This is a genomic window from Bacillus tequilensis KCTC 13622 (assembly GCF_000507145.1).
GTDB lineage: Bacteria > Bacillota > Bacilli > Bacillales > Bacillaceae > Bacillus > Bacillus tequilensis.
The window spans coordinates 1-56,130 of record NZ_AYTO01000017.1; the positions used below are offsets into that span (position 1 = coordinate 1).

At 42.7% G+C, this 56,130-nt stretch carries 71 protein-coding genes and 2 other annotated features (1 of these 73 only partly in view); all 71 genes read left to right on the forward strand.

The window, feature by feature from the left end:
- Window positions 1-293: 293 nt before the first annotated feature.
- Window positions 294-758, forward strand: a complete 465-nt coding sequence (gene ctsR / locus V756_RS0106810; RefSeq protein ID WP_024714024.1) for a transcriptional regulator CtsR — start codon at window positions 294-296, stop codon at window positions 756-758.
- A 13-nt stretch (window positions 759-771) separates the two neighbouring features.
- Window positions 772-1,332 carry a protein-arginine kinase activator protein McsA gene (mcsA, locus tag V756_RS0106815; RefSeq protein ID WP_024714025.1) on the forward strand — a complete coding sequence of 187 codons (561 nt, stop codon included), beginning with the start codon at window positions 772-774 and terminating at the stop codon, window positions 1,330-1,332.
- The gene (mcsB, locus tag V756_RS0106820; protein ID WP_024714026.1) at window positions 1,332-2,423 is read left to right on the forward strand and encodes a protein-arginine kinase McsB; all 1,092 of its coding nucleotides are present in this window, start codon (window positions 1,332-1,334) and stop codon (window positions 2,421-2,423) included. The genes mcsA and mcsB overlap by 1 nt, the downstream gene beginning before the upstream one ends.
- Window positions 2,420-4,852 carry an ATP-dependent protease ATP-binding subunit ClpC gene (gene clpC / locus V756_RS0106825; RefSeq protein WP_024714027.1) on the forward strand — a complete coding sequence of 811 codons (2,433 nt, stop codon included), beginning with the start codon at window positions 2,420-2,422 and terminating at the stop codon, window positions 4,850-4,852. The genes mcsB and clpC overlap by 4 nt, the downstream gene beginning before the upstream one ends.
- Window positions 4,853-4,943: 91 nt before the next feature.
- Window positions 4,944-6,320, forward strand: coding sequence for a DNA repair protein RadA (gene radA / locus V756_RS0106830; protein WP_024714028.1), 1,377 nt, complete (start codon window positions 4,944-4,946; stop codon window positions 6,318-6,320).
- 3 nt (window positions 6,321-6,323) lie between these two features.
- Complete coding sequence (gene disA / locus V756_RS0106835; protein WP_024714029.1) at window positions 6,324-7,406, forward strand: DNA integrity scanning diadenylate cyclase DisA; 1,083 nt, start codon at window positions 6,324-6,326, stop codon at window positions 7,404-7,406.
- A gap of 117 nt (window positions 7,407-7,523) precedes the next feature.
- The gene (locus tag V756_RS0106840) at window positions 7,524-8,624 is read left to right on the forward strand and encodes a PIN/TRAM domain-containing protein (RefSeq protein ID WP_024714030.1); all 1,101 of its coding nucleotides are present in this window, start codon (window positions 7,524-7,526) and stop codon (window positions 8,622-8,624) included.
- Between the two features lie 14 nt (window positions 8,625-8,638).
- The gene (gene ispD, locus V756_RS0106845) at window positions 8,639-9,337 is read left to right on the forward strand and encodes a 2-C-methyl-D-erythritol 4-phosphate cytidylyltransferase (RefSeq protein WP_024714031.1); all 699 of its coding nucleotides are present in this window, start codon (window positions 8,639-8,641) and stop codon (window positions 9,335-9,337) included.
- Window positions 9,330-9,806, forward strand: coding sequence for a 2-C-methyl-D-erythritol 2,4-cyclodiphosphate synthase (gene ispF / locus V756_RS0106850; protein ID WP_024714032.1), 477 nt, complete (start codon window positions 9,330-9,332; stop codon window positions 9,804-9,806). The genes ispD and ispF overlap by 8 nt, the downstream gene beginning before the upstream one ends.
- A gap of 89 nt (window positions 9,807-9,895) precedes the next feature.
- Window positions 9,896-11,347: a glutamate--tRNA ligase gene (gene gltX, locus V756_RS0106855; RefSeq protein ID WP_024714033.1), complete on the forward strand. Its 1,452-nt coding sequence runs from the start codon at window positions 9,896-9,898 to the stop codon at window positions 11,345-11,347.
- Window positions 11,348-11,349: 2 nt separating this feature from the next.
- Window positions 11,350-11,580, forward strand: a binding site (T-box leader).
- A 70-nt stretch (window positions 11,581-11,650) separates the two neighbouring features.
- Window positions 11,651-12,304 (forward strand): serine O-acetyltransferase, encoded by a 654-nt coding sequence (gene cysE / locus V756_RS0106870; RefSeq protein ID WP_024714034.1) that lies wholly within the window; start codon window positions 11,651-11,653, stop codon window positions 12,302-12,304.
- A complete protein-coding gene (gene cysS / locus V756_RS0106875; RefSeq protein ID WP_024714035.1) occupies window positions 12,301-13,701 on the forward strand; it encodes a cysteine--tRNA ligase in 1,401 nt (466 codons plus the stop codon). Before cysE ends, cysS begins: the two co-directional genes overlap by 4 nt.
- A gap of 3 nt (window positions 13,702-13,704) precedes the next feature.
- On the forward strand, window positions 13,705-14,136 hold the full coding sequence (locus V756_RS0106880; RefSeq protein ID WP_024714036.1) for a mini-ribonuclease 3: 432 nt from the start codon (window positions 13,705-13,707) through the stop codon (window positions 14,134-14,136).
- On the forward strand, window positions 14,120-14,869 hold the full coding sequence (gene rlmB, locus V756_RS0106885) for a 23S rRNA (guanosine(2251)-2'-O)-methyltransferase RlmB (RefSeq protein WP_024714037.1): 750 nt from the start codon (window positions 14,120-14,122) through the stop codon (window positions 14,867-14,869). Before V756_RS0106880 ends, rlmB begins: the two co-directional genes overlap by 17 nt.
- Before the next feature lie 6 nt (window positions 14,870-14,875).
- The gene (rae1, locus tag V756_RS0106890; protein ID WP_024714038.1) at window positions 14,876-15,388 is read left to right on the forward strand and encodes a ribosome-dependent mRNA decay endonuclease Rae1/YacP; all 513 of its coding nucleotides are present in this window, start codon (window positions 14,876-14,878) and stop codon (window positions 15,386-15,388) included.
- A 62-nt stretch (window positions 15,389-15,450) separates the two neighbouring features.
- Window positions 15,451-16,107, forward strand: coding sequence for an RNA polymerase sporulation sigma factor SigH (gene sigH / locus V756_RS0106895; RefSeq protein ID WP_024714039.1), 657 nt, complete (start codon window positions 15,451-15,453; stop codon window positions 16,105-16,107).
- A gap of 92 nt (window positions 16,108-16,199) precedes the next feature.
- The gene (rpmG, locus tag V756_RS01000000122005; RefSeq protein ID WP_032681880.1) at window positions 16,200-16,349 is read left to right on the forward strand and encodes a 50S ribosomal protein L33; all 150 of its coding nucleotides are present in this window, start codon (window positions 16,200-16,202) and stop codon (window positions 16,347-16,349) included.
- Between the two features lie 33 nt (window positions 16,350-16,382).
- The gene (gene secE, locus V756_RS0106900) at window positions 16,383-16,562 is read left to right on the forward strand and encodes a preprotein translocase subunit SecE (protein ID WP_010327716.1); all 180 of its coding nucleotides are present in this window, start codon (window positions 16,383-16,385) and stop codon (window positions 16,560-16,562) included.
- 178 nt (window positions 16,563-16,740) lie between these two features.
- Window positions 16,741-17,274 carry a transcription termination/antitermination protein NusG gene (gene nusG, locus V756_RS0106905; protein ID WP_010332761.1) on the forward strand — a complete coding sequence of 178 codons (534 nt, stop codon included), beginning with the start codon at window positions 16,741-16,743 and terminating at the stop codon, window positions 17,272-17,274.
- A 167-nt stretch (window positions 17,275-17,441) separates the two neighbouring features.
- The gene (gene rplK, locus V756_RS0106910; protein ID WP_003156430.1) at window positions 17,442-17,867 is read left to right on the forward strand and encodes a 50S ribosomal protein L11; all 426 of its coding nucleotides are present in this window, start codon (window positions 17,442-17,444) and stop codon (window positions 17,865-17,867) included.
- A gap of 94 nt (window positions 17,868-17,961) precedes the next feature.
- Window positions 17,962-18,660, forward strand: a complete 699-nt coding sequence (gene rplA / locus V756_RS0106915; RefSeq protein ID WP_024714040.1) for a 50S ribosomal protein L1 — start codon at window positions 17,962-17,964, stop codon at window positions 18,658-18,660.
- A 45-nt stretch (window positions 18,661-18,705) separates the two neighbouring features.
- Window positions 18,706-18,846 (forward strand) — a sequence feature (ribosomal protein L10 leader region).
- A gap of 65 nt (window positions 18,847-18,911) precedes the next feature.
- Window positions 18,912-19,412: a 50S ribosomal protein L10 gene (rplJ, locus tag V756_RS0106920; protein WP_024714041.1), complete on the forward strand. Its 501-nt coding sequence runs from the start codon at window positions 18,912-18,914 to the stop codon at window positions 19,410-19,412.
- 46 nt (window positions 19,413-19,458) lie between these two features.
- Complete coding sequence (gene rplL, locus V756_RS0106925; protein ID WP_003156436.1) at window positions 19,459-19,830, forward strand: 50S ribosomal protein L7/L12; 372 nt, start codon at window positions 19,459-19,461, stop codon at window positions 19,828-19,830.
- Window positions 19,831-19,919: 89 nt separating this feature from the next.
- A complete protein-coding gene (locus V756_RS0106930; protein ID WP_024714042.1) occupies window positions 19,920-20,525 on the forward strand; it encodes a class I SAM-dependent methyltransferase in 606 nt (201 codons plus the stop codon).
- A 244-nt stretch (window positions 20,526-20,769) separates the two neighbouring features.
- Window positions 20,770-24,351 carry a DNA-directed RNA polymerase subunit beta gene (gene rpoB / locus V756_RS0106935; RefSeq protein WP_024714043.1) on the forward strand — a complete coding sequence of 1,194 codons (3,582 nt, stop codon included), beginning with the start codon at window positions 20,770-20,772 and terminating at the stop codon, window positions 24,349-24,351.
- A 61-nt stretch (window positions 24,352-24,412) separates the two neighbouring features.
- Entirely contained in the window at window positions 24,413-28,012 is a 3,600-nt protein-coding gene (gene rpoC, locus V756_RS0106940; protein WP_024714044.1) for a DNA-directed RNA polymerase subunit beta', read from the forward strand.
- A gap of 178 nt (window positions 28,013-28,190) precedes the next feature.
- A complete protein-coding gene (locus tag V756_RS0106945; protein WP_024714045.1) occupies window positions 28,191-28,439 on the forward strand; it encodes a 50S ribosomal protein L7ae-like protein in 249 nt (82 codons plus the stop codon).
- 113 nt (window positions 28,440-28,552) lie between these two features.
- The gene (gene rpsL, locus V756_RS0106950) at window positions 28,553-28,969 is read left to right on the forward strand and encodes a 30S ribosomal protein S12 (protein ID WP_003225781.1); all 417 of its coding nucleotides are present in this window, start codon (window positions 28,553-28,555) and stop codon (window positions 28,967-28,969) included.
- A gap of 41 nt (window positions 28,970-29,010) precedes the next feature.
- A complete protein-coding gene (gene rpsG / locus V756_RS0106955) occupies window positions 29,011-29,481 on the forward strand; it encodes a 30S ribosomal protein S7 (protein WP_003225784.1) in 471 nt (156 codons plus the stop codon).
- 51 nt (window positions 29,482-29,532) lie between these two features.
- Window positions 29,533-31,611 carry an elongation factor G gene (gene fusA, locus V756_RS0106960; RefSeq protein ID WP_024714046.1) on the forward strand — a complete coding sequence of 693 codons (2,079 nt, stop codon included), beginning with the start codon at window positions 29,533-29,535 and terminating at the stop codon, window positions 31,609-31,611.
- 119 nt (window positions 31,612-31,730) lie between these two features.
- Window positions 31,731-32,921 carry an elongation factor Tu gene (tuf, locus tag V756_RS0106965; RefSeq protein WP_024714047.1) on the forward strand — a complete coding sequence of 397 codons (1,191 nt, stop codon included), beginning with the start codon at window positions 31,731-31,733 and terminating at the stop codon, window positions 32,919-32,921.
- A 101-nt stretch (window positions 32,922-33,022) separates the two neighbouring features.
- Entirely contained in the window at window positions 33,023-33,979 is a 957-nt protein-coding gene (locus tag V756_RS0106970; protein ID WP_024714048.1) for an alpha/beta fold hydrolase, read from the forward strand.
- Between the two features lie 236 nt (window positions 33,980-34,215).
- Window positions 34,216-34,524 carry a 30S ribosomal protein S10 gene (gene rpsJ, locus V756_RS0106975; RefSeq protein ID WP_003156464.1) on the forward strand — a complete coding sequence of 103 codons (309 nt, stop codon included), beginning with the start codon at window positions 34,216-34,218 and terminating at the stop codon, window positions 34,522-34,524.
- Window positions 34,525-34,563: 39 nt separating this feature from the next.
- Window positions 34,564-35,193 (forward strand): 50S ribosomal protein L3, encoded by a 630-nt coding sequence (gene rplC, locus V756_RS0106980; RefSeq protein ID WP_024714049.1) that lies wholly within the window; start codon window positions 34,564-34,566, stop codon window positions 35,191-35,193.
- 27 nt (window positions 35,194-35,220) lie between these two features.
- Entirely contained in the window at window positions 35,221-35,844 is a 624-nt protein-coding gene (gene rplD, locus V756_RS0106985) for a 50S ribosomal protein L4 (RefSeq protein WP_024714050.1), read from the forward strand.
- On the forward strand, window positions 35,844-36,131 hold the full coding sequence (gene rplW / locus V756_RS0106990) for a 50S ribosomal protein L23 (RefSeq protein ID WP_003225793.1): 288 nt from the start codon (window positions 35,844-35,846) through the stop codon (window positions 36,129-36,131). Before rplD ends, rplW begins: the two co-directional genes overlap by 1 nt.
- Window positions 36,132-36,162: 31 nt before the next feature.
- Window positions 36,163-36,996 carry a 50S ribosomal protein L2 gene (rplB, locus tag V756_RS0106995; RefSeq protein WP_024714051.1) on the forward strand — a complete coding sequence of 278 codons (834 nt, stop codon included), beginning with the start codon at window positions 36,163-36,165 and terminating at the stop codon, window positions 36,994-36,996.
- A 57-nt stretch (window positions 36,997-37,053) separates the two neighbouring features.
- The gene (gene rpsS / locus V756_RS0107000; protein WP_003156472.1) at window positions 37,054-37,332 is read left to right on the forward strand and encodes a 30S ribosomal protein S19; all 279 of its coding nucleotides are present in this window, start codon (window positions 37,054-37,056) and stop codon (window positions 37,330-37,332) included.
- Between the two features lie 16 nt (window positions 37,333-37,348).
- A complete protein-coding gene (gene rplV, locus V756_RS0107005; RefSeq protein WP_003156475.1) occupies window positions 37,349-37,690 on the forward strand; it encodes a 50S ribosomal protein L22 in 342 nt (113 codons plus the stop codon).
- Between the two features lie 3 nt (window positions 37,691-37,693).
- Window positions 37,694-38,350: a 30S ribosomal protein S3 gene (gene rpsC / locus V756_RS0107010; protein WP_014478628.1), complete on the forward strand. Its 657-nt coding sequence runs from the start codon at window positions 37,694-37,696 to the stop codon at window positions 38,348-38,350.
- 1 nt (window position 38,351) lies between these two features.
- The gene (gene rplP, locus V756_RS0107015; protein WP_003225801.1) at window positions 38,352-38,786 is read left to right on the forward strand and encodes a 50S ribosomal protein L16; all 435 of its coding nucleotides are present in this window, start codon (window positions 38,352-38,354) and stop codon (window positions 38,784-38,786) included.
- A complete protein-coding gene (gene rpmC / locus V756_RS0107020) occupies window positions 38,776-38,976 on the forward strand; it encodes a 50S ribosomal protein L29 (RefSeq protein ID WP_003225802.1) in 201 nt (66 codons plus the stop codon). Before rplP ends, rpmC begins: the two co-directional genes overlap by 11 nt.
- 22 nt (window positions 38,977-38,998) lie before the next feature.
- Window positions 38,999-39,262 (forward strand): 30S ribosomal protein S17, encoded by a 264-nt coding sequence (gene rpsQ / locus V756_RS0107025; RefSeq protein WP_024714052.1) that lies wholly within the window; start codon window positions 38,999-39,001, stop codon window positions 39,260-39,262.
- A gap of 40 nt (window positions 39,263-39,302) precedes the next feature.
- Window positions 39,303-39,671 carry a 50S ribosomal protein L14 gene (gene rplN / locus V756_RS0107030; protein WP_003225805.1) on the forward strand — a complete coding sequence of 123 codons (369 nt, stop codon included), beginning with the start codon at window positions 39,303-39,305 and terminating at the stop codon, window positions 39,669-39,671.
- 36 nt (window positions 39,672-39,707) lie between these two features.
- On the forward strand, window positions 39,708-40,019 hold the full coding sequence (gene rplX, locus V756_RS0107035) for a 50S ribosomal protein L24 (protein WP_003156486.1): 312 nt from the start codon (window positions 39,708-39,710) through the stop codon (window positions 40,017-40,019).
- 26 nt (window positions 40,020-40,045) lie between these two features.
- Entirely contained in the window at window positions 40,046-40,585 is a 540-nt protein-coding gene (gene rplE / locus V756_RS0107040; protein ID WP_003225809.1) for a 50S ribosomal protein L5, read from the forward strand.
- A gap of 22 nt (window positions 40,586-40,607) precedes the next feature.
- Window positions 40,608-40,793, forward strand: a complete 186-nt coding sequence (rpsN, locus tag V756_RS0107045; RefSeq protein ID WP_003156488.1) for a 30S ribosomal protein S14 — start codon at window positions 40,608-40,610, stop codon at window positions 40,791-40,793.
- A 31-nt stretch (window positions 40,794-40,824) separates the two neighbouring features.
- Window positions 40,825-41,223, forward strand: a complete 399-nt coding sequence (gene rpsH, locus V756_RS0107050; RefSeq protein WP_003241998.1) for a 30S ribosomal protein S8 — start codon at window positions 40,825-40,827, stop codon at window positions 41,221-41,223.
- Between the two features lie 29 nt (window positions 41,224-41,252).
- Window positions 41,253-41,792 carry a 50S ribosomal protein L6 gene (gene rplF / locus V756_RS0107055; protein ID WP_024714053.1) on the forward strand — a complete coding sequence of 180 codons (540 nt, stop codon included), beginning with the start codon at window positions 41,253-41,255 and terminating at the stop codon, window positions 41,790-41,792.
- A 32-nt stretch (window positions 41,793-41,824) separates the two neighbouring features.
- Entirely contained in the window at window positions 41,825-42,187 is a 363-nt protein-coding gene (rplR, locus tag V756_RS0107060; RefSeq protein WP_003241994.1) for a 50S ribosomal protein L18, read from the forward strand.
- A 24-nt stretch (window positions 42,188-42,211) separates the two neighbouring features.
- Window positions 42,212-42,712: a 30S ribosomal protein S5 gene (gene rpsE / locus V756_RS0107065; protein ID WP_003328273.1), complete on the forward strand. Its 501-nt coding sequence runs from the start codon at window positions 42,212-42,214 to the stop codon at window positions 42,710-42,712.
- A gap of 13 nt (window positions 42,713-42,725) precedes the next feature.
- Window positions 42,726-42,905, forward strand: coding sequence for a 50S ribosomal protein L30 (gene rpmD, locus V756_RS0107070; RefSeq protein WP_003156497.1), 180 nt, complete (start codon window positions 42,726-42,728; stop codon window positions 42,903-42,905).
- A gap of 30 nt (window positions 42,906-42,935) precedes the next feature.
- Entirely contained in the window at window positions 42,936-43,376 is a 441-nt protein-coding gene (gene rplO, locus V756_RS0107075; protein WP_003225819.1) for a 50S ribosomal protein L15, read from the forward strand.
- A 1-nt stretch (window position 43,377) separates the two neighbouring features.
- A complete protein-coding gene (gene secY / locus V756_RS0107080) occupies window positions 43,378-44,673 on the forward strand; it encodes a preprotein translocase subunit SecY (RefSeq protein ID WP_024714054.1) in 1,296 nt (431 codons plus the stop codon).
- 54 nt (window positions 44,674-44,727) lie between these two features.
- Complete coding sequence (locus tag V756_RS0107085) at window positions 44,728-45,378, forward strand: adenylate kinase (protein WP_024714055.1); 651 nt, start codon at window positions 44,728-44,730, stop codon at window positions 45,376-45,378.
- The gene (gene map / locus V756_RS0107090) at window positions 45,378-46,124 is read left to right on the forward strand and encodes a type I methionyl aminopeptidase (protein ID WP_003225828.1); all 747 of its coding nucleotides are present in this window, start codon (window positions 45,378-45,380) and stop codon (window positions 46,122-46,124) included. The genes V756_RS0107085 and map overlap by 1 nt, the downstream gene beginning before the upstream one ends.
- Before the next feature lie 310 nt (window positions 46,125-46,434).
- Window positions 46,435-46,653, forward strand: coding sequence for a translation initiation factor IF-1 (gene infA / locus V756_RS0107095; protein WP_003156508.1), 219 nt, complete (start codon window positions 46,435-46,437; stop codon window positions 46,651-46,653).
- Window positions 46,654-46,686: 33 nt separating this feature from the next.
- A complete protein-coding gene (gene rpmJ / locus V756_RS0107100) occupies window positions 46,687-46,800 on the forward strand; it encodes a 50S ribosomal protein L36 (protein WP_003156543.1) in 114 nt (37 codons plus the stop codon).
- A gap of 22 nt (window positions 46,801-46,822) precedes the next feature.
- The gene (gene rpsM, locus V756_RS0107105) at window positions 46,823-47,188 is read left to right on the forward strand and encodes a 30S ribosomal protein S13 (protein WP_003235095.1); all 366 of its coding nucleotides are present in this window, start codon (window positions 46,823-46,825) and stop codon (window positions 47,186-47,188) included.
- A gap of 19 nt (window positions 47,189-47,207) precedes the next feature.
- Window positions 47,208-47,603, forward strand: a complete 396-nt coding sequence (gene rpsK / locus V756_RS0107110) for a 30S ribosomal protein S11 (protein ID WP_009966385.1) — start codon at window positions 47,208-47,210, stop codon at window positions 47,601-47,603.
- Between the two features lie 176 nt (window positions 47,604-47,779).
- On the forward strand, window positions 47,780-48,724 hold the full coding sequence (locus tag V756_RS0107115; protein ID WP_024714056.1) for a DNA-directed RNA polymerase subunit alpha: 945 nt from the start codon (window positions 47,780-47,782) through the stop codon (window positions 48,722-48,724).
- 83 nt (window positions 48,725-48,807) lie between these two features.
- On the forward strand, window positions 48,808-49,170 hold the full coding sequence (rplQ, locus tag V756_RS0107120) for a 50S ribosomal protein L17 (protein ID WP_003225836.1): 363 nt from the start codon (window positions 48,808-48,810) through the stop codon (window positions 49,168-49,170).
- Between the two features lie 130 nt (window positions 49,171-49,300).
- Complete coding sequence (locus V756_RS0107125) at window positions 49,301-50,146, forward strand: energy-coupling factor ABC transporter ATP-binding protein (RefSeq protein ID WP_024714057.1); 846 nt, start codon at window positions 49,301-49,303, stop codon at window positions 50,144-50,146.
- Entirely contained in the window at window positions 50,122-50,991 is an 870-nt protein-coding gene (locus V756_RS0107130; protein WP_024714058.1) for an energy-coupling factor ABC transporter ATP-binding protein, read from the forward strand. Before V756_RS0107125 ends, V756_RS0107130 begins: the two co-directional genes overlap by 25 nt.
- Window positions 50,988-51,785, forward strand: a complete 798-nt coding sequence (locus V756_RS0107135) for an energy-coupling factor transporter transmembrane component T family protein (protein ID WP_024714059.1) — start codon at window positions 50,988-50,990, stop codon at window positions 51,783-51,785. Before V756_RS0107130 ends, V756_RS0107135 begins: the two co-directional genes overlap by 4 nt.
- A 9-nt stretch (window positions 51,786-51,794) precedes the next feature.
- Window positions 51,795-52,538 carry a tRNA pseudouridine(38-40) synthase TruA gene (gene truA / locus V756_RS0107140; protein ID WP_024714060.1) on the forward strand — a complete coding sequence of 248 codons (744 nt, stop codon included), beginning with the start codon at window positions 51,795-51,797 and terminating at the stop codon, window positions 52,536-52,538.
- A gap of 161 nt (window positions 52,539-52,699) precedes the next feature.
- Window positions 52,700-53,137: a 50S ribosomal protein L13 gene (rplM, locus tag V756_RS0107145; protein ID WP_003225844.1), complete on the forward strand. Its 438-nt coding sequence runs from the start codon at window positions 52,700-52,702 to the stop codon at window positions 53,135-53,137.
- A gap of 20 nt (window positions 53,138-53,157) precedes the next feature.
- Entirely contained in the window at window positions 53,158-53,550 is a 393-nt protein-coding gene (gene rpsI / locus V756_RS0107150) for a 30S ribosomal protein S9 (protein ID WP_003225846.1), read from the forward strand.
- A 456-nt stretch (window positions 53,551-54,006) separates the two neighbouring features.
- The gene (locus V756_RS0107155) at window positions 54,007-54,774 is read left to right on the forward strand and encodes a class I SAM-dependent methyltransferase (RefSeq protein WP_024714061.1); all 768 of its coding nucleotides are present in this window, start codon (window positions 54,007-54,009) and stop codon (window positions 54,772-54,774) included.
- Between the two features lie 194 nt (window positions 54,775-54,968).
- Entirely contained in the window at window positions 54,969-55,412 is a 444-nt protein-coding gene (locus tag V756_RS0107160; RefSeq protein ID WP_024714062.1) for a DUF2521 family protein, read from the forward strand.
- 59 nt (window positions 55,413-55,471) lie between these two features.
- Window positions 55,472-56,130, forward strand: the 5' portion of a protein-coding gene (gene cwlD, locus V756_RS0107165; RefSeq protein WP_024714063.1) for an N-acetylmuramoyl-L-alanine amidase CwlD. It continues 55 nt past the right edge of the window; only the first 659 of its 714 coding nucleotides appear in the window; it begins with the start codon at window positions 55,472-55,474; its stop codon lies beyond the right edge, outside the window.

The following is a 56,130-nucleotide window of genomic DNA, read 5'->3' on the forward strand; positions in this document are numbered from 1 at the left end:
TCTTCAGCGCCGATGGTAGTCGGGGGTTTCCCCCTGTGAGAGTAGGACGCCGCCAAGCAATTGAAAAAGGGCAGCTCATGTGAGCTGCCCTTTTTTGTATTTAGTATCATAAAATTTCATTCAGCTGTATAATATAATAACTTTACACAGAATTTTCAATCGGAAATCACGTTTTATGGACTGGAAAAATGGAAATAATAAAGGATAGAGCGAGAAAGTTGAAAATTTTTCGGAAACGTCTTATAGTAAGATTAAAGTCAAATATAGTCAAAGTCAGTAAAGGAGGGGGTTGAGTGGGACATAATATTTCTGACATCATTGAACAATATTTAAAACGAGTGTTAGATCAAAATGGCAAGGAAATTTTAGAGATTAAACGAAGTGAGATTGCTGATAAATTTCAATGCGTTCCTTCCCAAATAAATTATGTCATCAACACCAGATTTACAAGCGAAAGAGGATATATTGTTGAGAGCAAACGCGGGGGCGGCGGTTACATTCGAATCATTAAAATTAGAATGAACAATGAAGTTGTCCTGATCAATAATATAATTTCTCGAATTAATACTCATTTGTCTCAAGCAGCCTCTGACGACATTATTTTAAGGCTATTAGAAGACAAAGTGATATCAGAAAGAGAAGCAAAAATGATGGTCAGCGTGATGGACCGCTCAGTTTTACACATTGACTTGCCTGAACGTGATGAATTAAGAGCGAGAATGATGAAGGCTATGCTGACTTCTTTAAAATTAAAATAAGCGGGTGAAAAGATTGATTTGTCAAGAGTGCCACGAGAGACCAGCCACTTTTCACTTTACAAAGGTTGTTAATGGAGAAAAAATAGAAGTTCATATTTGTGAACAATGTGCCAAAGAAAATAGTGATTCATATGGTATAAGTGCAAATCAAGGTTTCTCTATTCATAATTTACTTTCGGGTCTGCTGAACATGGATTCTTCATTCCAAAAAAATGCAGGATCTCAAATGTTCAGTCACTCGGAGCAAATATCAGCATGTCCGAAATGCGGAATGACTTTTCAGCAATTTAGAAAAATCGGCCGTTTTGGATGTTCTGAATGTTATAAAACATTTCATAACAACATTACACCTATCTTACGTAAAGTGCACAGCGGAAACACTGTGCATGCCGGGAAAATACCGAAACGAATAGGCGGCAACCTTCATGTCAGACGGCAGATTGATATGCTGAAAAAAGAATTAGAATCCTTAATCCATCAAGAAGAATTTGAAAACGCAGCTCATGTGAGAGATCAAATTCGATCATTAGAACAATCACTCAAAAGTACAGACAGTGAGGAGGAACAGGGGTAATGTCGCTAAAGCATTTTATTCAGGACGCACTAAGCAGTTGGATGAAGCGGAAAGGACCTGAAAGTGACATTGTACTCAGCAGCCGCATACGTTTAGCCAGGAACTTTGAACATATACGATTCCCTACGCGGTTTTCCAATGAAGAAGCCTCATCCATCATTCAGCAATTTGAAGATCAGTTTTCAGACCAAGAAATTCCCGGAATCGGCAAATTCGTTTTGATCAGAATGAATGATGTACAGCCCTTAGAAAAGCGTGTCCTTGTTGAAAAGCATCTAATCAGCCCAAATCTGACGGAATCTCCTTTTGGCGGCTGTTTGCTTTCTGAAAACGAGGAAGTAAGCATTATGCTAAATGAAGAGGATCATATTAGAATTCAATGTCTTTTTCCTGGATTTCAGCTTTTAGAGGCAATGAAAGCTGCAAACCAGGTCGACGACTGGATTGAAGAAAAGGTTGATTATGCATTCAATGAGCAAAGAGGATATTTAACCAGCTGTCCTACAAATATAGGTACGGGATTAAGGGCTTCAGTCATGATGCATTTGCCGGCACTGGTTTTAACTAGGCAAATAAATCGAATTATACCAGCAATTAATCAATTAGGCTTAGTTGTTAGAGGAATTTATGGGGAAGGCAGCGAAGCAGTAGGGAATATCTTTCAAATTTCAAATCAGATCACGCTTGGTAAGTCAGAGCAGGATATTGTGGATGACCTTAACAGTGTGGCTGCCCAACTGATTGAACAAGAACGCTCTGCCCGAGAAGCGCTTTATCAAACTTCTAAAATTGAACTTGAGGATAAGGTGTATCGGTCTTATGGGGTCTTGTCCAATTGCCGGATGATAGAATCAAAGGAAACTGCAAAGTGCCTTTCAGATGTCCGGTTAGGCATAGACCTAGGCATTATTAAAGGACTTTCAAGCAACATACTTAACGAATTAATGATTTTGACACAGCCAGGATTTTTACAGCAGTACTCGGGAGGCGCTTTGCGTCCGAACGAAAGGGACATTCGAAGAGCGGCTCTCATCAGAGAACGGCTTCACTTAGAAATGAATGGGAAAAGACAGGAGGATGAATCGATATGATGTTTGGAAGATTTACAGAACGAGCTCAGAAAGTACTGGCGCTTGCACAGGAAGAAGCACTCCGTTTAGGCCATAATAATATTGGCACTGAGCATATTTTATTAGGTCTGGTACGAGAAGGAGAAGGAATTGCTGCTAAAGCTCTTCAAGCGCTTGGTCTTGGTTCAGATAAAATTCAAAAAGAAGTTGAAAGTTTAATCGGGCGCGGGCAGGAAATGTCTCAAACGATTCATTATACTCCAAGAGCCAAAAAAGTCATTGAGCTTTCAATGGATGAAGCAAGAAAACTCGGTCATTCTTATGTTGGTACGGAACATATTCTTCTTGGTCTGATTCGTGAAGGAGAAGGTGTTGCTGCAAGAGTTCTGAATAATCTCGGTGTCAGCTTAAATAAAGCAAGACAGCAAGTGCTTCAGCTTCTTGGAAGCAATGAAACAGGTTCATCAGCTGCAGGAACAAACAGCAATGCGAATACGCCTACGCTTGATAGCTTGGCAAGAGATTTAACTGCTATTGCGAAGGAAGACAGTCTTGATCCTGTTATCGGCAGAAGCAAGGAAATCCAGCGTGTCATTGAAGTGTTAAGCCGCAGAACGAAAAACAACCCTGTTCTTATTGGAGAACCAGGTGTAGGTAAAACGGCAATTGCTGAAGGGTTAGCACAGCAGATTATCAATAACGAAGTTCCCGAAATTTTGCGTGATAAACGCGTGATGACATTAGATATGGGAACAGTTGTTGCCGGCACAAAATACCGCGGAGAATTTGAGGATCGCCTAAAGAAGGTCATGGACGAAATTCGTCAGGCAGGAAACATCATTCTATTCATCGATGAGCTCCACACATTAATCGGAGCGGGCGGAGCAGAAGGTGCCATTGATGCATCTAACATTTTAAAACCTTCACTTGCTCGCGGTGAACTTCAGTGTATTGGAGCGACAACTCTTGATGAGTACCGTAAATATATTGAAAAAGATGCAGCGTTGGAACGCCGTTTTCAGCCAATTCAGGTTGATCAGCCATCTGCAGATGAAAGTATTCAAATTTTAAAAGGCTTGCGTGACCGATACGAGGCTCACCACCGCGTCTCCATTACGGATGATGCGATTGAAGCTGCGGTTAAGCTTTCTGACAGATATATTTCTGACCGCTTCCTTCCGGACAAAGCCATTGACTTGATTGATGAAGCGGGTTCAAAGGTGAGACTGCGCTCCTTTACAACGCCTCCTAACTTAAAAGAGCTTGAACAGAAGCTTGATGAGGTTCGTAAAGAGAAGGATGCAGCCGTACAAAGCCAAGAGTTTGAAAAAGCGGCTTCCTTGCGTGATACTGAGCAGCGCCTGCGCGAACAAGTAGAGGATACGAAGAAATCATGGAAAGAGAAGCAAGGGCAGGAGAACTCTGAGGTTACTGTTGACGATATTGCGATGGTTGTATCCAGCTGGACTGGGGTGCCTGTATCTAAAATCGCCCAAACTGAAACCGATAAGCTTCTCAATATGGAGAGCATTCTTCACTCCCGTGTCATCGGCCAGGATGAAGCAGTTGTAGCTGTTGCAAAAGCAGTCAGACGTGCAAGAGCAGGATTAAAGGACCCGAAACGTCCAATCGGCTCATTCATTTTCTTAGGCCCTACAGGTGTAGGTAAAACAGAGCTTGCGCGGGCACTTGCTGAATCCATTTTCGGCGATGAAGAATCGATGATCAGAATCGATATGTCTGAATACATGGAAAAACACTCAACTTCAAGGCTTGTCGGTTCACCTCCGGGATATGTGGGATACGATGAAGGCGGCCAGTTAACAGAGAAAGTCAGAAGAAAACCTTACTCTGTCGTGCTTCTTGATGAGATTGAGAAAGCGCACCCTGATGTCTTCAATATCCTCCTGCAAGTTCTTGAAGACGGGCGATTGACTGATTCTAAAGGACGTACAGTCGATTTTCGCAATACCATTCTGATTATGACGTCAAACGTCGGGGCAAGTGAGCTGAAACGCAATAAGTATGTCGGCTTTAATGTTCAGGATGAGACGCAGAATCATAAAGACATGAAAGATAAAGTGATGGGTGAATTGAAACGCGCGTTCAGACCGGAGTTTATCAACCGGATTGATGAAATTATTGTCTTCCATTCACTTGAGAAGAAACACCTTACTGAAATCGTGTCATTGATGTCTGACCAATTAACGAAACGCCTGAAAGAACAGGATCTTTCTATCGAGTTGACAGATGCCGCAAAAGCGAAAGTCGCGGAAGAGGGTGTTGACTTGGAATACGGTGCCCGTCCGTTAAGAAGAGCGATTCAAAAGCATGTTGAGGACCGTTTATCCGAAGAACTTCTCAGAGGAAATATTCATAAAGGACAGCATATTGTTCTTGACGTAGAAGATGGCGAATTTGTCGTAAAAACGACTGCTAAAACGAATTAATATAGAAGACGGAAATGAGGCATACAGCATGTAAGTGTATGCCTCACTTTCATATCAAGAAATAGAACAAGGGAGAGGTCTTACACAATATATGGCTAAAACAAAATCGAAATTCATCTGCCAATCCTGCGGTTACGAGTCTCCAAAATGGATGGGGAAATGTCCGGGCTGCGGTGCTTGGAATACAATGGTGGAAGAAATGATTAAAAAAGCGCCGGCTAATCGGAGAGCGGCTTTTTCTCATTCTGTTCAAACTGTACAGAAACCTTCACCTATTACATCAATTGAAACATCAGAAGAACCCCGGGTGAAAACCCAGCTTGGCGAGTTTAACAGAGTGCTTGGCGGAGGCGTCGTGAAAGGCTCACTCGTTTTAATCGGCGGCGATCCTGGTATCGGAAAGTCAACATTATTACTGCAGGTTTCCGCTCAATTATCAGATTCCTCAAACAGTGTCCTGTATATTTCAGGGGAAGAATCAGTGAAACAAACAAAACTGAGAGCAGACCGCCTCGGCATTAATAATCCATCACTGCATGTTTTATCTGAAACCGATATGGAGTATATTTCGTCTGCTATAGAAGAGATGAATCCAGCGTTTGTCGTTGTAGACTCTATTCAAACGGTTTACCAAAGCGATATCACATCAGCTCCGGGCAGTGTATCACAAGTCAGAGAATGTACGGCTGAACTGATGAAGATTGCAAAAACAAAAGGCGTCCCGATTTTTATCGTAGGGCATGTGACGAAAGAAGGGTCTATTGCAGGGCCGAGACTGTTGGAGCATATGGTTGACACAGTTTTATATTTTGAAGGGGAACGTCACCATACTTTCCGTATTTTACGGGCTGTGAAAAACCGTTTTGGTTCTACTAATGAAATGGGCATTTTTGAAATGCGTGAAGAGGGGCTCACAGAGGTTTTGAATCCTTCAGAGATTTTCTTAGAAGAACGCTCAGCGGGATCTGCAGGCTCAAGCATAACCGCTTCTATGGAAGGTACAAGACCGATTCTCGTAGAAATCCAGGCGCTCATCTCGCCAACAAGCTTCGGCAATCCGCGGCGCATGGCAACGGGAATAGACCATAACAGAGTGTCACTGTTAATGGCTGTGTTAGAAAAAAGAGTGGGGCTGCTGCTGCAAAACCAGGATGCTTATTTAAAAGTGGCTGGCGGCGTTAAGCTTGATGAACCGGCAATTGATCTTGCCATTGCGATCAGCATCGCATCAAGCTTTAGAGATACACCTCCAAATCCTGCAGATTGTTTTATAGGAGAAGTGGGATTAACCGGAGAAGTCCGGCGGGTTTCAAGAATTGAACAGCGTGTGAAAGAAGCGGCTAAGCTTGGTTTTAAGCGCATGATCATACCCGGGGCAAATCTGGATGGATGGACAAAACCAAAAGGGATTGAGGTTATCGGAGTAGCAAATGTTGCAGAGGCGCTTCGTACTTCATTAGGAGGATAATAGATGGAAAAAGAGAAAAAAGGGGCGAAACACGAGTTAGACCTGTCATCTATATTGCAGTTTGTTGCTCCGGGTACTCCGCTCAGAGCCGGAATTGAAAATGTACTGAGAGCAAATACAGGCGGTCTGATTGTGCTTGGATATAATGATAAAGTGAAAGAAGTCGTGGATGGCGGTTTCCACATTAACACTGCTTTTTCTCCGGCGCATTTATATGAGCTGGCTAAAATGGATGGGGCGATTATTTTAAGTGATTCTGGTCAAAAGATCCTATACGCCAATACACAGCTGATGCCTGAAGCCACAATTTCTTCGTCGGAAACAGGAATGAGGCACCGCACTGCCGAAAGAGTAGCTAAGCAGACGGGCTGCCTCGTGATCGCAATTTCTGAAAGAAGAAATGTTATAACGTTATATCAGGAAAGCATGAAGTATACACTAAAAGACATAGGGTTTATCTTAACAAAAGCGAACCAAGCCATTCAAACTCTTGAAAAATATAAAACGATTCTGGACAAAACCATTAATGCACTGAATGCATTAGAGTTTGAGGAACTCGTTACATTCAGCGACGTTCTGTCAGTGATGCACCGTTACGAAATGGTATTGAGAATCAAAAATGAAATTAACATGTATATTAGGGAATTGGGGACAGAAGGTCATTTGATTAAGCTGCAGGTCATCGAACTGATTACAGATATGGAAGAAGAGGCCGCTTTATTTATTAAGGATTATGTGAAAGAAAAGATTAAAGATCCGTTTGTTCTCTTGAAAGAGCTTCAGGATATGTCCAGTTATGATCTGCTGGATGATTCCATTGTTTATAAGCTGCTCGGTTATCCGGCTTCTACAAATCTTGATGATTATGTCTTGCCTAGAGGATACAGGCTGTTAAATAAGATACCGCGTCTCCCGATGCCGATTGTTGAAAATGTGGTAGAAGCATTTGGAGTCCTTCCAAGGATTATTGAGGCGAGTGCAGAAGAATTAGATGAAGTAGAGGGAATCGGTGAAGTACGAGCCCAAAAAATCAAAAAAGGATTAAAACGACTGCAAGAAAAGCATTATTTAGACCGACAGCTGTGATTTCGGTTAAAACCTTATGAAATACGGGTATATTAATGTTGGTTTTTGTTTATTCTGATATTCGTAGGATGCATAAAACTTTATGAAATAAAAATGTTTAAAAAGGAGGTGGGGGGTATGTTAAAACGAATAGTTCAGGCGTTCTTCATTATCTTTGGCGGCGTTGTTGGTATATTTTTAATACCTGAATTGTTTGTACTGTTAAGTATACAGGACATACCTTTATTAACAAACGCATATACGTCTGCTGCAATAGGGGCAATTATCTTTTTTCTCATCAGTATATGGGGTACAGAATACGTTGTGAACTGGGTGAAGTGGATAGAGGATTCATTGTTAAAAGCGCCGGTTCCAGATTTGTTATTTGGAAGTCTTGGCTTGGTTTTTGGACTTATAATTGCTTATCTTATCGTAAATGTTATTCCTTTAGACAATATACCTTATCGTATATTCAGCACAATTATCCCTGTATTTTTGGCTTTCTTCCTCGGTTATCTCGGCTTCCAAGTGGGCTTTAAGAAAAAGGATGAATTGATCAGCCTGTTTTCTATTTCCGGCAGGATGCAAAAGAAAAAAGGAACAGGCGATGAAGAACATGAGGTTCAGGACAAGAAGCTGAAAATTTTGGACACTAGTGTTATTATTGATGGGAGAATAGCAGATATTTGCCAGACAGGTTTTTTAGAAGGAGTTATCGTCATTCCGCAGTTTGTCCTTGAGGAATTGCAGCATATTGCTGATTCTTCAGATGTTTTGAAACGGAACAGAGGACGACGCGGTCTTGATATCCTGAACCGTATTCAGAAAGAATTAGATATTGAAGTTGAGATTTATGAAGGCGACTTTGAAGATATTCAGGAGGTGGACAGCAAGCTTGTCAAACTTGCTAAGCTGACATCCGGGGTCGTCGTAACGAATGATTTTAATTTAAATAAAGTATGCGAGCTTCAGAAGGTAGCAGTATTAAACATTAATGACCTTGCCAATGCGGTCAAGCCTGTTGTGCTTCCTGGCGAGGAAATGAATGTTCAGGTCATTAAGGATGGGAAAGAGCATAATCAGGGAGTTGCCTACTTGGATGACGGTACGATGATTGTCGTTGAAGAAGGACGCAATTATATCGGCAAGCATATTGATGTGCTCGTTACAAGTGTGCTGCAGACAGCAGCGGGACGAATGATTTTTGCTAAGCCCAAGCTGTTGGAGAAGGCGCTGTAAAGGGAGAAAAAACAATGCATTATGATGTGGTCATTCCTGCAGCCGGACAGGGGAAACGGATGAAGGCAGGGAGAAATAAACTGTTCATTGAGCTAAAAGGAGACCCGGTGATCATTCACACGTTGAGAGTGTTTGACAATCACGGGCCGTGCGAAAAAATCATTTTGGTGATTAACGAGCAGGAGCGGGAGCAATTTCAGCAACTGCTGTCCGATTATCCGTTTCAAACCGCTATTGAGCTTGTGGCAGGCGGAGATGAACGCCAGCACAGTGTTTATAAAGGGCTGAAAGCCGTAAAACAAGAAAAGATTGTCCTTGTTCACGACGGGGCACGCCCTTTTATAAAGCATGCACAAATTGACGAACTGATCGCTGAAGCGGAGCAGACAGGAGCGGCCATCCTCGCTGTCCCGGTAAAAGATACGATTAAACGTGTTCAAGCTTTAAAAGTCAGTGAGACGATTGAACGTTCAAGCTTGTGGGCTGTCCAAACGCCACAAGCTTTTCGTCTTTCTTTATTGATGCAGGCTCATGCTGAGGCGGAGCATAAAGGATTTTTAGGGACGGATGACGCCAGCCTCGTGGAACAGATGGAAGGCGGTTCGGTCCGTGTTGTAGAAGGCAGCTATACGAATATTAAGCTGACAACGCCAGACGATTTGATGTCAGCTGAAGCTATCATGGAATCAGAAAGTGGGAATAAACATGTTTAGAATTGGACAAGGATTTGATGTGCATCAATTAGCGGAGGGCCGCCCTCTGATTATTGGCGGAATTGAAATCCCTTATGAAAAAGGGCTGCTCGGCCATTCTGATGCAGACGTATTGCTGCATACGGTCGCTGACGCCTGTCTTGGAGCTGTGGGAGAAGGCGACATCGGCAAGCATTTTCCTGATACTGATCCTGAGTTCAAGGACGCAGATTCTTTCAAATTACTTCAGCACGTCTGGGGGATTGTGAAACAGAAGGGTTATGTCCTTGGAAACATTGACTGCACCATCATTGCACAAAAGCCGAAGATGCTGCCGTACATAGAAGATATGAGAAAAAGAATCGCTGATGGTCTTGAGGCGGATGTTTCTCAAGTGAATGTAAAAGCAACAACGACAGAAAAGCTAGGCTTTACAGGCCGGGCGGAAGGAATAGCGGCTCAGGCGACAGTACTGATACAAAAAAGCTAACTTGTTTTGATGCGGGGTCTATTTGGTGGTAGAATAGATTCATACATTTAGCCAGAGGCCATAGATGACATGAAAGGAAGTATTTGAAAATGGGAAACGAAGTACGCGTCCGTTATGCACCGAGTCCAACCGGACATTTGCATATTGGAAATGCCAGAACGGCGCTTTTTAACTATTTATTTGCCCGCAATCAAGGCGGTAAGTTTATTATTCGTGTTGAGGACACTGATAAAAAGCGCAACATTGAGGGCGGAGAACAAAGCCAGCTGAATTATCTGAAATGGCTTGGTATTGACTGGGATGAGAGTGTGGATGTCGGCGGTGAGTACGGCCCATACCGTCAGTCAGAGCGTAACGATATCTATAAAGTATACTATGAAGAGCTTCTTGAAAAAGGGCTTGCTTATAAATGTTATTGTACGGAAGAAGAACTGGAAAAAGAGCGTGAAGAGCAAATTGCCCGCGGAGAAATGCCGCGTTATTCCGGAAAACATAGAGACCTGACTCCGGAAGAACAGGAGAAATTTATCGCTGAAGGCAGAAAGCCGAGTATTCGGTTCCGCGTGCCGGAAGGAAAAGTCATTGCCTTCAACGATATCGTAAAAGGTGAAATTTCTTTCGAATCAGATGGCATTGGCGACTTTGTTATTGTGAAAAAGGATGGAACGCCGACTTACAACTTCGCAGTAGCGATTGATGACTACTTAATGAAAATGACACACGTGCTGCGCGGTGAGGATCATATTTCTAACACACCGAAACAAATTATGATTTATCAAGCATTCGGATGGGATGTTCCTCAGTTCGGACACATGACGCTGATTGTAAATGAAAGCCGCAAAAAGCTCAGCAAACGTGATGAATCCATTATTCAATTCATCGAGCAATACGAAGAGCTTGGCTACCTGCCAGAAGCGCTGTTCAACTTTATCGGCCTGCTGGGCTGGTCACCGGTTGGAGAAGAAGAGCTTTTCACAAAAGAGCAGTTTATTGAAATTTTTGATGTAAACCGTTTATCTAAATCACCAGCTTTGTTTGATATGCATAAGCTAAAATGGGTTAACAACCAATATGTGAAGAAGCTGGATCTTGATCAGGTTGTTGAACTGACGCTTCCGCATTTGCAAAAAGCCGGCAAAGTTGGCACTGAGCTTTCTGCTGAGAAACAAGAATGGGTTCGCAAACTGATTTCCCTGTATCATGAGCAGCTAAGCTACGGTGCGGAAATTGTTGAGCTGACTGATTTGTTCTTTACGGATGAGATCGAGTATAATCAAGAAGCAAAAGCTGTTCTGGAAGAGGAACAGGTTCCTGAAGTGCTCAGCACATTCGCTGCGAAGCTTGAAGAGCTTGAGGAGTTTACTCCGGATAACATCAAAGCATCGATCAAAGCAGTGCAGAAAGAAACTGGCCATAAAGGGAAAAAACTGTTTATGCCGATCCGTGTTGCTGTAACAGGGCAAACTCACGGTCCGGAACTGCCGCAATCAATTGAATTGATCGGTAAAGAGACTGCGATTCAGCGTTTAAAAAACATCTAAATAGATGATTGTTGACAGGGAAGAGTATAAAGCTTCAGGCCTTTACAGAAAGGATCTTCGTTGGCTGAGAGAGATCCATGAGCCGGGTTTTAGAAGTGCGCCCTTAAGACCTTTGAAGAACATTTTTCGGAATCAGTATTCAAAGGCGGCTGCCGTCGTTACAGGCTGAAGTTGGAAAAGCAGAAATCTGCTTTTCAAACAGAGTGGAACCGCGCGGTTAAAGCGTCTCTGTCATGTTTACATGCAGAGGCGCTTTTTTTATTGGGCAAAGAGGAAATCAGATAGAGAAATGGGGGGAAGCATGTGTTTTTTAGAATGCTCAAAGAAGACATTGATACTGTGTTCGATCAAGATCCTGCAGCAAGAAGCTATTTTGAAGTGATTTTAACTTATTCCGGTTTACATGCTATATGGTCGCATCGGATTGCACATGCTTTATATAAACGAAAATTTTATTTCCTTGCACGCCTTATATCTCAGGTAAGCCGATTTTTTACCGGGATCGAAATCCACCCTGGTGCTACAATCGGGAGCAGATTTTTTATAGACCACGGCATGGGGGTTGTCATTGGGGAGACATGCGAAATCGGCAATAACGTAACCGTTTTTCAGGGGGTTACCCTCGGGGGAACGGGGAAAGAAAAGGGAAAAAGGCATCCAACGATTAAAGATGACGCATTGATAGCCACAGGTGCTAAAGTGCTCGGTTCTATTACGGTCGGTGAAGGCTCAAAGATTGGTGCTGGCTCAGTCGTGCTGCATGATGTTCCTGATTTTTCAACAGTTGTCGGCATCCCTGGGCGGGTTGTTGTACAAAATGGAAAAAAAGTAAGACGCGATTTAAACCATCAGGATTTGCCCGATCCGGTTGCTGATCGCTTTAAGTCTTTGGAACAGCAGATTTTAGAGCTGAAGGCAGAACTTGAAGACAGAAAAGAAAGGATCAATCAAAAATGACAATCACACTTTATAATACATTGACTAGACAGAAAGAAACGTTTGTTCCGCTTGAAGAGGGAAAAGTGAAAATGTACGTATGCGGACCGACAGTTTACAATTACATTCACATCGGGAATGCGCGTCCGGCTATCGTATACGATACGGTTCGAAACTATCTGGAGTATAAAGGCTATGATGTGCAGTATGTCTCTAACTTCACAGACGTAGACGATAAATTAATTAAAGCGGCAAATGAGCTTGGTGAGGATGTGCCTGCCATTTCAGAGCGTTTTATTAATGCATATTTTGAAGATGTAGGTGCGCTTGGCTGCCGAAAAGCCGACCTTCACCCGCGAGTGATGGAAAACATGGATGCTATTATCGAATTCGTCGATCAGCTCGTGAAAAAGGGTTACGCCTATGAATCAGAAGGTGACGTTTATTTTAAAACAAGAGCATTTGAAGGGTACGGAAAGCTTTCTCAGCAATCAATTGATGAACTGAGATCAGGTGCACGCATCCGAGTCGGCGAGAAAAAAGAAGATGCTCTTGATTTTGCATTGTGGAAAGCGGCGAAAGAAGGAGAAATTTCTTGGGATAGCCCTTGGGGCAAAGGACGACCGGGCTGGCACATTGAGTGCTCAGCGATGGTGAAAAAGTATTTGGGTGACCAAATTGATATCCATGCTGGCGGACAGGATTTAACCTTCCCTCACCATGAAAACGAAATTGCGCAATCAGAAGCGCTGACAGGCAAAACGTTTGCGAAGTACTGGCTCCATAATGGCTATATCAATATTGATAATGAAAAAATGTCAAAGTCACTGGGCAATTTTGTGCTTGTGCATGACATTATTAAACAGCATGATCCGCAGCTTTTGAGATTCTTTATGCTTTCTGTTCATTATCGCCATCCGATTAACTATTCAGAAGAGCTTCTGGAGAATACGAAAAGCGCGTTTAACCGCTTAAAAACAGCGTACAGCAACCTTCAGCACCGTCTGAACAGCAGTACGAATTTAACGGAAGATGACGATCAATGGCTGGAGAAAATAGAAGAGCACCGCAAAGCATTCGAAGAAGCGATGGACGATGACTTTAATACGGCGAATGCCATTTCTGTCTTGTTCGACTTAGCGAAGCATGCCAATTATTATCTTCAGAAAGACCATACGGCAGATCATGTGATTAAGGCATTTATCGAGATGTTTGACCGCATTGTGTCTGTTCTCGGTTTTTCATTGGGTGAGCAGGAACTTCTCGATCAAGAGATTGAAGACTTAATCGAAAAAAGAAACGAAGCGCGGCGGAATCGCGATTTTGCATTGTCAGACCAGATCCGCGACCAGCTGAAAAGCATGAATATCATTCTTGAAGATACTGCTCAAGGCACTCGCTGGAAACGGGGAGAATAACGAATGCTTGATTTTGAAACGATAAAAGACTCAAAGCAGCTTAACGGTCTTGCGCTTGCTTATATAGGTGATGCCATTTTTGAAGTGTATGTAAGGCATCACCTGCTTAAGCAGGGTTTTACCAAACCAAATGATCTTCATAAGAAATCAAGCCGGATCGTTTCGGCAAAATCACAGGCTCAGATCCTATTTTATCTGCAGGATCAATCATTTTTTACAGAAGAAGAGGAAGCGGTGCTGAAAAGAGGCAGAAATGCCAAGTCGGGAACAACACCTAAAAATACAGATGTTCAGACGTACCGCTATAGTACAGCATTTGAAGCGGTGCTGGGCTATCTTTTTCTAGAGAAAAAAGAGGAAAGACTTAGTCAGCTCGTTGCCGAAGCTATACAATTTGGGACGTCAGGGAGGAAAACAAATGAGTCAGCAACATGATTACGTCATAGGGAAAAATGCAGTGATTGAGACGTTAAAATCAGATCGGAAGCTGTATAAGCTGTGGATGGCGGAAAACACTGTAAAGGGACAAGCGCAGCAGGTGATTGAGCTTGCGAAAAAGCAGGGTATCACAATTCAGTATGTCCCGAGAAAAAAACTCGATCAAATGGTGACAGGGCAGCATCAAGGCGTAGTGGCACAGGTTGCTGCGTATGAATATGCAGAACTGGACGATTTATATAAAGCAGCCGAAGAAAGAAATGAACAGCCTTTCTTCCTCATTCTGGACGAGCTTGAAGACCCTCATAACCTCGGTTCCATTATGAGAACGGCTGATGCGGCCGGCGCCCATGGCATCGTGATTCCAAAGCGGAGAGCTGTCGGACTGACGACAACAGTGGCAAAAGCTTCAACAGGGGCAATTGAGCATATTCCTGTAGTAAGAGTCACCAATTTGGCGCGGACGTTGGAAGACATGAAAGAGCGTGGTATCTGGGTTGTCGGAACGGACGCATCCGCGCGTGAGGATTACCGCAATATGGACGGCAATATGCCCCTGGCTTTAGTCATCGGAAGCGAAGGAAAAGGCATGGGCCGCCTTATTAAAGAAAAGTGTGATTTTCTCATTAATCTCCCGATGGCCGGGAAGGTAACTTCACTGAATGCATCTGTTGCGGCTGGTCTTTTGATGTATGAAGTTTACCGGAAACGAAACCCTCTGGGGGAATAAAGACCCATGGATATCCTGTTAGTAGACGGATACAACATGATTGGAGCCTGGCCGCAGCTGAAGGATTTAAAAGCGAACAGTTTTGAAGAGGCGAGAGACGTACTGATTCAGAAAATGGCGGAATATCAATCGTATACAGGAAACAGGGTAATTGTTGTTTTTGACGCGCATCTCGTTAAAGGGCTTGAGAAAAAACAGACCAACCACAGGGTTGAAGTGATTTTTACAAAAGAAAATGAGACGGCTGATGAGCGGATTGAAAAGCTTGCTCAGGCTTTGAATAATATTGCGACTCAAATACATGTTGCAACCTCTGACTACACTGAGCAGTGGGCGATTTTCGGACAGGGGGCATTGCGAAAATCGGCCCGGGAGCTTTTGAGAGAGGTAGAGGCGATTGAAAGGCGAATAGAGAGACGGGTAAGAAAAATCACTTCCGAAAAGCCGGCGGGTAAAATTGCTTTATCGGAAGAGGTTTTGAAAACGTTTGAAAAGTGGAGACGCGGGGAATTAGATTAAGTTGACGCTTTTTTGCCCAATACTGTATAATATTTCTATCTACGTGCGCCGGGGGGATCGGAGTGAATCTACAGAACAGCAAGGGAAAACTCAATAAAGAGCAGTTTTGCCAGTTGGAGGACGAGCAGGTCATTGAAAAGGTTCATGTTGGGGACAGTGATGCGTTAGATTACTTGATTACGAAGTACCGAAACTTTGTTCGCGCTAAAGCAAGATCCTATTTTTTAATAGGAGCGGACAGAGAGGATATTGTTCAGGAAGGTATGATAGGCCTCTATAAGTCTATTCGTGACTTCAAAGAGGACAAGCTTACCTCATTCAAAGCTTTCGCAGAGTTATGTATCACCCGCCAAATTATTACCGCAATAAAGACAGCTACTCGCCAGAAACATATTCCTTTGAATTCCTACGTCTCATTAGATAAACCGATTTTTGATGAAGAATCAGACCGAACGCTGCTTGATGTCATTTCAGGAGCGAAAACCTTAAATCCAGAGGAAATGATTATCAATCAAGAAGAATTCGATGATATTGAAATGAAAATGGGAGAACTATTAAGTGATTTAGAGAGAAAAGTACTTGTCCTATATCTCGATGGTAGAAGTTATCAAGAGATTTCCGATGAGCTGAATCGCCATGTGAAATCGATCGACAATGCCCTTCAGCGTGTGAAACGCAAGCTGGAGAAGTACTTGGAAATTCGTGAAATCAGTTTATAATAGGGATTTATGTAATATTGACAGTATTTTTCTGACTATGATATGTTACTAAAGATAAGAACTAATGTCTATTTAGAAAAAGGTGTAATGACATGAGAAAAAAGATTACGTTAGCGTGCAAAACATGCGGAAACCGTAATTATACGACAATGAAGAGCTCTGCATCAGCGGCTGAGCGATTAGAAGTAAAGAAATACTGCAATACTTGCAATTCACATACAGCTCATCTTGAGACAAAATAGTGTTTGCGCTTTTAAATTGTGGAGGTCTTTTACATGCGTATTATGAGATTCTTTAAAGATGTTGGGAAAGAAATGAAAAAGGTAAGCTGGCCTAAAGGAAAAGAGTTAACGCGTTATACCATTACGGTGATTTCAACAGTTATCTTTTTTATTATCTTTTTTGCCCTCCTTGACACAGGAATTTCTCAATTAATTCGTTTAATAGTTGAATAATGATCAGCAATACGTGCTATAATAGATCATAATATCACTTGCCAAAACCCGTTCAGCGGGTTTTTTATTGTGGCTTAAAATGAAAGTCATCATAGGCTTGCTGCCTATTTTTTTGAGCGTTATGGTAATTCACTAAAACCAAATGCGGGGAGGGAAGGACTGGACAGTCCTGAAGAGAATGGAAAAGAATTGGTATGTTGTTCACACGTACTCTGGTTATGAGAATAAAGTAAAAGCCAACTTGGAAAAACGTGTTGAATCAATGGGGATGCAGGATAAAATTTTTCGTGTAGTCGTACCTGAGGAAGAAGAAACCGATATCAAAAACGGCAAGAAAAAAGTAGTGAAAAAGAAAGTATTCCCTGGTTATGTGCTTGTTGAAATTGTAATGACAGACGACTCTTGGTATGTTGTCCGCAACACGCCGGGTGTTACGGGATTCGTAGGGTCTGCCGGGTCTGGTTCAAAACCGACGGCGCTGCTTCCGGGCGAAGCAGAAACCATTTTGAAGAGAATGGGCATGGACGAACGCAAAACGGATATTGACTTTGAACTGAAAGAGACAGTGAAAGTGATAGACGGGCCTTTTGCGAACTTTACAGGATCAATTGAAGAGATTGATTATGATAAAAGCAAGGTCAAAGTTTTCGTTAATATGTTCGGCCGTGAAACGCCGGTTGAGCTGGAATTTACCCAAATCGATAAATTGTAATGTGAAAAAACTTGAAATTGCTATATATAAATGATAATATAGCAAAGGTACGTCTTGGACTTATCCAAGGCAACTAGCTTGATATTTCATCATTCATATAAAGAATGAAACCTTGAGTGGGAGGGTTTACCCTATTACCACATCACGGACTTAAGGAGGTGTGTCTCGTGGCTAAAAAAGTAGTAAAAGTTGTAAAATTGCAAATTCCTGCTGGAAAAGCTAACCCAGCACCACCAGTTGGACCTGCACTTGGTCAAGCCGGTGTTAACATCATGGGATTCTGTAAGGAGTTTAACGCTCGTACAGCTGACCAAGCTGGTTTAATCATTCCTGTTGAAATTTCGGTTTACGAAGACCGTTCATTTACATTTATTACAAAAACTCCACCTGCTGCAGTATTGCTTAAAAAAGCAGCTGGAATTGAGTCTGGTTCTGGTGAACCAAACCGTAATAAAGTGGCAACCGTTAAGCGCGATAAAGTACGCGAAATCGCTGAAACGAAAATGCCTGACTTAAACGCAGCAGACGTTGAAGCGGCAATGCGCATGGTTGAAGGTACTGCCCGCAGTATGGGTATTGTAATCGAGGATTAATTTGTTTCTTGTCGGGTTGCGAGTTTTCACAAGTTCGCAACCCTTATTCGTGGGAGGTTATTCCGCTATAACCACATAAGGAGGAAATTTTAAAATGGCTAAAAAAGGTAAAAAGTACGTTGAAGCTGCTAAGCTTGTAGAACGTTCAAAAGCTTACGACGTTTCTGAAGCAGTAGCTCTCGTTAAAAAAACAAACACAGCTAAATTCGACGCTACAGTTGAAGTGGCTTTTCGTCTAGGGGTTGACACTCGTAAAAACGATCAGCAAATCCGTGGAGCAGTCGTGCTTCCAAACGGAACTGGTAAAACTCAGCGCGTTCTCGTTTTCGCAAAAGGCGAAAAAGCGAAAGAAGCTGAAGCTGCTGGTGCAGATTTCGTTGGCGATACTGACTACATCAACAAAATTCAACAAGGCTGGTTCGATTTCGATGTAATCGTAGCTACACCTGACATGATGGGTGAAGTTGGTAAAATCGGTCGTGTGCTTGGACCAAAAGGTTTAATGCCAAACCCTAAAACTGGTACAGTTACTTTCGAAGTTGAAAAAGCAATCGGCGAAATCAAAGCTGGTAAAGTTGAATACCGTGCTGATAAAGCTGGAAACATTCATGTTCCTATCGGTAAAGTTTCTTTCGAGGACGAAAAACTTGTTGAGAACTTCACAACAATGTACGATACAATCCTGAAAGCTAAACCTGCTGCAGCTAAAGGCGTTTACGTGAAAAACGTTGCTGTAACATCTACTATGGGACCTGGTGTCAAAGTAGACGCTTCAACTTTTAACGTAAAATAATATTGACATGACAACAACATTCTGATATGATTCAAAATGTTGTAAAATAGAATATCATTTATACCGTAGACAGTAGGGGCCTAACCGCTTAATCATCCTACCGAGGTGTATATTATCACAGCTATTACGTTACGTATGCTTGTATATACAGCCTCCATGTCTCATGGAGGCTTTTTATATGGAATCCGTCGTCTCGGTCGTGATCACCTAACGGTATAAGTGTTACACAAGAATCTACAGGAGGTGTAACCATGAGCAGCGCAATTGATACAAAAAAAGTTGTTGTTGAAGAAATTGCTTCTAAACTGAAAGAAAGCAAATCAACGATCATCGTTGATTATCGCGGACTTAACGTTTCTGAAGTAACAGAACTTCGTAAACAGCTTCGCGAAGCTAACGTTGAGTTCAAAGTTTACAAAAATACGATGACTCGCCGTGCGGTTGAACAAGCTGAGCTTAATGGTTTGAATGATTTCTTAACTGGACCGAACGCGATCGCATTCAGCACTGAAGATGTTGTCGCTCCGGCTAAAGTTCTTAATGACTTCGCTAAAAATCATGAAGCTCTTGAAATCAAAGCTGGCGTTATCGAAGGTAAAGTTTCTACTGTTGAAGAAGTGAAAGCTCTTGCTGAACTTCCATCACGCGAAGGCTTGCTTTCTATGTTGCTTAGCGTACTTCAAGCTCCAGTTCGCAACTTTGCTCTTGCTACAAAAGCTGTGGCAGAACAAAAAGAAGAACAAGGTGCTTAATCTAATCAGTTTTTCATAAATTAAAACAAAAATGGAGGAATTACAAATGGCTTTAAATATCGAAGAAATCATTGCTTCCGTTAAAGAAGCAACTGTACTTGAATTGAACGACCTAGTAAAAGCAATCGAAGAAGAATTTGGCGTAACTGCTGCTGCTCCTGTAGCTGTAGCTGGCGGAGCTGCTGCAGGCGGAGCTGCTGAAGAGCAAAGCGAATTCGATCTTATCCTTGCTGGTGCAGGATCTCAAAAAATCAAAGTTATCAAAGTTGTACGTGAAATCACTGGTCTTGGCTTGAAAGAAGCTAAAGAACTTGTTGACAACACTCCAAAACCTCTTAAAGAAGGTATTGCTAAAGAAGAAGCTGAAGAGCTTAAAGCTAAACTTGAAGAAGTTGGCGCTTCTGTAGAAGTTAAGTAATCTTCACTTACCTGAGGGGAAGCTCGCTTTTATGAGGCGAGCTTTTTCTTTGCCATTCTTTAAGACATGAAAAAAAGGAGGTTCTAATAATGAGTGAGCATTATTATTCAGAAAAACCTTCAGTAAAAAGCAACAAGCAAACCTGGTCTTTTAGGCTTCGGAATAAAGATTTCACATTTACCAGCGACAGCGGGGTTTTTTCTAAAAAAGAAGTTGATTTCGGTTCCCGTTTGCTGATTGATTCTTTTGAAGAGCCTGAAGTTGAGGGCGGCATTCTGGATGTAGGCTGCGGGTACGGCCCGATTGGTCTATCGCTTGCCAGCGCCTTTAAAGACCGGACCATCCACATGATTGACGTTAATGAAAGAGCTGTAGAGCTATCAAATGAAAATGCGGAACAAAACGGAATAACAAACGTTAAGATTTATCAAAGTGATTTGTTTTCGAATGTTGATTCTGCTCAAACATTTGCTTCTATTCTTACAAATCCCCCAATCCGAGCCGGAAAAAAAGTTGTCCATGCTATCTTTGAGAAAAGCGCTGAACACTTAAAAGCTTCAGGTGAGTTGTGGATCGTCATACAGAAAAAGCAAGGCGCGCCTTCTGCCATTGAAAAACTCGAGGAACTGTTCGGTGAAGTTTCTGTTGTTCAAAAAAAGAAAGGCTATTATATCATAAAAGCAAAAAAAGTTTGACTCGGTATTTTAGCTATGTTAACATTATAAAATGCCAATGTATATATTTTGCTTGATATGATGAATTGTCAATATCTATGTATAAATTATACAAGTATGGAAATGCTAATAAAATCGGTATTTGTTTTTGGATGTGGTTTTCTTAATTAGAAACCCTTTTTTCTTTTGTCTTGTAAAAGTATTTCTTTCTTTGGAAGAAATGCTTATTACACATATAATACGCATGATTTGAGGGGTGAATCAGTTGACAGGTCAACTAGTTCAGTATGGACGACACCGCCAGCGCAGAAGCTATGCTCGCATTAGCGAAGTGTTAGAATTACCAAATCTCATTGAAATTCAAACCTCTTCTTATCAGTGGTTTCTTGATGAGGGTCTTAGAGAGATGTTTCAAGACATATCGCCAATTGAGGATTTCACTGGTAACCTCTCTCTTGAGTTCATTGATTATAGTTTAGGTGATCCTAAATATCCTGTAGAGGAATCAAAAGAACGCGATGTGACTTACTCAGCTCCGCTAAGAGTGAAGGTTCGTTTGATTAACAAAGAAACTGGAGAGGTAAAAGACCAAGATGTCTTCATGGGTGATTTCCCTATTATGACAGACACAGGTACTTTTATCATTAACGGTGCGGAACGTGTTATCGTTTCCCAGCTTGTTCGGTCTCCAAGTGTATATTTCAGTGGTAAAGTAGACAAAAACGGTAAAAAAGGTTTTACCGCAACTGTCATTCCAAACCGTGGCGCATGGTTAGAATACGAAACTGATGCGAAAGATGTTGTTTATGTCCGCATTGATCGCACACGTAAGTTGCCGGTTACGGTTCTTTTGCGTGCTCTCGGCTTCGGTTCCGATCAAGAGATTCTTGATCTCGTAGGAGAAAACGAATACCTGCGAAATACACTTGATAAAGACAACACAGAAAACAGCGACAAAGCGCTGCTTGAAATTTACGAGCGTCTCCGTCCAGGAGAGCCGCCTACAGTAGAAAATGCGAAAAGCTTGCTTGATTCTCGTTTCTTTGATCCGAAACGATACGATCTTGCTAATGTAGGACGCTATAAAATTAACAAAAAACTTCATATTAAGAATCGCCTCTTTAATCAGAGACTTGCTGAAACGCTTGTTGACCCTGAAACAGGAGAAATCCTGGCTGAAAAAGGTCAGATTCTTGATAGAAGAACACTTGATAAGGTACTGCCATACTTAGAAAACGGAATCGGTTTCAGAAAGCTGTACCCGAATGGCGGCGTTGTTGAAGATGAAGTGACTCTTCAATCGATTAAAATCTATGCTCCGACTGATCAAGAAGGAGAACAGGTTATTAATGTAATCGGCAATGCTTACATTGAAGAAGAGATTAAAAACATCACGCCTGCTGATATTATTTCTTCTATCAGCTACTTCTTCAACCTGCTGCACGGAGTAGGCGACACAGATGATATCGATCATCTTGGAAACCGCCGTTTACGTTCTGTAGGTGAGCTTCTCCAAAACCAATTCCGTATCGGTTTAAGCCGTATGGAGCGTGTGGTTCGTGAGAGAATGTCTATTCAAGATACGAATACAATTACACCTCAGCAGCTGATCAACATTCGTCCTGTTATTGCGTCCATTAAAGAGTTCTTTGGAAGCTCTCAGCTTTCTCAATTCATGGACCAGACGAACCCGCTTGCTGAATTAACACATAAGCGCCGTCTGTCAGCATTAGGACCGGGCGGATTAACACGTGAGCGTGCCGGAATGGAAGTGCGTGATGTTCACTACTCCCACTATGGCCGTATGTGTCCGATTGAAACGCCTGAGGGCCCTAATATCGGTTTGATCAACTCACTTTCATCATATGCAAAAGTAAACCGTTTTGGTTTCATCGAAACGCCATATCGCCGTGTTGATCCTGAAACAGGAAAGGTAACGGGCAGAATCGATTACTTAACTGCTGATGAAGAGGATAACTATGTTGTCGCTCAAGCGAACGCTCGTCTTGATGACGAAGGTGCATTTATTGATGACAGCATCGTAGCCCGTTTCCGCGGGGAGAACACCGTTGTTGCCAGAAACCGTGTGGACTACATGGATGTATCGCCTAAGCAGGTTGTTTCTGCTGCGACTGCATGTATCCCGTTCTTAGAAAATGATGACTCCAACCGTGCCCTCATGGGAGCGAACATGCAGCGTCAGGCTGTGCCTTTGATGCAGCCGGAAGCGCCATTCGTTGGAACTGGTATGGAATACGTATCAGGTAAAGACTCTGGTGCCGCTGTTATTTGTAAACACCCTGGTATCGTTGAGCGCGTAGAAGCGAAAAACGTTTGGGTTCGCCGTTATGAAGAAGTAGACGGTCAAAAAGTAAAAGGAAACTTGGATAAATACAGCATGCTGAAATTTGTCCGCTCTAACCAAGGAACGTGCTACAACCAGCGTCCGATCGTAAGTGTCGGCGATGAAGTAGTAAAAGGAGAAATCCTTGCTGACGGTCCTTCTATGGAGCTTGGTGAACTTGCACTTGGCCGTAACGTAATGGTCGGCTTCATGACATGGGATGGCTACAACTATGAGGATGCCATCATCATGAGTGAACGTCTTGTGAAGGATGATGTTTATACATCTATCCATATTGAAGAATATGAATCAGAAGCACGTGATACGAAACTTGGACCTGAAGAAATCACTCGCGATATTCCAAACGTCGGAGAAGATGCGCTTCGCAATCTTGATGACCGCGGAATCATCCGTATTGGGGCAGAAGTAAAAGACGGAGATCTTCTTGTTGGTAAAGTAACGCCTAAAGGTGTAACGGAACTGACTGCTGAAGAACGCCTTCTTCACGCCATCTTTGGTGAAAAAGCCCGTGAGGTTCGTGATACTTCTCTTCGTGTGCCTCACGGCGGCGGCGGAATTATCCACGACGTTAAAGTCTTCAACCGTGAAGACGGAGACGAACTTCCTCCAGGTGTAAACCAGTTGGTACGCGTATATATCGTTCAGAAACGTAAGATTTCTGAAGGGGATAAAATGGCCGGTCGTCACGGTAACAAAGGTGTTATCTCTAAGATTCTTCCTGAAGAGGATATGCCTTACCTTCCTGACGGCACACCAATTGACATCATGCTTAACCCGCTGGGCGTACCATCACGTATGAACATCGGGCAGGTACTGGAGCTTCATATGGGTATGGCCGCTCGTTACCTCGGCATTCACATTGCGTCTCCTGTATTTGACGGAGCGCGAGAAGAGGATGTTTGGGAAACACTTGAAGAAGCCGGCATGTCTCGTGACGCCAAAACGGTGCTTTACGACGGGCGTACTGGAGAGCCGTTTGATAACCGCGTGTCTGTCGGTATCATGTACATGATCAAACTGGCTCACATGGTTGACGATAAACTTCATGCACGCTCTACAGGTCCTTACTCACTTGTTACGCAGCAGCCTCTTGGCGGTAAAGCGCAATTTGGCGGACAGCGTTTTGGTGAGATGGAGGTTTGGGCACTTGAAGCTTATGGTGCAGCTTACACTCTTCAAGAAATTCTGACTGTTAAGTCCGATGACGTGGTTGGACGTGTGAAAACATACGAAGCCATCGTTAAAGGCGATAACGTTCCAGAACCAGGTGTTCCGGAATCATTCAAAGTATTAATCAAAGAACTTCAAAGCTTAGGTATGGATGTCAAAATCCTTTCCGGTGATGAAGAAGAAATAGAAATGAGAGACTTAGAAGACGAAGAAGATGCGAAACAAGCTGACGGCCTGGCATTATCGGGTGATGAAGAGCCGGAAGAAACAGCATCTGCAGACGTTGAACGCGATGTAGTAACAAAAGAATAATCTCTAGTTATAAAGGCAAGTGACATCGGTTAATCCGAAGATAATAAGGGAGGTAGGCCCCTTGCTAGATGTGAACAATTTTGAGTATATGAACATCGGTCTTGCTTCACCGGATAAAATCCGTTCATGGTCTTTTGGTGAAGTGAAAAAGCCTGAAACGATAAACTATCGTACGTTAAAACCTGAAAAGGACGGTCTATTCTGCGAACGCATTTTCGGACCGACTAAGGACTGGGAATGTCATTGCGGGAAGTACAAGCGAGTTCGTTATAAAGGCGTAGTTTGTGACCGCTGCGGAGTCGAAGTAACACGGGCTAAAGTCCGTCGTGAGAGAATGGGGCACATTGAACTGGCTGCCCCAGTTTCCCACATTTGGTATTTCAAAGGTATTCCAAGCCGTATGGGTCTTGTGCTGGATATGTCACCTCGTGCTTTAGAAGAAGTCATTTACTTTGCTTCTTACGTTGTAACTGATCCGGCAAATACACCGCTTGAAAAGAAACAGCTTCTGTCTGAGAAAGAATACCGTGCATATCTCGATAAATACGGTAATAAATTCCAAGCTTCGATGGGTGCAGAAGCGATTCATAAACTTCTTCAAGATATCGATCTTGTAAAAGAAGTTGATATGTTAAAAGAAGAGCTGAAGACATCACAAGGGCAGCGTCGTACTCGTGCGATCAAACGCCTTGAAGTTTTAGAAGCCTTCCGTAACTCAGGAAACAAGCCTTCTTGGATGATCCTTGATGTGCTTCCTGTTATTCCTCCTGAGCTTAGACCGATGGTTCAGCTAGATGGCGGACGTTTTGCGACTTCTGATCTGAACGACCTTTATCGTCGTGTCATCAACCGTAACAATCGTTTGAAACGTCTTTTGGATCTTGGTGCGCCTAGCATCATCGTTCAAAACGAAAAACGTATGCTTCAAGAGGCTGTCGATGCTCTAATTGACAACGGCCGCCGCGGACGACCTGTAACAGGTCCTGGTAACAGACCGTTGAAATCTCTTTCTCACATGCTGAAAGGGAAGCAAGGCCGTTTCCGTCAAAACCTTCTTGGTAAGCGTGTCGATTACTCCGGACGTTCTGTAATCGTCGTTGGTCCTCATTTGAAAATGTACCAATGCGGATTACCGAAGGAAATGGCGCTTGAACTTTTCAAACCTTTCGTTATGAAAGAACTTGTTGAAAAAGGTCTTGCACACAACATTAAGAGTGCGAAACGTAAAATTGAGCGCGTACAGCCTGAAGTATGGGATGTACTGGAATCAGTTATTAAGGAGCATCCGGTACTTCTGAACCGTGCCCCTACACTTCACAGATTGGGTATCCAAGCGTTTGAACCAACGCTTGTTGAAGGACGCGCAATCCGTCTTCACCCGCTCGTATGTACAGCTTACAACGCTGACTTTGACGGTGACCAAATGGCGGTTCACGTACCATTATCTGCTGAAGCACAAGCTGAAGCACGCATCCTGATGCTTGCCGCTCAAAACATCTTGAACCCTAAAGATGGTAAACCGGTTGTAACACCGTCTCAGGATATGGTACTGGGTAACTATTACCTGACACTTGAGCGTGCCGGTGCTGTCGGTGAAGGTATGGTCTTCAAGAATACAGACGAAGCGCTTCTTGCTTATCAAAACGGATATGTTCACCTTCATACGAGAGTAGCTGTTGCAGCTAACTCCCTTAAGAATGTGACATTTACCGAAGAACAGCGCTCAAAATTGTTAATTACAACTGTTGGTAAGCTTGTCTTCAATGAAATTCTTCCAGAATCATTCCCTTACATGAATGAACCAACGAAGAGCAACATTGAAGAGAAAACACCTGACCGTTTCTTCTTAGAAAAAGGTGCCGATGTAAAAGCTGTCATTGAAAAGCAACCAATCAATGCACCGTTTAAAAAAGGCATTCTGGGTAAAATCATCGCGGAAATCTTTAAACGATTCCACATTACGGAAACGTCTAAAATGCTTGACCGCATGAAAAACCTAGGTTTCAGATATTCAACAAAAGCTGGTATTACAGTTGGGGTTTCAGACATCGTCGTTCTCGATGATAAACAAGAAATTCTTGAGGAAGCGCAAAGCAAAGTTGACAACGTTATGAAACAGTTCCGCCGCGGTCTTATCACTGAAGAAGAACGCTATGAGAGAGTCATCTCTATCTGGAGTTCTGCAAAAGATGTTATCCAAGGCAAACTGATGAAATCACTCGATGAACTCAACCCGATTTACATGATGAGTGACTCTGGTGCCCGTGGTAACGCGTCTAACTTTACGCAGCTTGCCGGAATGCGCGGTCTGATGGCCAACCCGGCTGGACGTATCATTGAGTTGCCGATCAAATCAAGTTTCCGTGAAGGTCTGACAGTATTGGAGTACTTTATCTCCACTCACGGTGCGCGTAAAGGTCTTGCCGATACCGCCCTTAAAACTGCTGATTCAGGTTACCTTACTCGCCGTCTCGTTGATGTTGCACAGGATGTTATCATCCGTGAAACGGATTGCGGAACTGATCGAGGCATTCTTGCTCAGCCTCTTAAAGAAGGCACTGAAACAATTGAACGCTTAGAAGAACGCTTAATCGGCCGTTTTGCACGAAAACAAGTGAAGCACCCTGAAACAGGTGAAGTGCTTGTAAATGAAAACGAACTGATCGATGAAGATAAAGCACTGGAGATTGTGGAAGCCGGCATTGAAGAAGTGTGGATCCGTTCTGCCTTCACATGTAATACGCCTCATGGTGTATGTAAACGATGCTATGGCCGAAATCTTGCAACTGGCTCTGATGTTGAAGTCGGTGAAGCTGTCGGTATCATTGCTGCCCAATCAATCGGTGAGCCTGGTACACAGTTAACAATGCGTACCTTCCATACAGGCGGGGTTGCCGGAGACGATATCACACAAGGTCTTCCGCGTATCCAAGAGCTTTTCGAAGCGCGTAATCCGAAAGGGCAGGCAACAATTACTGAAATCGACGGTACAGTTGTTGAAATTAATGAAGTTCGAGATAAGCAACAGGAAGTTGTGGTTCAAGGCGCAGTGGAAACACGTTCTTATACGGCACCTTATAACTCCCGCCTGAAAGTAGCGGAAGGAGATAAAATTACTCGAGGCCAAGTACTGACAGAAGGTTCAATCGATCCGAAAGAGCTTCTTAAAGTGACTGACCTGACTACTGTTCAAGAGTATCTTCTCCATGAGGTTCAAAAGGTTTATCGTATGCAAGGTGTTGAAATCGGCGATAAACACGTAGAGGTAATGGTTCGCCAGATGCTTCGCAAAGTCCGTGTGATTGACGCCGGTGACACTGATGTGCTTCCGGGTACATTGCTTGATATCCACCAATTTACTGAAGCAAACAAAAAGGTATTGCTTGAAGGCAATCGTCCTGCTACAGGCCGTCCTGTCTTGCTCGGTATTACAAAAGCATCTCTTGAAACTGATTCATTCTTATCTGCTGCTTCCTTCCAGGAAACAACACGTGTCCTGACAGACGCAGCGATCAAAGGTAAGCGTGATGAGCTCCTCGGCTTGAAAGAGAATGTTATCATCGGTAAACTTGTTCCGGCTGGTACAGGTATGATGAAATACCGTAAAGTAAAACCAGTTTCAAATGTTCAGCCATCTGAAGACATGGTTCCGGTTGAATAAATAATGTAAATCTGCTGAGAGACTGCCAAAACAGTCTTTCAGCAGATATATTTAATAAAAAATCACTCTATGAGAAGAACGAAACTAAAAAACGTCATACCTTGTTGACATTCGTCTCCTAGAATGATAATATAACCAAGGTGCTCGAAATAAACCTGTTACTTTGGAGGATGTGTTTATGTCTTATGATAAAGTATCACAGGCTAAATCAATTATTATTGGTACGAAGCAAACAGTGAAAGCTCTAAAACGAGGTTCAGTAAAGGAAGTAGTCGTTGCAATAGACGCAGATCCGATCCTTACGTCAAGTGTTGTTTCACTTGCGGAAGATCAAGGTATCTCTGTCTCGATGGTTGAATCCATGAAAAAGCTCGGCAAAGCCTGCGGAATTGAGGTAGGAGCAGCCGCTGTTGCCATTATTTTATAACGTACTTTTGTTTTTGCGTAAGATTTCATCTTATGTAAAGACATTGTTTTTTGCCTTTTGATGAACCACCTGGGTATGTGGGTTATAAAACGTAATGAAGGGAGGAAAATTTCATGCCTACAATTAATCAGCTAATTCGCAAAGGACGCGTGAGTAAAGTAGAAAACTCAAAGTCTCCTGCACTTAACAAAGGATACAACAGCTTTAAAAAAGAGCACACTAACGTATCTTCTCCACAAAAACGCGGGGTATGTACTCGTGTTGGTACAATGACACCGAAAAAACCGAACTCAGCACTTCGTAAATATGCTCGTGTTCGTTTAACTAACGGAATCGAGGTTACTGCTTACATTCCTGGTATCGGTCACAACCTGCAAGAGCACAGTGTTGTACTTATCCGCGGCGGACGTGTAAAAGACTTACCAGGGGTACGTTACCACATCGTTCGTGGTGCGCTTGACACTGCTGGAGTTGAAAACCGTGCACAAGGCCGTTCTAAATACGGTACGAAAAAACCTAAAGCAAAATAATAAACGAAAATACGCATAATTGATGAAGGGAGGATATTCAGATGCCACGTAAAGGTCCTGTAGCAAAAAGAGATGTTTTACCTGATCCGATTTACAACTCTAAGCTTGTATCTCGTCTAATCAACAAAATGATGATCGATGGTAAAAAAGGTAAGTCTCAAACAATCCTATACAAGTCATTCGATATCATTAAAGAACGTACTGGCAATGATGCAATGGAGGTTTTCGAACAAGCATTGAAAAACATCATGCCTGTACTTGAAGTAAAAGCACGCCGTGTAGGTGGTGCGAACTACCAAGTTCCTGTAGAAGTTCGTCCTGAACGTCGTACGACTCTTGGGCTTCGCTGGTTAGTTAACTACGCTCGTCTTCGCGGAGAAAAAACGATGGAAGAGCGTTTAGCTAACGAAATCCTTGACGCAGCAAACAACACTGGTGCTGCTGTTAAGAAACGTGAAGATACTCATAAGATGGCTGAAGCAAACAAAGCATTTGCTCACTATCGTTGGTAGGATTTATACACTAAAAAACACATTTCCCAATAAGGAAGGAGAAATTACCCAATGGCAAGAGAGTTCTCCTTAGACAAAACTCGTAATATCGGGATCATGGCTCACATCGATGCCGGTAAAACGACTACTACAGAACGCATCTTGTACTACACTGGTCGTATCCACAAAATTGGTGAAACTCATGAAGGAGCTTCACAAATGGACTGGATGGAGCAGGAGCAAGAACGTGGTATCACAATCACTTCCGCTGCGACAACCGCACAATGGAAAGGATACCGCGTAAACATCATCGATACTCCAGGACACGTAGACTTCACAGTTGAAGTTGAACGTTCTCTTCGCGTACTTGATGGTGCTGTTGCTGTACTTGATGCACAATCAGGCGTTGAGCCTCAAACAGAAACTGTTTGGCGCCAGGCGACAACTTATGGAGTACCGCGTATCGTTTTTGTTAACAAAATGGACAAAATCGGTGCAGACTTCCTTTACTCTGTAGGAACTTTGAGAGACCGTCTTCAAGCAAACGCTCATGCAATTCAATTGCCGATCGGTGCAGAAGATAACTTCGAAGGTATCATCGATCTTGTAGAAAACGTTGCGTATTTCTACGAAGATGACCTTGGAACTCGTTCAGAAGCAAAAGAAATCCCTGAAGAGTACAAAGAGCAAGCTGAAGAGCTTCGCAACAGCCTCATTGAAGCTGTATGTGAGCTTGATGAAGAGCTTATGGATAAATACCTTGAGGGTGAAGAAATCACTATTGACGAGTTAAAAGCAGGTATCCGTAAAGGTACATTAAATGTTGAATTCTACCCTGTTCTTGTTGGTTCTGCCTTCAAAAACAAAGGTGTTCAATTGGTACTGGACGCTGTTCTTGACTACCTTCCTGCTCCAACTGACGTTGCTGCAATCAAAGGTACTCGTCCTGATACAAATGAAGAGATTGAGCGTCATTCTTCTGATGAAGAGCCATTCTCTGCATTAGCATTTAAAGTTATGACTGACCCTTACGTTGGTAAGTTGACGTTCTTCCGTGTGTACTCTGGAACACTTGATTCTGGTTCATATGTGAAAAACTCTACTAAAGGTAAACGTGAGCGTGTTGGACGTATCCTTCAAATGCACGCTAACAGCCGTGAAGAAATCTCTACTGTTTACGCAGGGGATATCGCAGCTGCTGTAGGTCTAAAAGATACGACTACTGGAGATACTCTATGTGATGAGAAGGATCTTGTTATCCTCGAATCAATGGAATTCCCAGAACCAGTTATCGACGTTGCTATTGAGCCTAAATCAAAAGCTGACCAAGATAAAATGGGTATCGCTTTAGCGAAACTTGCTGAAGAAGATCCTACATTCCGTACTCAAACAAACCCAGAAACTGGCCAAACGATCATCTCTGGTATGGGTGAACTTCACCTTGATATCATTGTTGACCGTATGAAACGCGAATTTAAAGTAGAAGCAAACGTTGGTGCTCCTCAGGTTGCATACCGTGAAACATTCCGTAGCAGCGCCAAAGTTGAAGGTAAATTCGTACGTCAGTCTGGTGGACGCGGTCAGTTCGGACACGTTTGGATCGAATTCGAACCAAACGAAGAAGGCGCTGGCTTCGAGTTTGAAAATGCGATTGTCGGTGGGGTTGTTCCGCGTGAATATATCCCAGCTGTTCAAGCAGGTCTGGAAGATTCACTTGAAAATGGTGTACTAGCAGGCTTCCCGCTTATCGACATTAAAGCAAAACTTTTCGATGGTTCTTACCATGATGTTGACTCAAACGAAATGGCATTTAAAATTGCTGCTTCTATGGCATTGAAAAATGCAGTCAGCAAATGTAACCCAGTTCTTCTTGAACCAATCATGAAAGTTGAAGTGGTAATTCCTGAAGAATACATGGGAGATATCATGGGTGATGTTACTTCACGTCGTGGACGCGTAGAAGGTATGGAAGCACGCGGAAACGCTCAAGTTGTTCGCGCTATGGTTCCTCTTGCTGAAATGTTCGGTTACGCTACTGCACTTCGTTCTAATACGCAAGGTCGCGGTACGTTTACTATGCACATGGATCACTACGAAGAAGTGCCGAAGAGCATTGCAGAAGAAATTATCAAAAAAAATAAAGGCGAATAATTGATTTTGCCGCTTAACTCAAGTATAACTACTATTGTAAGATGAGGAAGTGAAAGCTTTCTTTCACTTCCTATCACTCTATACATTACTAATTAAAAGCTCTTAAGGAGGATTTTAGAATGGCTAAAGAAAAATTCGACCGTTCCAAATCACATGCCAATATTGGTACAATTGGACACGTTGACCATGGTAAAACAACTTTAACTGCTGCTATCACAACAGTACTTCATAAGAAATCTGGTAAAGGTACAGCTATGGCGTACGATCAAATTGATGGTGCTCCAGAAGAACGTGAGCGCGGTATCACAATCTCTACTGCACACGTTGAATACGAAACTGAAACTCGTCACTATGCACACGTTGACTGCCCAGGACACGCTGACTATGTTAAAAACATGATCACTGGTGCTGCGCAAATGGACGGAGCTATCCTTGTAGTATCTGCTGCTGATGGCCCAATGCCACAAACTCGTGAGCACATCCTTCTTTCTAAAAACGTTGGTGTACCATACATCGTTGTATTCTTAAACAAATGCGACATGGTAGACGACGAAGAGCTTCTTGAACTAGTTGAAATGGAAGTTCGCGATCTTCTTAGCGAATACGACTTCCCTGGTGATGATGTACCAGTAATTAAAGGTTCTGCTCTTAAAGCTCTTGAAGGTGACGCTGATTACGAAGCGAAAATCTTCGAACTTATGGATGCGGTTGATGAGTACATCCCAACTCCAGAACGCGACACTGAAAAACCATTCATGATGCCAGTTGAGGACGTATTCTCAATCACTGGTCGTGGTACAGTTGCAACTGGCCGTGTAGAACGCGGACAAGTTAAAGTCGGTGACGAAGTTGAAATCATCGGTCTACAAGAAGAGAACAAGAAAACAACTGTTACAGGTGTTGAAATGTTCCGTAAGCTTCTTGATTATGCTGAAGCTGGTGACAACATTGGTGCCCTTCTTCGCGGTGTAGCTCGTGAAGACATCCAACGTGGTCAAGTACTTGCTAAACCAGGTACAATCACTCCACACAGCAAATTCAAAGCTGAAGTTTATGTTCTTTCTAAAGAAGAGGGTGGACGTCATACTCCATTCTTCTCTAACTACCGTCCTCAGTTCTACTTCCGTACAACTGATGTAACTGGTATCATCCATCTTCCAGAAGGCGTAGAAATGGTTATGCCTGGAGATAACACTGAAATGAACGTTGAACTTATCTCTACAATCGCTATCGAAGAAGGAACTCGTTTCTCTATTCGTGAAGGCGGACGTACTGTTGGTTCAGGCGTTGTTTCTACAATCACTGAGTAATCGTATGATGATAAACGAGACCCCTAAGGGGTCTCGTTTTTTGTTTGCATGCCTTTTTCTTGTATAATAAGATCTATCATATTCAAGGGGCTAATTTTCTTATGATTCCTGAAAAGAGATCAATCTCCATTATGAAGGAACTGAGCATTGAACATACAAAGCAAATGCTGATGATTGATGGAGCTGATATAAAAAATCCAATACTGCTTTTTTTACATGGCGGACCGGGGACATCCCAAATCGGATATGCTAGGCACTATCAAAAAGAGCTGGAAGAGCATTTCACAGTAGTACATTGGGATCAAAGAGGATCTGGGCTTTCTTACTCTAAACGAATTCCGCATCACTCCATGACAATCAGTCAACTTGTGAACGATGCTATTCAAATCACTGAATGGCTTCTAAGCCGATTTTCAAAAACAAAAATATATCTTGCCGGCCATTCATGGGGGTCACTGATAGCACTTCATGTACTGCAGCAGCGTCCGGATTTATTTTACGCCTATTATGGAATCAGTCAGGTCGTCAACCCTCGCCATGAAGAATCAGCATCTTATCAATATATACGCAACATCTCTGGCAGAAAGAGAGCCAGTTTGCGATCGCCGCTCATACGGTTTATTGGCGCTCCGCCCTGGAAGAAGGATATCCAGCATCTTATCTATCGGTTATGTGTGGAACTGAGCAGGGGAGGACTCACTCATCATCATCAACAATCTCTTGCTATATTGTTTCAAATGCTTACAGGCCAAGAGTATGGAATAAGAAACATTCCCAAGTTCCTCAATGGACTGCGGTTCAGCAAAAAACATTTAACTGAGGAGCTGTACCGGTTTAATGCATTTGCATCTGTTCCTTCTATTAATGTACCGTGCTATTTCATGTCGGGGAGATATGATCTCATTGTTCCTTCTGAAATATCTAAGCAGTATTATCAAGCGCTTGAGGCGCCTGAAAAGCACTGGTTTCAGTTTGAGAATTCCGCTCACACCCCGCATATTGAGGAGCCTTCATTATTTGCCAGCACACTGAGCAGCCATGCACTGCACCACTTATGATAGAGCCTTGATTAATAAGAAAAACACCTGTATAATAAAAAAAGTGTGCAAACCATGCACATTCTAAATAAGTCTTGCAACATACGTCTATTTTCTGTATAATGGTGTATGTTGGTCTTTGACTGCGATGAAGTGAGAGGTTGCTGACACACCCGGCCGCTTTGCCATGGCAAGGTGTTCAGGTTTTTCTCACGGAGAACTGTCTAACGTGATGTAGGCGAAAAGGAGGGAAAATAATGGCAAAACAAAAAATTCGTATTCGTTTGAAAGCATATGATCATAGAATCCTTGATCAATCTGCAGAGAAGATTGTTGAAACGGCAAAACGTTCTGGTGCCAGCGTATCTGGTCCGATTCCGTTGCCAACTGAAAAATCAGTTTACACGATCCTTCGTGCGGTGCACAAATACAAAGATTCTCGTGAGCAATTTGAAATGCGTACACATAAACGTTTAATCGACATTGTGAACCCAACACCACAAACTGTTGATGCTCTCATGCGATTAGATTTACCATCTGGTGTCGATATCGAAATTAAACTTTAATTCTAAAATATAGAATGATCTTAATAGGAGGTGTGACGAATGACCAAAGGAATCTTAGGAAGAAAAATTGGTATGACGCAAGTATTCGCTGAAAATGGTGATCTTATTCCGGTAACTGTTATCGAGGCTGCTCCAAACGTTGTTCTTCAAAAGAAATCAACTGAAAACGACGGTTACGAAGCAATCCAGCTTGGTTTTGACGACAAGCGTGAAAAGCTTTCTAACAAACCTGAAAAAGGGCACGTTGCAAAAGCGGAAACTGCTCCTAAGCGCTTCGTTAAAGAATTACGCGGAGTGGAAATGGATGCGTATGAAGTTGGTCAGGAAGTCAAGGTTGAAATTTTCTCTGCTGGAGAAATCGTAGATGTAACAGGAGTATCTAAAGGTAAAGGTTTCCAAGGTGCGATCAAGCGCCACGGACAATCTCGCGGACCTATGTCTCACGGTTCACGCTACCACCGTCGTCCTGGTTCAATGGGACCTGTAGATCCTAACCGTGTATTCAAAGGTAAATTATTACCTGGACGTATGGGCGGAGAGCAAATCACTGTTCAAAACCTTGAAATCGTAAAAGTTGATGCAGAACGCAATCTTCTTTTGATCAAAGGTAACGTACCTGGTGCGAGAAAATCTTTAATCACTGTTAAAAGTGCTGTTAAATCTAAATAACTCTCTTAGGAAAGGAGGAAATTGATCATGCCAAAAGTAGCATTATACAACCAAAACGGTTCTACTGCTGGTGACATCGAATTAAACGCTTCTGTATTTGGTATCGAGCCAAATGAGAGTGTTGTATTCGACGCTATTCTTATGCAAAGAGCTTCCTTACGTCAAGGATCTCACAAAGTGAAAAATCGTTCTGAAGTACGCGGCGGAGGTCGTAAACCATGGCGTCAAAAAGGTACTGGACGTGCCCGTCAAGGTTCTATCCGTTCACCGCAATGGCGCGGAGGTGGTGTCGTATTCGGCCCAACACCACGCAGCTATTCTTACAAATTACCTAAAAAAGTTCGCCGCTTGGCAATCAAATCAGTATTGTCTTCTAAAGTAAACGACAACAACATGATCGTTCTCGAAGATCTTACTCTTGATACGGCTAAAACAAAAGAAATGGCAGCTATCCTTAAAGGATTATCTGTTGAGAAAAAAGCTTTAATCGTAACTGCGGATGCTAACGAAGCTGTAGCTTTATCTGCTCGCAACATTCCTGGAGTTACTGTAGTTGAAGCTAACGGAATCAACGTTTTAGACGTTGTCAACCACGAGAAGCTTCTGATTACAAAAGCAGCGGTTGAAAAAGTAGAGGAGGTGCTTGCATAATGAAAGATCCTCGTGATGTTCTAAAGCGCCCCGTCATTACTGAACGTTCTGCTGATTTAATGGCTGAAAAGAAATACACTTTTGAAGTTGATGTAAGAGCTAATAAAACAGAAGTGAAAGACGCGGTTGAAAGCATCTTTGGAGTGAAAGTTGACAAAGTCAACATCATGAACTACAAAGGTAAATCAAAACGTGTCGGACGCTACACTGGTATGACTAGCCGTCGCAGAAAAGCGATCGTAAAACTTACTGCAGACAGCAAAGAAATCGAAATTTTTGAAGCTTAATTATCTGTAAAAAGAAGGAGGGAAATTCAAAATGGCGATTAAAAAGTATAAACCGACCTCTAATGGACGTCGTGGCATGACAACTTCAGATTTTGCTGAAATCACGACTGACAAGCCGGAAAAATCCTTGCTTGCTCCCCTTCACAAAAAAGGCGGACGTAACAACCAAGGTAAATTGACTGTACGTCACCAAGGTGGCGGACATAAACGCCAATACCGTGTTATCGACTTCAAACGCGATAAAGATGGTATACCTGGACGCGTTGCTACTGTTGAATACGATCCAAACCGTTCAGCTAACATCGCTCTAATCAACTATGCAGACGGAGAAAAACGTTACATTCTTGCTCCAAAAGGAATTCAAGTGGGTACTGAAATCATGTCAGGTCCTGAAGCTGACATTAAAGTAGGTAATGCACTTCCACTTATCAACATCCCTGTTGGTACAGTTGTGCATAACATTGAATTGAAACCTGGTAAAGGCGGACAGCTTGTACGTTCAGCTGGTACATCTGCTCAGGTTCTTGGTAAAGAAGGTAAATACGTTCTTGTACGTCTGAACTCTGGAGAAGTTCGCATGATTCTTTCTGCTTGCCGTGCTTCTATCGGTCAAGTAGGTAACGAACAGCACGAACTTATCAACATTGGTAAAGCCGGACGTTCTCGCTGGAAAGGCATCCGTCCTACAGTTCGTGGTTCTGTAATGAACCCTAACGATCACCCACACGGTGGTGGTGAAGGACGTGCGCCAATCGGACGTAAATCACCAATGTCTCCTTGGGGCAAACCGACTCTTGGATTCAAGACACGTAAGAAAAAGAGCAAATCCGATAAATTTATCGTACGTCGTCGTAAAAATAAATAACGGGGTTGTCTACGGTTCACTTCGGACCGTAGTGCAATCACGAAGGGAGGTTCCAAAATGGCTCGCAGCTTGAAAAAAGGACCATTTGTCGATGGACACTTGATGACAAAAATCGAGAAATTAAATGAAACTGACAAGAAACAAGTCGTAAAAACTTGGTCTCGTCGTTCTACTATTTTCCCACAGTTTATTGGTCACACAATTGCAGTCTATGACGGACGTAAACACGTGCCTGTATTCATCTCTGAAGATATGGTAGGGCACAAGTTGGGTGAATTCGCTCCAACTCGTACGTACAAAGGTCATGCTAGTGATGACAAAAAAACAAGACGCTAAGAGAGGAGGCTTTTAAATGCAAGCTAAAGCTGTTGCAAGAACAGTCCGTATTGCTCCTCGTAAAGCTCGTCTAGTAATGGACCTGATTCGAGGCAAGCAAGTAGGTGAGGCAGTATCAATCTTGAACCTTACACCAAGAGCTGCTTCTCCAATTATCGAGAAAGTATTAAAATCCGCTATTGCAAATGCTGAGCATAACTATGAAATGGACGCTAACAACCTGGTTATTTCTCAAGCATTCGTTGACGAAGGCCCTACGTTAAAAAGATTCCGCCCGCGTGCTATGGGACGTGCGAGCCAAATCAACAAACGTACGAGCCACATTACAATCGTTGTATCAGAAAAGAAGGAGGGATAAGTAGTGGGTCAAAAGGTAAATCCAGTCGGTCTTCGTATCGGAGTCATTCGTGATTGGGAATCTAAGTGGTACGCTGGTAAAGATTACGCTGACTTCCTGCACGAAGATTTAAAAATTCGTGAATACATTAGCAAACGCCTTTCTGACGCTTCTGTTTCTAAAGTAGAAATCGAGCGTGCAGCAAACCGCGTTAACATTACGATCCACACAGCTAAGCCTGGTATGGTTATCGGTAAAGGCGGTTCTGAAGTTGAAGCACTTCGTAAAGCCCTTAACAGCCTTACTGGCAAGCGTGTACACATTAACATTCTTGAAATCAAAAGAGCAGATCTTGATGCACAGCTAGTTGCTGACAACATCGCTCGTCAATTAGAAAACCGTGTTTCTTTCCGCCGTGCGCAGAAACAACAAATCCAACGTACTATGCGTGCTGGAGCACAAGGTGTGAAAACAATGGTTTCTGGTCGTCTTGGCGGTGCAGATATCGCTCGTTCTGAATACTACAGTGAAGGAACTGTTCCATTGCACACATTACGTGCGGACATTGACTATGCAACATCTGAAGCTGATACTACTTACGGTAAGCTTGGTGTGAAAGTCTGGATCTATCGTGGAGAGGTTCTTCCTACTAAGAAGAAAAAAGAGGAAGGAGGAAAATAATATGTTATTACCAAAACGCGTTAAATATCGCAGAGAGCATCGCGGAAAAATGCGTGGCCGTGCGAAAGGCGGTACTGAAGTACATTTCGGTGAGTTCGGTATCCAAGCTCTTGAAGCTTCATGGATCACTAACCGTCAAATCGAAGCAGCTCGTATTGCGATGACTCGTTACATGAAACGTGGCGGTAAAGTTTGGATTAAAATTTTCCCTTCTAAACCTTACACTGCTAAACCGCTTGAGGTACGTATGGGATCCGGTAAAGGGGCTCCAGAAGGTTGGGTAGCTGTTGTAAAACCGGGCAAAGTTTTATTTGAAATTTCTGGTGTGTCTGAAGAGGTTGCTCGTGAAGCGCTTCGTCTTGCATCTCACAAATTGCCAATTAAAACGAAGTTCGTAAAACGTGAAGAAATTGGTGGTGAATCAAATGAAAGCTAATGAAATTCGTGACCTTACCACTGCTGAAATTGAACAAAAAGTAAAGTCTCTTAAAGAAGAACTTTTCAATCTTCGCTTTCAATTAGCGACAGGACAACTTGAAAATACTGCTCGCATTCGTGAAGTGCGCAAAGCTATCGCGCGCATGAAAACTGTGATTCGTGAAAGAGAAATTGCTTCTAATAAATAATCACTGAGGGGAGGTCGTGAGCATGAGCGAACGTAACCAACGCAAAGTTTACCAAGGCCGTGTAGTTTCTGACAAAATGGATAAAACCATTACTGTTGTTGTTGAAACATACAAAAAACATACACTTTACGGTAAACGCGTAAAATACTCAAAAAAATTCAAAGCACATGATGAAAATAATCAAGCTAAAATCGGTGACATCGTAAAGATCATGGAAACTCGTCCATTGTCTGCAACTAAGCGTTTCCGTCTAATTGAAGTTGTCGAAGAAGCTGTTATTATCTAATAAAGTTCGGAATTCTTTTTCCGAAGGGAGGTAACAAATAATGATTCAACAAGAGACTCGTTTAAAAGTAGCTGACAACTCTGGCGCACGTGAAGTACTTACTATTAAAGTTCTTGGTGGTTCTGGACGTAAAACAGCTAACATTGGTGATGTAATTGTTTGCACGGTTAAACAAGCAACACCAGGAGGCGTTGTCAAAAAAGGTGAAGTCGTAAAAGCTGTTATCGTTCGCACGAAAAGCGGAGCGCGCAGAAGTGACGGTTCATACATCAGCTTCGATGAGAATGCATGTGTTATCATCCGTGACGACAAGAGCCCACGCGGAACTCGTATCTTCGGACCGGTTGCTCGTGAATTGCGTGAAAACAACTTTATGAAAATTGTTTCTCTAGCTCCAGAAGTTATCTAATGAAATAAATGCCTTACTCAAGGAGGTGCGATCAGGATGCATGTAAAAAAAGGCGATAAAGTTATGGTTATCTCTGGTAAAGATAAAGGCAAACAAGGTACAATCCTTGCTGCTTTCCCTAAAAAGGACCGCGTTTTAGTTGAAGGTGTTAACATGGTAAAGAAACACTCTAAACCAACTCAAGCTAACCCTCAAGGCGGTATTTCTAATCAAGAGGCGCCAATTCATGTATCAAACGTTATGCCGCTCGATCCTAAAACAGGTGAAGTGACTCGCGTAGGATACAAAGTGGAAGATGGCAAAAAAGTTCGTGTTGCAAAAAAATCTGGGCAAGTTCTAGATAAATAGTATTAAAAGGAAGGGAGGTCTATCTCATGAACCGCCTTAAAGAAAAGTACAATAAAGAAATTGCACCTGCTTTAATGACTAAGTTCAACTATGATTCAGTTATGCAAGTGCCTAAAATCGAAAAAATCGTAATCAACATGGGTGTTGGTGACGCTGTTCAAAACGCGAAAGCGATCGACAGTGCTGTTGAAGAATTAACGTTTATCGCAGGTCAAAAACCTGTCGTTACTCGTGCGAAGAAATCAATTGCTGGATTCCGTCTTCGTGAAGGAATGCCTATCGGTGCGAAAGTAACTCTTCGCGGAGAACGCATGTATGATTTCCTTGATAAACTTATTTCTGTATCTTTACCGCGTGTACGTGACTTCCGCGGGGTTTCTAAAAAATCTTTCGACGGTCGCGGTAACTACACACTTGGTATCAAAGAACAGTTAATCTTCCCTGAAATTGACTACGATAAAGTAACAAAGGTTCGCGGAATGGACATCGTTATCGTAACAACTGCTAATACTGACGAAGAAGCTCGTGAGCTATTAACTCAAGTAGGTATGCCGTTCCAGAAATAATCAATGAAAGGGAGGCGAAATCGTGGCTAAAAAGTCTATGATTGCGAAACAACAACGTACACCAAAGTTTAAAGTACAAGAGTACACACGCTGTGAACGCTGCGGACGTCCGCATTCAGTCATTCGTAAATTTAAGCTTTGCCGTATTTGTTTCCGTGAGCTTGCATATAAAGGACAAATTCCTGGCGTGAAAAAAGCCAGCTGGTAATCCCCAAGAAAGGGAAGGAGGTAATTATATAATGGTTATGACAGATCCAATTGCAGATATGCTAACTCGTATTCGCAATGCAAACATGGTACGTCATGAGAAGCTTGAAATTCCTGCTTCTAAATTGAAAAGAGAAATTGCTGAAATTTTAAAGCGTGAAGGTTTCATTCGTGACGTTGAGTTCGTAGAAGACAGCAAACAAGGTATCATCCGCGTTTTCTTGAAATACGGACAAAACAACGAGCGCGTAATCACTGGTCTTAAAAGAATCAGCAAACCTGGTTTGCGTGTTTATGCTAAATCTAACGAAGTACCTCGCGTACTTAACGGTCTTGGAATCGCGATTATTTCTACATCACAAGGTGTTTTAACGGACAAAGAAGCCCGTGCAAAACAAGCTGGTGGAGAAGTTCTAGCATACGTTTGGTAAGAAGTTTAACATGAATGGAGGTGTTTGGTATGTCTCGTGTAGGTAAGAAGTTACTTGAGATTCCTTCTAATGTTACAGTAACGTTAAACGATAACAACACTGTAGCTGTGAAAGGACCAAAAGGAGAATTAACTCGTACGTTTCACCCTGATATGGAGATTAAAGTAGAGGACAATGTGCTTACAGTCGCTCGTCCTTCTGATCAAAAAGAGCACCGTGCGCTGCATGGTACAACTCGCAGTCTGCTTGGCAACATGGTTGAAGGTGTATCTAAAGGATTTGAAAGAGGTTTGGAATTAGTCGGTGTCGGTTACCGTGCGTCTAAATCCGGAAATAAACTTGTTTTAAACGTTGGATACTCTCACCCTGTTGAGATCGTTCCTGAAGAAGGCATCGAAATCGAAGTTCCTTCTCAAACTAAAGTAGTTGTAAAAGGTACAGACAAAGAACGTGTAGGAGCTATTGCTGCTAACATCCGCGCTGTACGTTCTCCAGAGCCTTACAAAGGTAAAGGAATCCGCTACGAAGGTGAAGTTGTTCGCCGCAAAGAAGGTAAATCTGCTAAGTAAGATCGCTTAAAGTGAAGAAAGGAGTGACCTAGATGATTACGAAAACTAGCAAAAATGCTGCTCGTCTTAAAAGACACGCTCGTGTTCGCGCTAAACTTTCCGGTACTGCTGAAAGACCGCGTCTGAACGTTTTCCGTTCTAACAAGCACATTTACGCTCAAATCATCGATGATGTAAATGGTGTTACACTTGCTAGTGCATCTACTCTCGATAAAGACTTGAACGTTGAAAGCACTGGAGATACTTCTGCTGCTACTAAAGTTGGAGAATTAGTTGCAAAACGCGCTGCTGAAAAAGGCGTTTCTGACGTAGTATTTGACCGTGGCGGATACTTATACCATGGACGTGTAAAAGCGTTAGCTGATGCCGCTCGTGAAGCTGGACTTAAATTTTAATAAAAAAAGGAGGGACACATGATTATGCGTCGTATTGACCCAAGCAAATTAGAGTTAGAAGAACGCTTAGTTACGGTTAACCGCGTAGCGAAAGTTGTTAAAGGTGGTCGTCGTTTCCGCTTCGCAGCTCTAGTCGTTGTCGGTGACAAAAACGGACACGTAGGATTCGGTACTGGTAAAGCACAAGAAGTGCCAGAAGCGATCCGCAAAGCTGTTGAAGATGCGAAAAAGAATTTGATTGAAGTACCAATGGTTGGAACTACAATTCCACACGAAATCATCGGACGTTTCGGTGCAGGTAACATCTTGTTAAAACCTGCTTCTGAAGGTACTGGAGTTATCGCTGGAGGCCCTGTACGTGCGGTACTTGAGCTTGCTGGTGTAGCTGATATCCTTTCTAAGTCTCTAGGTTCTAACACACCGATCAACATGATTCGTGCAACTCTTCAAGGTTTAAGTGAGCTTAAACGTGCTGAAGACGTTGCGAAGCTTCGTGGAAAATCTGTAGAAGAACTGTTAGGATAAGGAGGGAACATTAATGGCTAAATTAGAAATTACCCTCAAACGAAGTGTAATCGGTCGCCCGGAAGACCAACGCGTTACTGTTAGAACACTTGGTTTAAAGAAAACAAACCAAACTGTTGTTCATGAAGATAACGCTGCGATCCGTGGTATGATTAATAAAGTATCTCATTTAGTTTCTGTTAAAGAACAATAAAAATAATTGATCGGATAAGGAGGTGTCCTAATGAAACTTCATGAATTAAAACCTTCAGAAGGTTCACGCAAAACGCGTAATCGCGTTGGTCGTGGTATTGGTTCTGGCAACGGTAAAACTGCTGGTAAAGGTCACAAAGGTCAAAACGCTCGTTCTGGCGGCGGTGTACGCCCTGGATTCGAGGGGGGACAAATGCCTTTATTCCAACGTCTTCCTAAACGCGGTTTCACTAACATCAACCGCAAGGAATACGCTGTAGTCAACCTAGACAAATTGAACGGTTTTGCAGAAGGAACGGAAGTCACTCCTGAACTTCTTCTTGAGACTGGCGTTATTAGTAAACTTAATGCAGGAGTAAAGATTCTTGGCAACGGTAAATTAGAGAAAAAATTAACTGTAAAAGCCAATAAATTCTCTGCTTCTGCTAAAGAAGCTGTTGAAGCTGCTGGCGGTACAGCTGAGGTGATCTAACTTGTTTAAAACAATCTCCAACTTTATGCGTGTGAGTGATATCAGGAATAAAATCATATTCACTTTACTCATGCTTATCGTCTTTCGCATAGGTGCGTTTATTCCTGTGCCTTACGTTAACGCTAAAGCGTTACAGGCGCAGTCTCAAATGGGTGTTTTTGATCTCCTTAATACATTTGGCGGCGGTGCGCTTTACCAATTTTCCATTTTCGCAATGGGAATTACTCCTTACATCACGGCTTCAATCATCATTCAGCTGCTTCAGATGGATGTTGTACCGAAGTTTACCGAGTGGTCTAAGCAAGGTGAAGTTGGCCGCCGTAAATTAGCTCAGTTCACAAGGTACTTTACGATTGTGCTTGGTTTCATCCAGGCGTTAGGTATGTCATACGGATTCAACAATCTGGCAAACGGTATGCTGATTGAGAACTCCGGTGTATCGACATATCTTATCATTGCTTTAGTGCTCACTGGCGGAACTGCCTTTTTAATGTGGCTTGGAGAACAAATTACGTCTCATGGAGTAGGCAATGGAATATCGATCATTATCTTCGCGGGGATTGTGTCTAGTATTCCAAAAACCGTTGGACAAATATATGAGACTCAATTTGTCGGCAGCAACGATCAGCTGTTTATTCATATTGTGAAAGTCGCACTTCTTGTGATTGCGATTTTAGCAGTTATTGTTGGAGTTATTTTCATTCAGCAAGCTGTGCGAAAAATTGCGATTCAATATGCTAAAGGCACAGGTCGTTCACCTGCTGGCGGTGGTCAGTCTACACACCTTCCATTGAAAGTGAATCCTGCGGGGGTTATTCCGGTAATCTTTGCGGTTGCGTTTTTGATAACGCCGCGGACGATCGCGTCATTCTTTGGAACAAACGATGTGACAAAGTGGATTCAAAACTACTTTGATAATACGCATCCGGTGGGTATGGCGATATATGTTGCGTTGATTATTGCCTTTACGTACTTTTATGCTTTTGTGCAGGTTAATCCTGAACAAATGGCAGATAACCTTAAAAAACAGGGTGGCTATATCCCGGGGGTTCGTCCAGGGAAAATGACTCAAGATAGAATTACGAGCATTTTGTATCGACTTACGTTTGTGGGTTCTATATTCTTAGCCGTGATTTCCATTCTTCCTATCTTTTTCATTCAATTCGCTGGATTGCCTCAAAGTGCACAAATTGGCGGAACATCTTTGTTAATTGTTGTCGGGGTAGCCTTGGAGACAATGAAACAACTAGAAAGCCAGTTGGTGAAACGAAACTACCGTGGATTTATGAAAAACTAGAGGAAATGGATTTATCCATTCCCTCTTAATAAAGAGAGGACGGGGGAAATCCGAATGAACTTAGTCTTAATGGGGCTTCCTGGTGCCGGCAAAGGTACACAGGGCGAACGAATTGTTGAGGATTATGGGATTCCTCATATCTCAACAGGAGATATGTTCCGTGCTGCTATGAAAGAAGAGACACCACTCGGACTCGAAGCAAAATCTTATATTGATAAGGGAGAGCTCGTGCCTGACGAAGTCACAATCGGAATTGTAAAAGAAAGACTTGGCAAAGACGATTGTGAAAGAGGTTTTCTTCTGGACGGATTTCCGCGAACAGTCGCTCAAGCCGAAGCTCTTGAAGAAATTCTTGAGGAATACGGCAAGCCGATTGATTATGTCATTAACATTGAAGTCGACAAAGACGCTCTAATGGAACGTCTGACTGGACGCAGAATTTGCAGTGTTTGCGGCACAACCTATCATTTAGTCTTTAATCCGCCGAAAACACCGGGTGTTTGTGATAAAGACGGAGGCGAACTTTATCAACGGGCAGATGATAATGAAGAAACCGTCTCTAAACGCCTTGAGGTAAATATGAAGCAAACTCAGCCTTTACTCGATTTTTATGCTGAGAAAGGTTATCTTGCAAACGTGAATGGCCAACAGGACATTCAAGACGTTTACGCAGATGTGAAGGATCTTCTTGGAGGATTAAAATAATGATTATCTGTAAAACCCCACGTGAACTTGGTATCATGCGGGAAGCAGGGCGAATCGTGGCTTTAACTCATGAAGAGTTAAAAAAGCACATTAAACCAGGAATCTCGACAAAAGAATTGGATCAAATTGCCGAACGTTTTATTAAGAAGCAGGGTGCAATCCCATCTTTTAAGGGGTATAATGGGTTTCGCGGGAGCATTTGCGTATCAGTTAATGAAGAACTCGTTCATGGCATACCTGGCAGCAGGGTGCTAAAGGACGGTGACATCATCAGTATTGATATCGGTGCTAAATTAAATGGTTATCATGGTGACTCTGCATGGACATATCCAGTAGGAAACATCAGTGATGATGACAAAAAACTTCTGGAAGTGACAGAGGAGTCTTTATATAAAGGCTTGCAGGAAGCAAAACCAGGTGAACGTTTGTCGAATATTTCCCACGCAATACAAACGTATGTCGAAAATGAGCAGTTTTCAGTTGTTAGGGAGTATGTCGGACATGGTGTTGGTCAAGACTTGCATGAGGACCCGCAAATTCCTCATTACGGTCCGCCCAACAAAGGACCACGGCTCAAACCTGGCATGGTTCTCGCTATTGAACCTATGGTGAACGCTGGCAGCCGCTACGTGAAAACATTGGCTGATAACTGGACGGTTGTAACGGTAGATGGGAAAAAGTGTGCTCATTTTGAACATACGATTGCGATTACGGAAACGGGTTTTGATATACTGACGAGAGTCTAGGTGATGAAAATAATTCCGAGGATAGATGTTTTCCGGCTTGATAGGGCAGAAAGTTTGGATGAACATTGGCAGGACCGAATTCATCTTGCCGCCGTCATTGGAATTGTTGACCATCATCAATGTACTAACTGCAGACGGAGAAATGCGTACATTACATTCTCCTAATAAAAAGAATATCAATCATTTAACCCTTTATGATTGCGTATCTCCGGAAGTTCAGAACAGTATAAACGAAACAGGGCGTGTGACAAACTTCTTTTGAAATTTGTCAGAAAGCAAGTTACTGATTTGAAGAAGGGAGAACACTTGAATGGCGAAAGACGATGTAATTGAAGTGGAAGGTACTATAGTCGAAACACTGCCAAACGCGATGTTCAAAGTTGAACTTGAAAATGGCCACACTGTTTTGGCTCATGTATCTGGTAAAATCCGCATGCACTTCATTCGCATTTTACCTGGAGACAAAGTTACGGTAGAATTATCTCCATATGACTTAACTCGTGGCAGAATTACGTACCGTTACAAATAAAGCACTCCGGAAACTGAAGGAGGTTGGAAACACATGAAAGTGAGACCATCAGTTAAACCAATCTGCGAAAAATGTAAAGTTATTCGCAGAAAAGGAAAAGTAATGGTGATCTGTGAAAATCCAAAGCATAAACAAAAACAAGGATAATTTATAAGGAGGTGCCCAGAGAATGGCTCGTATTGCTGGTGTAGATATCCCACGTGACAAACGTGTTGTTATTTCTTTAACATACATCTTCGGAATTGGCCGCACAACGGCTCAGCAAGTTTTAAAAGAAGCTGGAGTTTCTGAAGATACTCGTGTGCGCGATCTTACTGAAGAAGAACTTGGTAAAATCCGTGATATTATTGACAAACTGAAAGTAGAAGGTGACCTTCGCCGTGAAGTTTCTCTTAATATCAAACGTCTGATCGAAATCGGAAGCTACCGCGGAATCCGTCATCGCAGAGGATTACCTGTTCGCGGACAAAACTCTAAAAACAATGCGCGTACTCGTAAAGGTCCGCGTCGTACTGTAGCTAACAAGAAAAAATAAGTAAGGGAGGTTCTTAACAATGGCTGCTGCTCGTAAATCTAACACGCGTAAACGTCGCGTGAAAAAGAATATTGAGTCTGGAATTGCTCATATTCGTTCAACTTTCAATAACACGATCGTTACGATCACTGACACTCATGGTAATGCTATTTCTTGGTCTAGTGCCGGAGCTTTAGGATTCAGAGGTTCTCGTAAATCTACTCCTTTTGCTGCACAAATGGCTGCTGAAACAGCTGCTAAAGGTTCAATCGAACATGGTCTTAAAACTCTAGAGGTTACTGTTAAAGGACCTGGTTCAGGCCGTGAAGCTGCAATCCGTGCACTTCAAGCTGCTGGACTAGAAGTCACTGCTATCAGAGACGTAACTCCTGTTCCTCATAACGGATGCCGTCCACCAAAACGTCGCCGCGTGTAATTTGTTTGTATAGATTTTGTGTCCCTGTCAATAATGGGTTATGATACAGTTATTTATGAAACGAATGCACCGACTCGTTGCCTGAGCACATACGGGACTAAACAATGGGGAATTTCGGATGGAATCTCATATGATTCTATTCGAGGTTTCGACGTTTTGAAGGAGGGTTTTAAGTAATGATCGAGATTGAAAAACCAAAAATCGAAACGGTTGAAATCAGCGACGATGCCAAATTTGGTAAGTTTGTCGTAGAGCCACTTGAGCGTGGATATGGTACAACTCTGGGTAACTCCTTACGTCGTATCCTCTTATCCTCTCTCCCTGGTGCCGCTGTAACATCAATCCAGATAGATGGTGTACTGCACGAATTCTCGACAATTGAAGGCGTTGTGGAAGATGTTACAACGATTATCTTACACATTAAAAAGCTTGCATTGAAAATCTACTCTGATGAAGAGAAGACGCTAGAAATTGATGTACAGGGTGAAGGAACTGTAACGGCAGCTGATATTACACACGATAGTGATGTAGAGATCTTAAATCCTGATCTTCATATCGCAACTCTTGGTGAGAATGCGAGTTTTCGAGTTCGCCTTACTGCTCAAAGAGGACGTGGGTATGCGCCTGCTGACGCAAACAAGAGAGACGATCAGCCAATCGGCGTGATTCCGATCGATTCTATCTATACGCCAGTTTCTCGTGTATCTTATCAGGTAGAGAACACTCGTGTAGGCCAAGTTGCAAACTATGACAAACTTACACTTGATGTTTGGACTGATGGAAGCACTGGACCGAAAGAAGCAATTGCGCTTGGTTCAAAGATTTTAACTGAACACCTTAATATATTCGTTGGTTTAACTGACGAAGCTCAGCATGCTGAAATCATGGTTGAAAAAGAAGAAGATCAAAAAGAGAAAGTTCTTGAAATGACAATTGAAGAATTGGATCTTTCTGTTCGCTCTTACAACTGTTTAAAGCGTGCGGGTATTAACACGGTTCAAGAGCTTGCGAACAAGACGGAAGAAGATATGATGAAAGTTCGTAATCTAGGACGCAAATCACTTGAAGAAGTGAAAGCGAAACTAGAAGAACTTGGACTCGGCCTTCGCAAAGACGATTGACTAGTTTCGCTTGTGAACTAGGATTTTCGTGTGTTTATTAATCAGAAACAGAAACAGCATTCCAATAAAGGAGGGGACATCACATGTCATACAGAAAACTAGGACGTACGAGTGCACAGCGTAAAGCTATGCTTCGTGATCTTACAACTGATTTGATCATCAACGAAAGAATCGAAACAACTGAAACACGTGCGAAAGAACTTCGCTCTGTAGTTGAAAAAATGATCACGCTTGGCAAACGCGGTGATCTTCACGCTCGCCGTCAAGCTGCTGCATACATCCGCAACGAGGTTGCAAACGAAGAAAATAACCAAGATGCACTTCAAAAATTATTCTCTGACATTGCAACTCGTTACGAGGAGCGCCAAGGTGGATACACACGTATTATGAAGCTTGGTCCTCGCCGTGGTGACGGAGCACCAATGGCAATTATCGAATTGGTTTAATCACATATTTTTGTGTGTCTAAAGAAGGGCGGGACAGTTTCTAACTGGATCTATGCCCTTTTTTTAGATACTGCAATTTTTTTATATAGAGAGAAAAGCAGAGCATTAGCTGAGAGGAGGCCGGTTTTCCATGAATCAAAATCAGTTGATATCGGTAGAGGATATCGTATTTCGGTATCGGAAAGACGCAGAAAGACGAGCACTAGACGGCGTCTCCCTGCAGGTGTATGAGGGTGAATGGCTTGCAATTGTAGGTCATAACGGTTCAGGGAAATCAACACTGGCCCGGGCATTGAATGGTTTAATTCTTCCTGAATCAGGCGACATTGAGGTTGCCGGGATTCAATTAACAGAGGACTCGGTTTGGGAAGTGCGTAAGAAGATCGGTATGGTCTTTCAAAATCCGGATAACCAATTTGTCGGAACAACAGTTCGCGATGATGTGGCTTTTGGTTTAGAAAACAATGGTGTACCGCGGGAAGAAATGATTGAGAGAGTAGACTGGGCAGTAAAACAGGTGAATATGCAAGATTTTCTCGATCAAGAGCCGCACCATCTCTCCGGAGGCCAAAAGCAGAGAGTGGCGATAGCGGGTGTAATTGCCGCGCGTCCTGATATTATTATCTTAGATGAAGCAACATCCATGCTTGACCCGATCGGGCGAGAAGAAGTGCTTGAAACGGTAAGGCATTTAAAGGAGCAGGGCATGGCGACTGTCATTTCTATTACACATGATCTGAATGAGGCAGCAAAAGCAGACAGGATCATTGTCATGAATGGCGGGAAAAAATATGCCGAAGGGCTGCCTGAAGAAATATTTAAATTGAATAAGGAACTTGTTCGAATTGGGCTTGATTTACCCTTCTCATTCCAGCTTAGCCAGCTCTTAAGAGAAAATGGACTGGCTTTGGAAGAAAATCATTTGACTCAGGAAGGGCTGGTGAAAGAGCTATGGACATTACAATCAAAGATGTAGAGCATCGTTATCAGATGAAGACGCCGTTTGAGCGCCTTGCACTGTATGATATCAATGCATCGATTAAAGAAGGCAGCTACGTAGCCGTAATCGGACATACGGGCTCTGGCAAATCCACTCTTCTTCAGCACCTGAATGGTCTCTTAAAGCCGACGAAGGGACAGATATCACTAGGCAATACTGTTATTCAGGCCGGGAAAAAGAATAAAGAGCTGAAAGCCCTTCGTAAAAAAGTCGGAATCGTTTTCCAATTTCCTGAGCATCAATTATTCGAAGAAACAGTTCTCAAAGATATATCGTTCGGACCGATGAACTTTGGGGTCAAAAAAGAGGATGCTGAACAAAAAGCGAGGGAGATGCTGAAGCTTGTAGGTTTATCAGAAGAGCTTCTGGACAGATCCCCTTTTGAATTAAGCGGGGGGCAAATGCGCAGAGTGGCAATTGCCGGTGTCCTTGCAATGGATCCTGAAGTGCTGGTTCTGGATGAACCGACTGCAGGGTTGGACCCAAGAGGGCGAAAAGAGATTATGGACATGTTTTATGAGCTTCATCAACGTGGGAACCTGACGACAATGCTTGTGACACACAGCATGGAGGATGCAGCTGCATACGCTGATGAAATGATAGTCATGCACAAAGGAACGATTCAAGCATCAGGCAGTCCGCGTGATTTATTTTTACAAGGTGAAGAGATGGCTGGCTGGGGGCTGGATCTCCCGGAAACGATAAAATTCCAAAGACAGCTGGAAGCTGCACTTGGTGTCAGATTTAAAGAGCCTATGCTTACAATTGAGGATGCTGCAGCTGAAATACGTGCTCTTTTTCAGGAGGAGAAACGCCTATGATGGACAGCATGATTATCGGCAAGTATGTACCGGGCTCTTCACTTGTCCACCGGCTTGATCCCAGAACAAAACTCATCACGATCTTTTTATTTGTCTGCATCGTATTCCTAGCCAATAATGTGCAGACATATGCGCTGCTTGGATTATTTACAGTTGGCGTCATTTCTTTAACAAGAGTACCTTTCTCTTTTTTAATGAAAGGGCTGAAGCCAATCATCTGGATTGTCCTTTTTACGTTCCTTCTTCACATTCTCATGACACATGAAGGACCGGTTATCCTTCAAATAGGTTTTTTCAAAGTCTATGAAGGCGGTTTGGTTCAAGGGATATTCATTTCTCTTAGGTTTGTCTATCTGATTTTCATCACAACCTTACTGACGCTGACAACAACACCGATTGAGATTACCGATGGAATGGAACAGCTGCTGAATCCATTGAAAAAATTAAAGCTTCCTGTTCACGAGCTGGCTCTTATGATGTCAATTTCTCTGCGGTTTATTCCGACCTTGATGGAGGAGACAGATAAGATCATGAAGGCTCAAATGGCGCGAGGCGTTGATTTTACAAGCGGACCTGTCAAAGACAGAGTGAAGGCTATCGTCCCGCTTCTTGTCCCGCTCTTTGTCAGTGCATTTAAACGCGCCGAAGAGCTTGCGGTAGCCATGGAGGCAAGAGGCTATCAAGGCGGAGAAGGACGCACGAAATACAGAAAGCTTGTATGGACAGGAAAAGACACTTCTGTCATTGTCAGCTTGATGATTCTGGCTGCTTTGTTATTTTTCTTAAGGACTTAGAGGTGCTGTATGAGACTGAAATGCACGATTTCTTATGACGGACATTTGTTTTACGGCTATCAGGTTCAGCCGGGCAAAAGAACGGTTCAGAATGAGCTTGAGAAGGCCTTGGCTGTCCTGCATAAATCGCAAGACAGAATTCCGGTCGTTTCTTCAGGAAGAACAGACAGCGGGGTTCACGCAGCCGGACAGGTGATTCATTTTGATACGCCGCTGTCTATCCCGGGGGAGAGGTGGCCGTACGCCTTAAATGCACTGCTTCCGGACGATATTGCAGTTAAACAGGCAGAAATTGCGGATGATGGGTTCCATGCACGATTTAGCGCGGTCAAAAAAGAATATCGCTACTTTGTATACACGGAGAAACACCCGGACGTATTTAAACGGCATTACGCTTACCATTTTTCATATCACCTTAATGTGCAGAACATGAGAGAAGCGGCAAAGCATCTTATAGGAACACATGATTTTACGAGCTTTTGCGCGGTTAAAACAGACGTGCAGGACAAGGTAAGAACGATTTACGAACTTGATTGGACTGAGACAGATGATGGCCTGCAAATGCGGATCATAGGCAGCGGTTTCTTATATAATATGGTCAGAATTATTGCGGGTACTTTGCTTGATGCAGGTACTGGAAAAATTTCTCCCGATGATGTGAAATCCATGCTTGAAGCGAAGGATCGCGAAGCAGCAGGGCGCACAGCACCGGGGCACGGGCTATATTTATGGAACGTTTACTATGACAACTAAACCAGGTGTATAATATTTTCTTGACAGAGTCTGCATAAAGTTATAAGATATCATATGGTATGTATTTCAACCCCACGATAAGCCCCGGAACTTATTGTGTTGTGAAATAGAACGTAATCGAAGTTTATTGAAAATGACAGATCATTTAGGAGGGAAATTCAATGCGTACAACACCTATGGCTAACGCAAGTACTATTGAACGCAAGTGGTTAGTTGTTGATGCTGCTGGCAAGACTCTAGGACGTCTTTCTACAGAAGTTGCATCTATCCTTCGCGGAAAACACAAACCGACTTACACACCACACGTTGATACTGGAGATCATGTGATCATCATCAACGCTGAAAAAATCGAGTTAACTGGTAAAAAGTTAACTGACAAAATCTACTACCGTCACACTCAACATCCAGGCGGATTAAAATCAAGAACTGCTCTTGAAATGCGTACAAACTACCCTGAGAAAATGCTTGAGCTTGCTATCAAAGGCATGCTTCCAAAAGGTTCTCTAGGTCGTCAAATGTTCAAAAAATTGAACGTATACCGTGGTTCTGAGCATCCACATGAAGCACAAAAACCTGAAGTTTACGAACTTCGCGGTTAATTAAAAAGGAGGTTACCAATTTGGCACAGGTTCAATATTACGGTACTGGCCGTCGTAAAAGTTCTGTAGCGCGTGTGCGCTTAGTTCCAGGAGAAGGTCGTATCGTCGTTAATAATCGTGAAATCAGCGAGCACATTCCATCTCCAGCTCTAATCGAAGATATCAAACAACCATTAACTTTAACTGAAACAGCTGGTACTTATGATGTTTTAGTAAACGTACATGGAGGCGGCTTATCTGGTCAAGCTGGAGCAATCCGTCATGGTATCGCTCGTGCTTTGCTTGAAGCAGATCCAGAATACCGTGCGACACTTAAACGTGCTGGTCTTCTGACTCGTGACGCTCGTATGAAAGAACGTAAAAAATACGGTCTTAAAGGCGCTCGTCGTGCACCTCAGTTCTCAAAACGTTAATTTTACGTTTTCAAAGCTCCCGACCTTGTGTTGGGAGCTTTTTTGTTTTGTTAAATATCTTGGCACCTGTGCGCACGCTTGAAAGAACTAAGCAAAATGCTTGCTTATAAACCATCCCGCTGTAATAATCATGATAGCTTTCATTGATTACCAGTTCATCTAATTGGCAATCTGGTTAAAGCTTTAATGGTTATGTCGTCAGTCCAGCTCACTCTAACCCCTGATCTCCATCTGTTAAATCTCCCTGCAGATTCTTCATCTATATCATAGTCCGGAGAAAAACTAACGCTTTGCTCGTGACACATATGACGAATAACTGTAAGCTGGCGTAAATCACTTATCACCTTTGTGATTTTTTTGCTTTTTTATGAACTTTTTTCTAAATATGCAAAGGGAAAGCGGTATCAATCTAGAAATATTTGTTATACTCTATACACTAAAGTAAGGAGAAGATTCATGAATGCGTTAGTAGACCATAATAGCAAAGCCTGGGATCGAAAAGTAGAAACAGGCAATGAATGGACTGCTGCTGTTGAGCAGCATGTCATTGAACAAGCGAAAGCAGGCAATTGGGATTTAAGGGTAACACCAATGAAAAATGTTCCAAAGGATTGGTTTCCTCCTGTCAAAGGGCTGAAGGTGCTCTGTTTGGCATCAGGCGGCGGCCAGCAAGGCCCTGTTTTGGCAGCCGCAGGAGCGGATGTCACTGTATTAGATAACTCGGAAAAACAGCTGGATCAGGATAGAATGGTTGCGGAGCGCGATAGTCTTACGATACATACTGTCAAAGGAACGATGAACGATCTCAGTCAATTTAAGGATGAATCTTATGATGTCATTGTACATCCTGTTGCCAATGTTTTTATTGAGAATGTCCTCCCTGTCTGGAAGGAAGCGCATCGTGTGCTGAAAAGAAACGGCGCGCTAATCTCAGGTTTTGTCAATCCTGTCGTATTTCTGTTTGATGTAGAATTAGAACAGCAAGGGATCTTAAAAGTAAAACACTCCATTCCATATGCCGATTCAGAAGATCTTCCAAAACATAAAGTGAAACGCCTGATTGAAAATAATGAGGCTCTGGAATTCGGCCATTCCTTAGAAGACCAAATCAAGGGTCAAATAGATGCCGGTTTTATCGTCACTGGTTTTTATGAAGATAAAGGCGGATTTGTTTTGGACCAATATATCCATACATATTGTGCAACAAGAAGCGTGAAATTATGAAGAGCAGCAGCCTATTAGAGGGGCTGCTTTTTTAATAATCATTAACGAACGTTTGTTCCGCACCCTGCAGAAAGCTGCCTAACCCTCTTCATTTTCTCAATTTACACCTTCATTTGGACGAATTTCCAACCGATTTCGGGCATTGTTTCACCATCCAAACCTCAAAATAACCGGTATAAGGAGAGTGAATTTATATGGCAGAAGTACTATCTTTTATGGATGTGAAACGGCAAAAGGATTTTGAATTAGAAAAGAACTTGCTCAAAGAACTCTCTCTGAGACTAATTATTCAGTCTGTTAGGGACTGTTTGGAACCGTTATTCCCGTTTTTACATGATGAAAGAGATATTATTAGCGAAGGCTGTATTGATTTTGCCATAGAAGCTTATTTGTTAGGCGGGCGTTTTGGGATATTTGGTTATTACGGTGAATCCATGCAGAGCATCAGTGCCCGCTCTGCAAGAGAAGAAGAAGAGCTTCGTCTGGAATTTTTTGATTATCTCTATAATTGGATACATGAGCAATACGCGACATTTGATAAAAACACGGTTTATGAAGCAGCACGCAAGTTCATTAAAGAATGGTGGACAGCAGGGGTTGTCCAAAGAGAAAAACAGTGTAAGCTTCGCATGCGGTAATCATATTTCCCAGCCCTGTCCCATAGTTATGTAATAACGGACAAGCGGGAGGGGAAGGGATGAGGAAAAAGCTGAAATGGCTCGGTTTTTTGTTAGGCTTCATTGTATTACTATTTCTATTTAAGTATCAGTTCAGCAATAATGATTCTTGGAAGCCGTGGAGCCTGCCCTTGAGCGGGAAAATTATATATTTAGATCCAGGTCATGGCGGGCCTGACGGCGGGGCAGTCGGCGGGAAGATGCTAGAGAAGGATGTAACTCTGGAAGTCGCTTTTAGAGTCAGAGATTATCTGCAGGAACAAGGAGCACTTGTTATCATGACCAGAGAAAGTGATACCGACCTCGCTCCGGAAGGAACAAAGGGCTACAGCAGACGAAAAGCGGAAGATTTAAGACAGCGAGTTAAATTAATAAACCACTCAGAAGCGGAACTCTATATCAGCATTCATCTCAATGCAATTCCGTCGCAAAAATGGAGCGGAGCCCAAAGCTTTTATTACGGAAAATATGCGGAAAATGAGAAAGTCGCGAAATACATTCAGGATGAGTTGAGAAGAAATCTGGAAAACACAACCCGGAAAGCAAAACGGATTCATGGGATCTACTTAATGCAAAACGTCACTAAACCGGGGGCGCTTATAGAAGTCGGATTTTTATCTAATCCAAGTGAAGCAAAGCTGCTCGGGAAACCGAAATACCAGGACAAGGTGGCATCTTC

Coding starts and splice junctions, on each gene's coding strand:
- V756_RS0107130 (WP_024714058.1), top strand. CDS start 50,122: ATGGACATTACAATCAAAGATGTAGAGCATCGTTATCAGATGAAGACG.
- V756_RS0107115 (WP_024714056.1), top strand. CDS start 47,780: ATGATCGAGATTGAAAAACCAAAAATCGAAACGGTTGAAATCAGCGAC.
- V756_RS0107135 (WP_024714059.1), top strand. CDS start 50,988: ATGATGGACAGCATGATTATCGGCAAGTATGTACCGGGCTCTTCACTT.
- ispD (WP_024714031.1), top strand. CDS start 8,639: ATGCATTATGATGTGGTCATTCCTGCAGCCGGACAGGGGAAACGGATG.
- truA (WP_024714060.1), top strand. CDS start 51,795: ATGAGACTGAAATGCACGATTTCTTATGACGGACATTTGTTTTACGGC.
- V756_RS0106880 (WP_024714036.1), top strand. CDS start 13,705: ATGCTTGATTTTGAAACGATAAAAGACTCAAAGCAGCTTAACGGTCTT.
- rplB (WP_024714051.1), top strand. CDS start 36,163: ATGGCGATTAAAAAGTATAAACCGACCTCTAATGGACGTCGTGGCATG.
- rplJ (WP_024714041.1), top strand. CDS start 18,912: ATGAGCAGCGCAATTGATACAAAAAAAGTTGTTGTTGAAGAAATTGCT.
- secE (WP_010327716.1), top strand. CDS start 16,383: ATGCGTATTATGAGATTCTTTAAAGATGTTGGGAAAGAAATGAAAAAG.
- rpmC (WP_003225802.1), top strand. CDS start 38,776: ATGAAAGCTAATGAAATTCGTGACCTTACCACTGCTGAAATTGAACAA.
- rpsL (WP_003225781.1), top strand. CDS start 28,553: ATGCCTACAATTAATCAGCTAATTCGCAAAGGACGCGTGAGTAAAGTA.
- map (WP_003225828.1), top strand. CDS start 45,378: ATGATTATCTGTAAAACCCCACGTGAACTTGGTATCATGCGGGAAGCA.
- rplN (WP_003225805.1), top strand. CDS start 39,303: ATGATTCAACAAGAGACTCGTTTAAAAGTAGCTGACAACTCTGGCGCA.
- rplA (WP_024714040.1), top strand. CDS start 17,962: ATGGCTAAAAAAGGTAAAAAGTACGTTGAAGCTGCTAAGCTTGTAGAA.
- rplO (WP_003225819.1), top strand. CDS start 42,936: ATGAAACTTCATGAATTAAAACCTTCAGAAGGTTCACGCAAAACGCGT.
- rpmG (WP_032681880.1), top strand. CDS start 16,200: ATGAGAAAAAAGATTACGTTAGCGTGCAAAACATGCGGAAACCGTAAT.
- rplD (WP_024714050.1), top strand. CDS start 35,221: ATGCCAAAAGTAGCATTATACAACCAAAACGGTTCTACTGCTGGTGAC.
- rpsH (WP_003241998.1), top strand. CDS start 40,825: ATGGTTATGACAGATCCAATTGCAGATATGCTAACTCGTATTCGCAAT.
- rplW (WP_003225793.1), top strand. CDS start 35,844: ATGAAAGATCCTCGTGATGTTCTAAAGCGCCCCGTCATTACTGAACGT.
- cysS (WP_024714035.1), top strand. CDS start 12,301: ATGACAATCACACTTTATAATACATTGACTAGACAGAAAGAAACGTTT.
- V756_RS0106945 (WP_024714045.1), top strand. CDS start 28,191: ATGTCTTATGATAAAGTATCACAGGCTAAATCAATTATTATTGGTACG.
- rplP (WP_003225801.1), top strand. CDS start 38,352: ATGTTATTACCAAAACGCGTTAAATATCGCAGAGAGCATCGCGGAAAA.
- V756_RS0107125 (WP_024714057.1), top strand. CDS start 49,301: ATGAATCAAAATCAGTTGATATCGGTAGAGGATATCGTATTTCGGTAT.
- rplR (WP_003241994.1), top strand. CDS start 41,825: ATGATTACGAAAACTAGCAAAAATGCTGCTCGTCTTAAAAGACACGCT.
- gltX (WP_024714033.1), top strand. CDS start 9,896: ATGGGAAACGAAGTACGCGTCCGTTATGCACCGAGTCCAACCGGACAT.
- ispF (WP_024714032.1), top strand. CDS start 9,330: ATGTTTAGAATTGGACAAGGATTTGATGTGCATCAATTAGCGGAGGGC.
- radA (WP_024714028.1), top strand. CDS start 4,944: ATGGCTAAAACAAAATCGAAATTCATCTGCCAATCCTGCGGTTACGAG.
- rplC (WP_024714049.1), top strand. CDS start 34,564: ATGACCAAAGGAATCTTAGGAAGAAAAATTGGTATGACGCAAGTATTC.
- rae1 (WP_024714038.1), top strand. CDS start 14,876: ATGGATATCCTGTTAGTAGACGGATACAACATGATTGGAGCCTGGCCG.
- rplF (WP_024714053.1), top strand. CDS start 41,253: ATGTCTCGTGTAGGTAAGAAGTTACTTGAGATTCCTTCTAATGTTACA.
- infA (WP_003156508.1), top strand. CDS start 46,435: ATGGCGAAAGACGATGTAATTGAAGTGGAAGGTACTATAGTCGAAACA.
- rpmD (WP_003156497.1), top strand. CDS start 42,726: ATGGCTAAATTAGAAATTACCCTCAAACGAAGTGTAATCGGTCGCCCG.
- rplM (WP_003225844.1), top strand. CDS start 52,700: ATGCGTACAACACCTATGGCTAACGCAAGTACTATTGAACGCAAGTGG.
- rpsS (WP_003156472.1), top strand. CDS start 37,054: ATGGCTCGCAGCTTGAAAAAAGGACCATTTGTCGATGGACACTTGATG.
- rplV (WP_003156475.1), top strand. CDS start 37,349: ATGCAAGCTAAAGCTGTTGCAAGAACAGTCCGTATTGCTCCTCGTAAA.
- V756_RS0106840 (WP_024714030.1), top strand. CDS start 7,524: ATGTTAAAACGAATAGTTCAGGCGTTCTTCATTATCTTTGGCGGCGTT.
- disA (WP_024714029.1), top strand. CDS start 6,324: ATGGAAAAAGAGAAAAAAGGGGCGAAACACGAGTTAGACCTGTCATCT.
- rplQ (WP_003225836.1), top strand. CDS start 48,808: ATGTCATACAGAAAACTAGGACGTACGAGTGCACAGCGTAAAGCTATG.
- V756_RS0106930 (WP_024714042.1), top strand. CDS start 19,920: ATGAGTGAGCATTATTATTCAGAAAAACCTTCAGTAAAAAGCAACAAG.
- V756_RS0107085 (WP_024714055.1), top strand. CDS start 44,728: ATGAACTTAGTCTTAATGGGGCTTCCTGGTGCCGGCAAAGGTACACAG.
- mcsB (WP_024714026.1), top strand. CDS start 1,332: ATGTCGCTAAAGCATTTTATTCAGGACGCACTAAGCAGTTGGATGAAG.
- rpsE (WP_003328273.1), top strand. CDS start 42,212: ATGCGTCGTATTGACCCAAGCAAATTAGAGTTAGAAGAACGCTTAGTT.
- rpsM (WP_003235095.1), top strand. CDS start 46,823: ATGGCTCGTATTGCTGGTGTAGATATCCCACGTGACAAACGTGTTGTT.
- fusA (WP_024714046.1), top strand. CDS start 29,533: ATGGCAAGAGAGTTCTCCTTAGACAAAACTCGTAATATCGGGATCATG.
- tuf (WP_024714047.1), top strand. CDS start 31,731: ATGGCTAAAGAAAAATTCGACCGTTCCAAATCACATGCCAATATTGGT.
- rplX (WP_003156486.1), top strand. CDS start 39,708: ATGCATGTAAAAAAAGGCGATAAAGTTATGGTTATCTCTGGTAAAGAT.
- rpsG (WP_003225784.1), top strand. CDS start 29,011: ATGCCACGTAAAGGTCCTGTAGCAAAAAGAGATGTTTTACCTGATCCG.
- nusG (WP_010332761.1), top strand. CDS start 16,741: ATGGAAAAGAATTGGTATGTTGTTCACACGTACTCTGGTTATGAGAAT.
- rpsK (WP_009966385.1), top strand. CDS start 47,208: ATGGCTGCTGCTCGTAAATCTAACACGCGTAAACGTCGCGTGAAAAAG.
- clpC (WP_024714027.1), top strand. CDS start 2,420: ATGATGTTTGGAAGATTTACAGAACGAGCTCAGAAAGTACTGGCGCTT.
- rpsJ (WP_003156464.1), top strand. CDS start 34,216: ATGGCAAAACAAAAAATTCGTATTCGTTTGAAAGCATATGATCATAGA.
- rpsQ (WP_024714052.1), top strand. CDS start 38,999: ATGAGCGAACGTAACCAACGCAAAGTTTACCAAGGCCGTGTAGTTTCT.
- V756_RS0106970 (WP_024714048.1), top strand. CDS start 33,023: ATGATTCCTGAAAAGAGATCAATCTCCATTATGAAGGAACTGAGCATT.
- V756_RS0107160 (WP_024714062.1), top strand. CDS start 54,969: ATGGCAGAAGTACTATCTTTTATGGATGTGAAACGGCAAAAGGATTTT.
- rpmJ (WP_003156543.1), top strand. CDS start 46,687: ATGAAAGTGAGACCATCAGTTAAACCAATCTGCGAAAAATGTAAAGTT.
- rplE (WP_003225809.1), top strand. CDS start 40,046: ATGAACCGCCTTAAAGAAAAGTACAATAAAGAAATTGCACCTGCTTTA.
- rlmB (WP_024714037.1), top strand. CDS start 14,120: ATGAGTCAGCAACATGATTACGTCATAGGGAAAAATGCAGTGATTGAG.
- V756_RS0107155 (WP_024714061.1), top strand. CDS start 54,007: ATGAATGCGTTAGTAGACCATAATAGCAAAGCCTGGGATCGAAAAGTA.
- rplL (WP_003156436.1), top strand. CDS start 19,459: ATGGCTTTAAATATCGAAGAAATCATTGCTTCCGTTAAAGAAGCAACT.